This window comes from Aquirufa sp. TARAVU-A1A, from assembly GCF_054558675.1.
The window spans coordinates 230686-288356 of the sequence record NZ_JBPXKP010000003.1 but is presented as its reverse complement, the minus strand read 5'-3'; the positions used below and the strand labels follow the sequence as shown (position 1 = coordinate 288356).

The 57671-nt window shown below is 42.7% G+C and carries 44 protein-coding genes and 1 riboswitch (2 of these 45 only partly in view); of the genes, 22 read left to right on the top strand and 22 right to left on the bottom strand.

Translation table 11 applies throughout. The features are described 5' to 3' along the window. Positions 1-764, bottom strand: the beginning of a protein-coding gene (locus V7S75_RS05705; protein ID WP_459512336.1) for a TonB-dependent receptor. The gene continues 1522 nt to the left of window position 1, outside the view; 764 of the gene's 2286 nt are visible here — the first part of the coding sequence; the start codon lies at positions 762-764; its stop codon lies beyond the left edge, outside the window. A 248-nt stretch (positions 765-1012) separates the two neighbouring features. On the opposite strand from V7S75_RS05705, the gene V7S75_RS05700 reads away from it, so the two are divergent. The 5 genes from V7S75_RS05700 (at position 1013) to V7S75_RS05680 (ending at position 5550) form a co-directional block, all read left to right on the top strand. Further along, positions 1013-1516 (top strand): RNA polymerase sigma factor, encoded by a 504-nt coding sequence (locus tag V7S75_RS05700; RefSeq protein WP_459512121.1) that lies wholly within the window; start codon positions 1013-1015, stop codon positions 1514-1516. Between the two features lie 116 nt (positions 1517-1632). Continuing rightward, positions 1633-3105 (top strand): phytoene desaturase family protein, encoded by a 1473-nt coding sequence (locus V7S75_RS05695; RefSeq protein ID WP_459512118.1) that lies wholly within the window; start codon positions 1633-1635, stop codon positions 3103-3105. A 7-nt stretch (positions 3106-3112) separates the two neighbouring features. Continuing rightward, the gene (locus V7S75_RS05690; RefSeq protein WP_459512117.1) at positions 3113-3919 is read left to right on the top strand and encodes a phytoene/squalene synthase family protein; all 807 of its coding nucleotides are present in this window, start codon (positions 3113-3115) and stop codon (positions 3917-3919) included. Beyond that, the gene (locus tag V7S75_RS05685) at positions 3919-4638 is read left to right on the top strand and encodes a sulfite exporter TauE/SafE family protein (RefSeq protein WP_459512115.1); all 720 of its coding nucleotides are present in this window, start codon (positions 3919-3921) and stop codon (positions 4636-4638) included. Before V7S75_RS05690 ends, V7S75_RS05685 begins: the two co-directional genes overlap by 1 nt. Then, entirely contained in the window at positions 4639-5550 is a 912-nt protein-coding gene (locus V7S75_RS05680) for an ion channel (RefSeq protein WP_459512113.1), read from the top strand. 153 nt (positions 5551-5703) lie between these two features. Here the strand turns inward: V7S75_RS05680 and V7S75_RS05675 are convergent, their stop codons facing one another. Then, positions 5704-8043: a M1 family metallopeptidase gene (locus V7S75_RS05675; protein WP_459512111.1), complete on the bottom strand. Its 2340-nt coding sequence runs from the start codon at positions 8041-8043 to the stop codon at positions 5704-5706. 173 nt (positions 8044-8216) lie between these two features. Between V7S75_RS05675 and xylA the strand changes: the two genes are divergently transcribed. Genes xylA through V7S75_RS05660 form a run of 3 tightly spaced genes read left to right on the top strand, consistent with a single transcriptional unit; the run spans position 8217 to position 12880 of the window. Further along, complete coding sequence (gene xylA, locus V7S75_RS05670; protein WP_459512109.1) at positions 8217-9545, top strand: xylose isomerase; 1329 nt, start codon at positions 8217-8219, stop codon at positions 9543-9545. Positions 9546-9563: 18 nt separating this feature from the next. Then, positions 9564-12221 (top strand): glycosyl hydrolase, encoded by a 2658-nt coding sequence (locus V7S75_RS05665; RefSeq protein WP_459512107.1) that lies wholly within the window; start codon positions 9564-9566, stop codon positions 12219-12221. Beyond that, a complete protein-coding gene (locus V7S75_RS05660) occupies positions 12221-12880 on the top strand; it encodes a DNA alkylation repair protein (protein WP_459512106.1) in 660 nt (219 codons plus the stop codon). The genes V7S75_RS05665 and V7S75_RS05660 overlap by 1 nt, the downstream gene beginning before the upstream one ends. Before the next feature lie 75 nt (positions 12881-12955). On the opposite strand, the gene V7S75_RS05655 is transcribed toward V7S75_RS05660, so the two are convergent. Both V7S75_RS05655 and V7S75_RS05650 read right to left on the bottom strand, forming a co-directional pair. After that, the gene (locus V7S75_RS05655) at positions 12956-14767 is read right to left on the bottom strand and encodes a glycosyltransferase (protein ID WP_459512104.1); all 1812 of its coding nucleotides are present in this window, start codon (positions 14765-14767) and stop codon (positions 12956-12958) included. 3 nt (positions 14768-14770) lie between these two features. Then, positions 14771-15700, bottom strand: a complete 930-nt coding sequence (locus V7S75_RS05650) for an isoaspartyl peptidase/L-asparaginase family protein (protein WP_459512102.1) — start codon at positions 15698-15700, stop codon at positions 14771-14773. Positions 15701-15828: 128 nt separating this feature from the next. Here V7S75_RS05650 and V7S75_RS05645 point away from each other — a divergent pair, with 128 nt between their 5' ends. From V7S75_RS05645 to smpB, 4 genes are all read left to right on the top strand, one after another. Next, on the top strand, positions 15829-18255 hold the full coding sequence (locus V7S75_RS05645) for a penicillin acylase family protein (RefSeq protein WP_459512100.1): 2427 nt from the start codon (positions 15829-15831) through the stop codon (positions 18253-18255). Positions 18256-18260: 5 nt separating this feature from the next. Further along, on the top strand, positions 18261-18605 hold the full coding sequence (locus V7S75_RS05640; RefSeq protein WP_459512098.1) for a hypothetical protein: 345 nt from the start codon (positions 18261-18263) through the stop codon (positions 18603-18605). 72 nt (positions 18606-18677) lie between these two features. Further along, complete coding sequence (locus V7S75_RS05635; protein ID WP_459512096.1) at positions 18678-19268, top strand: OmpH/Skp family outer membrane protein; 591 nt, start codon at positions 18678-18680, stop codon at positions 19266-19268. Positions 19269-19326: 58 nt separating this feature from the next. After that, positions 19327-19788, top strand: a complete 462-nt coding sequence (gene smpB / locus V7S75_RS05630; RefSeq protein ID WP_459512094.1) for an SsrA-binding protein SmpB — start codon at positions 19327-19329, stop codon at positions 19786-19788. On the opposite strand, the gene V7S75_RS05625 is transcribed toward smpB, so the two are convergent. Genes V7S75_RS05625 through V7S75_RS05615 form a run of 3 tightly spaced genes read right to left on the bottom strand, consistent with a single transcriptional unit; the run spans position 19778 to position 21620 of the window. Next, positions 19778-20320, bottom strand: a complete 543-nt coding sequence (locus V7S75_RS05625; RefSeq protein ID WP_459512092.1) for a CopD family protein — start codon at positions 20318-20320, stop codon at positions 19778-19780. The genes smpB and V7S75_RS05625 overlap by 11 nt on opposite strands. Continuing rightward, positions 20310-21053 carry a polyprenol monophosphomannose synthase gene (locus V7S75_RS05620; RefSeq protein ID WP_459512090.1) on the bottom strand — a complete coding sequence of 248 codons (744 nt, stop codon included), beginning with the start codon at positions 21051-21053 and terminating at the stop codon, positions 20310-20312. Before V7S75_RS05620 ends, V7S75_RS05625 begins: the two co-directional genes overlap by 11 nt. A 3-nt stretch (positions 21054-21056) precedes the next feature. Then, positions 21057-21620, bottom strand: a complete 564-nt coding sequence (locus V7S75_RS05615; RefSeq protein ID WP_459512088.1) for a DNA-3-methyladenine glycosylase I — start codon at positions 21618-21620, stop codon at positions 21057-21059. Positions 21621-21742: 122 nt separating this feature from the next. Continuing rightward, positions 21743-21936, top strand: a riboswitch (cobalamin riboswitch). A gap of 76 nt (positions 21937-22012) precedes the next feature. On the opposite strand from V7S75_RS05615, the gene V7S75_RS05610 reads away from it, so the two are divergent. Beyond that, entirely contained in the window at positions 22013-23953 is a 1941-nt protein-coding gene (locus V7S75_RS05610; RefSeq protein WP_459512085.1) for a TonB-dependent receptor plug domain-containing protein, read from the top strand. Positions 23954-23983: 30 nt separating this feature from the next. Here the strand turns inward: V7S75_RS05610 and V7S75_RS05605 are convergent, their stop codons facing one another. Further along, positions 23984-24517 (bottom strand): DUF4833 domain-containing protein, encoded by a 534-nt coding sequence (locus tag V7S75_RS05605; RefSeq protein ID WP_459512083.1) that lies wholly within the window; start codon positions 24515-24517, stop codon positions 23984-23986. Between the two features lie 147 nt (positions 24518-24664). On the opposite strand from V7S75_RS05605, the gene V7S75_RS05600 reads away from it, so the two are divergent. The 3 genes from V7S75_RS05600 to infB are packed head-to-tail and all read left to right on the top strand — an operon-like array spanning position 24665 to position 29250. Beyond that, positions 24665-25204 (top strand): ribosome maturation factor RimP, encoded by a 540-nt coding sequence (locus V7S75_RS05600; RefSeq protein WP_459512081.1) that lies wholly within the window; start codon positions 24665-24667, stop codon positions 25202-25204. Between the two features lie 18 nt (positions 25205-25222). After that, positions 25223-26470: a transcription termination factor NusA gene (gene nusA, locus V7S75_RS05595; protein WP_459512079.1), complete on the top strand. Its 1248-nt coding sequence runs from the start codon at positions 25223-25225 to the stop codon at positions 26468-26470. Between the two features lie 59 nt (positions 26471-26529). Then, positions 26530-29250, top strand: coding sequence for a translation initiation factor IF-2 (gene infB / locus V7S75_RS05590; RefSeq protein ID WP_459512077.1), 2721 nt, complete (start codon positions 26530-26532; stop codon positions 29248-29250). Positions 29251-29302: 52 nt separating this feature from the next. Here the strand turns inward: infB and V7S75_RS05585 are convergent, their stop codons facing one another. From V7S75_RS05585 to V7S75_RS05575, 3 genes are read right to left on the bottom strand one after another with little or no spacing between them, the layout of a single operon-like run. Beyond that, positions 29303-30409 (bottom strand): GNVR domain-containing protein, encoded by a 1107-nt coding sequence (locus tag V7S75_RS05585; protein WP_459512075.1) that lies wholly within the window; start codon positions 30407-30409, stop codon positions 29303-29305. 13 nt (positions 30410-30422) lie between these two features. Continuing rightward, complete coding sequence (locus V7S75_RS05580) at positions 30423-32918, bottom strand: SLBB domain-containing protein (protein WP_459512073.1); 2496 nt, start codon at positions 32916-32918, stop codon at positions 30423-30425. Between the two features lie 50 nt (positions 32919-32968). Continuing rightward, on the bottom strand, positions 32969-34024 hold the full coding sequence (locus V7S75_RS05575; RefSeq protein ID WP_459512071.1) for a PorP/SprF family type IX secretion system membrane protein: 1056 nt from the start codon (positions 34022-34024) through the stop codon (positions 32969-32971). 86 nt (positions 34025-34110) lie between these two features. On the opposite strand from V7S75_RS05575, the gene V7S75_RS05570 reads away from it, so the two are divergent. Further along, a complete protein-coding gene (locus tag V7S75_RS05570) occupies positions 34111-36912 on the top strand; it encodes a T9SS type B sorting domain-containing protein (RefSeq protein ID WP_459512069.1) in 2802 nt (933 codons plus the stop codon). Here V7S75_RS05570 and V7S75_RS05565 read toward each other — a convergent pair. From V7S75_RS05565 to uvrA, 3 genes are all read right to left on the bottom strand, one after another. Then, the gene (locus tag V7S75_RS05565; protein ID WP_459512067.1) at positions 36909-38825 is read right to left on the bottom strand and encodes an amidophosphoribosyltransferase; all 1917 of its coding nucleotides are present in this window, start codon (positions 38823-38825) and stop codon (positions 36909-36911) included. The genes V7S75_RS05570 and V7S75_RS05565 overlap by 4 nt on opposite strands. An 83-nt stretch (positions 38826-38908) precedes the next feature. After that, entirely contained in the window at positions 38909-40384 is a 1476-nt protein-coding gene (locus V7S75_RS05560) for an NADH-quinone oxidoreductase subunit N (protein WP_459512065.1), read from the bottom strand. 4 nt (positions 40385-40388) lie between these two features. Then, entirely contained in the window at positions 40389-43214 is a 2826-nt protein-coding gene (uvrA, locus tag V7S75_RS05555) for an excinuclease ABC subunit UvrA (RefSeq protein WP_459512063.1), read from the bottom strand. 118 nt (positions 43215-43332) lie between these two features. Here uvrA and V7S75_RS05550 point away from each other — a divergent pair, with 118 nt between their 5' ends. Together V7S75_RS05550 and V7S75_RS05545 are read left to right on the top strand one after the other, a co-directional pair. After that, positions 43333-43905: a hypothetical protein gene (locus V7S75_RS05550; protein ID WP_459512061.1), complete on the top strand. Its 573-nt coding sequence runs from the start codon at positions 43333-43335 to the stop codon at positions 43903-43905. A 91-nt stretch (positions 43906-43996) separates the two neighbouring features. After that, positions 43997-44977, top strand: a complete 981-nt coding sequence (locus tag V7S75_RS05545; protein WP_459512059.1) for a ribonucleoside-diphosphate reductase small subunit — start codon at positions 43997-43999, stop codon at positions 44975-44977. Positions 44978-45022: 45 nt separating this feature from the next. On the opposite strand, the gene V7S75_RS05540 is transcribed toward V7S75_RS05545, so the two are convergent. Next, a complete protein-coding gene (locus tag V7S75_RS05540) occupies positions 45023-45604 on the bottom strand; it encodes a HupE/UreJ family protein (protein WP_459512057.1) in 582 nt (193 codons plus the stop codon). A 100-nt stretch (positions 45605-45704) separates the two neighbouring features. Here V7S75_RS05540 and V7S75_RS05535 point away from each other — a divergent pair, with 100 nt between their 5' ends. After that, positions 45705-46136: a nuclear transport factor 2 family protein gene (locus tag V7S75_RS05535; protein ID WP_459512055.1), complete on the top strand. Its 432-nt coding sequence runs from the start codon at positions 45705-45707 to the stop codon at positions 46134-46136. Here the strand turns inward: V7S75_RS05535 and bioA are convergent. From bioA to V7S75_RS05520, 3 genes are read right to left on the bottom strand one after another with little or no spacing between them, the layout of a single operon-like run. After that, positions 46125-47465 carry an adenosylmethionine--8-amino-7-oxononanoate transaminase gene (gene bioA / locus V7S75_RS05530; RefSeq protein ID WP_459512053.1) on the bottom strand — a complete coding sequence of 447 codons (1341 nt, stop codon included), beginning with the start codon at positions 47463-47465 and terminating at the stop codon, positions 46125-46127. The two genes, V7S75_RS05535 and bioA, sit on opposite strands and share 12 nt — an antisense overlap. After that, the gene (gene bioD, locus V7S75_RS05525) at positions 47398-48003 is read right to left on the bottom strand and encodes a dethiobiotin synthase (protein ID WP_459512052.1); all 606 of its coding nucleotides are present in this window, start codon (positions 48001-48003) and stop codon (positions 47398-47400) included. The genes bioA and bioD overlap by 68 nt, the downstream gene beginning before the upstream one ends. Further along, the gene (locus V7S75_RS05520) at positions 47996-49150 is read right to left on the bottom strand and encodes an aminotransferase class I/II-fold pyridoxal phosphate-dependent enzyme (RefSeq protein WP_459512050.1); all 1155 of its coding nucleotides are present in this window, start codon (positions 49148-49150) and stop codon (positions 47996-47998) included. The genes bioD and V7S75_RS05520 overlap by 8 nt, the downstream gene beginning before the upstream one ends. A gap of 287 nt (positions 49151-49437) precedes the next feature. Here V7S75_RS05520 and rho point away from each other — a divergent pair, with 287 nt between their 5' ends. Continuing rightward, positions 49438-50961: a transcription termination factor Rho gene (rho, locus tag V7S75_RS05515; RefSeq protein ID WP_459512048.1), complete on the top strand. Its 1524-nt coding sequence runs from the start codon at positions 49438-49440 to the stop codon at positions 50959-50961. Between the two features lie 2 nt (positions 50962-50963). Then, a complete protein-coding gene (gene ygiD / locus V7S75_RS05510; RefSeq protein ID WP_459512047.1) occupies positions 50964-51773 on the top strand; it encodes a 4,5-DOPA-extradiol-dioxygenase in 810 nt (269 codons plus the stop codon). Here ygiD and rocD read toward each other — a convergent pair. From rocD to gcvP, 4 genes are all read right to left on the bottom strand, one after another. After that, positions 51770-52987 (bottom strand): ornithine--oxo-acid transaminase, encoded by a 1218-nt coding sequence (rocD, locus tag V7S75_RS05505; protein WP_459512045.1) that lies wholly within the window; start codon positions 52985-52987, stop codon positions 51770-51772. The two genes, ygiD and rocD, sit on opposite strands and share 4 nt — an antisense overlap. Before the next feature lie 182 nt (positions 52988-53169). After that, the gene (locus V7S75_RS05500) at positions 53170-54345 is read right to left on the bottom strand and encodes an acetyl-CoA C-acyltransferase (protein ID WP_459512043.1); all 1176 of its coding nucleotides are present in this window, start codon (positions 54343-54345) and stop codon (positions 53170-53172) included. A 2-nt stretch (positions 54346-54347) separates the two neighbouring features. Beyond that, entirely contained in the window at positions 54348-56750 is a 2403-nt protein-coding gene (locus tag V7S75_RS05495) for a 3-hydroxyacyl-CoA dehydrogenase/enoyl-CoA hydratase family protein (protein ID WP_459512042.1), read from the bottom strand. 179 nt (positions 56751-56929) lie between these two features. After that, positions 56930-57671: the final stretch of an aminomethyl-transferring glycine dehydrogenase gene (gene gcvP, locus V7S75_RS05490; RefSeq protein WP_459512040.1), read on the bottom strand. 2135 nt of this gene lie beyond the right edge of the window; only the last 742 of its 2877 coding nucleotides appear in the window; its start codon lies beyond the right edge, outside the window; its stop codon occupies positions 56930-56932.

Genomic DNA, 57671 nt, shown 5'->3' with positions numbered 1-57671 from the left:
CGCCAGCCCCAACCTTTGGTATGGTTAAATCCACCCTGTAGTGAACCTGATAATACGCCTTGTCGGCCATTCGTAAAATAGATTGATTGAATTTCTCCTGAAGTACCTGCGGAATCTGGGAGTGCGTCCGGTTCCATCATGACTATACCTCCGATTGCGTCTCCTCCATAACGTAAGCCGCCTGGGCCTTTGATTACTTGAATATTTTTGGATACGAATGGGTCTATTTCTGGAGCATGTTCACTTCCCCATTGTTGGCCTTCTTGCCTCACACCTTGATTTAAAATGATGACGCGGGATGAGTGCATACCGTGGATGACGGGTTTTGAAATCGTACTTCCCGTTTGTAAACTTTGAACACCGCTGATGCCGCGCATCATTTCCCCTAAACTGAGACCATCGCGTTCAGCTCGTTCTTCTTTGCTTAGGCTGCCCCGTAATTGGGCACTTGTTTCTGTTTTTTTTCCACTGACAACGACCTCTTGTAGGTGTTCATCGTGGTTTTGTAATCGGAAATCTTCTTGGTGGCGGAGCTCGTCCTGAATGGAAATAGGTATTTCAACGGGATCGAAACTACTCATTTGGCAGATTAGGATATAATTGCCAGGACAGAGGGCTGTGATCCGGAAAAAGCCTTTGCTGTCGGATTGGGCGAATTTATTGGTGCCTTTGATGTAAATAGTAGCCCCTGGAATTGTCTCTTTATTCTCTTTTGATGTTACATTTCCCTCCAAAGTGCACGAACAATTACTTTGCGCCCACATAGGGAGCGACAAGGTCATAAGTGCAATAAAGAAGCATATTTTACGTAACATCAATTGTGTTCAAGAGGTTAAATATAGCTCCAAATAAAGATAAATCCATTGTCGGGTTGACTAATACAACGAAACGGCCGACGAACGGCAAAGGCATGTCGACAAAATTTTGTTTAATTTATTTTGAAAAATGTTAAACAATTATTTGTTTTGTTTAATCTTTTGGTAAATTTGTTAAACACAATCAGCAAATCATCATGACAGCTTTAGAGTTTTCATATCAGGTAGGTACTTTTTCTAAGTTTTTGAAACCCTTTGCATTACGTTTAACACGTGATGGAGATGATGCCAACGATTTGGTTCAAGACACCTTAGTTAAGGCATTCACGAATCGTGAAAAATATTCAGATGGGACCAATCTGAAAGCTTGGTTATTTACCATCATGAAGAATACGTTTATTACGCAATACCAGCGAATGGTTCGTCGGAATACGTTCATCGACACAACAGATAATTTACATTATATTAATTCTTCCGAGTCAATCCAATTAAATGGTGCTGAGCGTTCTTTTATGCACGAGGATATTTCATTGGCCTTAAGAAACACCGACGAAATGTATCGCATTCCGTTTCTTATGTACTTTGAAGGATTTAAATACCATGAAATTGCGGAGGAATTAAATCTGCCTATCGGTACAGTTAAGAATAGAATTCACATTGCTAGAAAGACCTTGAAAGGCCAACTAAGCATGTACGCCTAAGTGTTCATATTGTAATAATTAGTTTTTTGGTTAACAGAAGAGGAAGTAAAAAGTCAGATTTTATCTGACTTTTTCTTTTGCCAAAAGCTTATCAGTTTTTAGTATATTTGTTTAGCATGAAGAAGAAAAAAGTCATTGTTATTGGTGCAGGATTCTCAGGCTTGTCTACGGCGACAGAGCTAGCGAACAAGGGATATGAGGTGACGATCGTTGAAAAAAATAGTCAGGCGGGTGGTCGTGCACGGGTGTTTCAGGAAAAGGGTTTTACCTTCGACATGGGGCCTAGTTGGTATTGGATGCCTGATATTTTTGACAATTATTTTGCGCGTTTTGGTAAGAAAACAGCGGATTACTATAGCCTTAAGCGCCTAGATCCTTCCTACAGTGTGATACTTTCCGATGAAGAGGTTGTCGATATGCCTGCGAATTATGAGGAATTGCGTGAATTATTCGAATCGATTGAGCCGGGTGCGGCAAACGCTTTGGATCGCTTTTTAGATCAAGCGGCTTATAAATATAAAGTAGGGATTCAAGAATTTGTTTGGAAGCCATCCGTGAAAATAACGGAGTTTTTGAGTTTACGAATTCTTGTGGATGCGTTGCGGATGGATGTTTTTTCTTCGTTCTATTCGCATGTTCGCAAATTTTTCAAGTCGGAGACCCTGCTGAAATTGATGGAATTTCCCATTTTGTTTTTGGGGGCCATTTCGCAAAATACGCCGGCGATGTATAGCTTAATGAATTATGCGGAAATCAAATTAGGTACTTGGTATCCCATGGGAGGAATGCATAAAATTGTGCAAGGAATGGTGGATTTGGCGATTTCCAAAGGTGTTAGCATTCAATACAATTCAGAGGTTACCGGATTTGCAATTGAAGCAGGTTCTGTGAAAGGAGTGAAAATATCAGACAAAACCTTAGCGGCAGATGCGGTTGTCGCAAGTGCAGATTATCATCACGTAGAAACCTTACTAGGAGATGCGCATTGCAATTACGATGAATCCTATTGGGATAAACGGGTCATGGCACCTTCGTCGCTTTTGTTTTATTTGGGTATTAATAAGCGTTTGCCTCGATTGAAGCATCATAACTTGTTTTTTGATCGTGACTTTTCGATTCATTCACATGAAATTTACACGGATCCGATGTGGCCATCCGATCCCTTATTTTATGCATCTGCGCCATCCGTGACAGATCCTTCTGTTGCACCTGAGGGTTGTGAAAATTTATTTTTATTGATTCCTGTGGCGCCTAATTTGGAGGATACAGAAGAGGTTCGGGAACAGTATTTTGGCCAATTGATGGATCGTTTGGAGCAATATTGTGGCGTGTCGATTCGAGATTCAATCGTATATAAACGCTCCTATGCACACCAGGATTTCATCGGTGATTATCATGCATTTAAGGGGAATGCTTATGGACTTGCGAATACCTTAATGCAAACGGCTATTTTAAAGCCAAGTTTGAAAAATAAGCATTTGAAAAATATGTTTTATACGGGCCAATTGACTGTTCCGGGCCCAGGAGTTCCGCCATCCTTGATTTCGGGTATCGTTGTCGCGAAGGAAGTAGATAAATTATTGAACTAAACGCAGCATGGATTTATATTTACAGGTTTCATTAGATGCGAGTAAGCGATTGACGCAGGCCTATTCTACTTCGTTTTCGTCGGGAATTCGAACATTGGACAAGGAGTATCATGAGGCGATTTATGCGATTTATGGATTTGTACGTTTGGCAGATGAGATTGTGGATACCTTTTACGGGCAAGATCAGGCTTCGCTTTTAACGCGTTTTCGAGAAGATACCTATCAAGCAATTGAGGAGAAGATTAGTCTAAATCCCATACTGCACTCGTTTCAGTGGGCAGTGAATTCCTATCACATGGAGCGCGACTTGATTGATGCCTTTTTGTATTCGATGGAGATGGATTTATCGGATCGGGATTATGATGCTGCGTTGTATAAACAATACATTTATGGCTCGGCGGAAGTCGTAGGATTAATGTGTTTGCGGGTTTTTTGTGCGGGTGATTTAGCCGAATATGAGCGATTGAAGCCAGATGCATGTGCCTTAGGTTCTGCTTTCCAAAAAATTAACTTTCTACGCGATATAAAGTCGGATTTTGAAGATCGAGGTCGGGTATATTTCCCGGGTATTGATTACGAACAATTTACGGATTTACAGAAAAAGGAAATTGAAGCCGATATTCAAGCGGATTTTGATGCGGGCTTACGCGGGATAGAGAATTTGCCTGCAAAGGCAAAGAAGGGGGTTTTGTTGGCCTATGAATATTACATTCGATTGTTTGAAAAAATTAAGCAAGTTCCGGTAGCACGATTAAAATCCGAACGAATTCGTGTGCCCGATTGGGAGAAACTATTGATTTATTTGCGCGTATAATGGACTTTTGGATATTATTGGGATTATTGGGCGTGATGGCCTTTTTGTATGCCTCTGTGGGACACGGGGGGGCATCAGGATATTTGGCAGTTCTCGCCATTTTTGCTGTTGCGCCAGCCGTGATGAAGCAAACGGCATTGATCTTGAATTTAGGCGTTTCCTTGCTCGCATTTTATCAGTTTTATAAAAAGGGCTATTTCCGATTTGAATTATTTTGGCCGTTTGCGCTTACGTCCATTCCGATGTCCTATTTAGGGGCGCAGTTTGTGCTAAGCGATGCGAATTATAAACGAATTTTAGGCGCATGTCTGTTGATTGCGATTATTCGAATGATGGCCAATTTTAAGGATGTAACAAATCGTTCTTTGTCGATCCCCATCGCGCTGGCATTCGGTGCGGGCATTGGATTATTGTCCGGGATGATTGGTATTGGGGGTGGAATTATTTTAAGCCCTGTGCTATTATTGATGCGATGGTCGAGTTTAAAGGAAGCGGCTGCTGTTTCTTCCTTATTTATTTTTGTTAACTCTGTTGCAGGATTATTAGGGATAAAACACTGGATTCCACTGGATGAATCGCTTGTTTATTGGATCATAATTGCTTTATTTGGCGGTATGCTAGGTGCTCGTTGGGGAGCTCAAATCGCATCTAATCAAGCAGTTCGTTGGATATTAGCTTTGGTTTTATTGATTGCATCTGTGAAATTATTAGTCATATAAATGAGTCAAAATAATCAAGATACGGGTTTTGGTGAAAATGCCTCCCAAATGGGTGGTCGGATGGTGAATCGAGATGGTTCATTCAATATTCAGCGCCATGGAATATCTGTTCGCGATCGAGTGAGTAGTTATCACAGCATGCTGACAATGCCCCGCTGGCGCTTTTTGTTGGTAATTATGATTGCCTATTTTCTGATTAATTGCTTTTTTACCCTGCTATATTGGTTAGCAGGACCTACGGGTTTGGCAGGCGTTGATCAAGGGCACGGTTTTACTCGAATTAAAGAGTTATTTTTCTTCAGTACACAAACTTTTACAACGGTCGGATATGGTCGTGTGAATCCCGTAGGAGAATTGACAAATTGGATTGCAGCCATAGAATCTCTGATTGGGTTTTTATCTTTTGCTATTGCCGCCGGTTTACTTTATGGTCGCTTTTCACGACCTCGTTCCTTTGTGCGCTTTTCTGAGAAGATGTTGTTGGCAAATTATCAGCAAGGTAAGGCATTGATGTTTCGTTTAGTGGGATATAAGGATGATCACATATTGACGAATGTGGAGATCAAGGTGAGCGCTCGTTTGTTTACCCAAGATGGTTCGTATCAATTTTATAATTTGGATCTGGAGCGCTCACATGTAGATAGTTTAGTGTTGAATTGGACGGTTGTTCATCCGATTGATTCGAATAGTCCTTTTGCTGGCTTAACAGTTGAGCAAATCAAAGCCCTCCAGCCTGAAGTGAGTGCGCTGCTCATAGGTTTTGATGAAGTCTATTCCTCTACTGTAATGGCAAGAAATTCTTATGCTCTATCAGACCTCTTATTTGGCTTCCGATTTGCCCCGATGTACTTTAGAGGAAAATCGAATACAAAATTAGATTTAAGTTTGTTGGATTCTGTGGAAGCGGAATAATTATTAAAAAGCCCGATTAGATAGCTAATCGGGCTTTTTTTTATCAGGTTACTGATAAGGATTATCAGTTTTTCTTATTCGATTTTCGAGGAATTTTGGCATTTTTGCCTAACGCTGACGGGGTTTTTAACCCCGTCAGCGTTTACCCCCTCGCTAGTTCTTAGAACCGGTAACAGCTCCTGATTTTTTTGCGTTTTGAGCCTCCTGCATAGGATTTTGGCCTCCGCCGTAGCTGCGCGGCTGTGCTTTGAACAGCTGAACACGCGTTGGTTGAGCCGGCTCGCGTGGATACGAATTATCATCCGTATCGATGTCGGCAATTTCATAGAATGGATCAAGTGTCCACTTCACCACTTTCTTCGAAGTTGGGATGATTTTCTTCGCCTGCACATCATTCAATCGCCACACTTCCGCCGGGAAACGCAACACCTCATCCGTCCCATCTTCATAGCTTAATTTCACGATTACGGGCATCGGTAAACCTCCTTTATTCTTGAAATTAACCACATAGAAGTTTTTTCCTTCCGCGACTAATTTGCGTTCGTCTTCCGACAAGCCGCTTAAATATTCTTGGTATTTTTTCTTCTCTGCATCTGTTGTTGCAAAGCGATCATACGTATTGTAGAAATCTGTTAAATCTGGATTTTCCTCAACTACGGTTGATTTGATATCTGTCTTATTACGAATATTTGAAATCGTTTGACGCTTTGCATCAGCCGTTGCGCGCTCTGTCGCTTTTTTGGCAACTGGATCCATGTTGTCTACACCAAACCATTCGACCGTTTCAATCGATTGATTCACTGGTTCTGTACCATAGAACCATCCACGCCAGAACCAATCTAAATCCACACCCGATGCATCTTCCAAAGTCCGGAAGAAGTCTGCCGGATACGGTTGTTTGAATGCCCAACGGCGCGCATATTCTTTGAACGCATAATCAAACAATTCACGTCCCATCACCGTTTCGCGCAAGATATTCAAAGCCGTTGCCGGTTTTGCGTAGGCATTATTCCCGAAGTCCATGATGTTCTCCGAGTTGGCCATAATGGGTACTTGATTCTTCGAATCCAAACGCATGTAAGGCACTATGTTTTGTGGTTCTCCACGGCGTGCTGGGAAATTACGATCCCATTCTTGCTCTGCTAAATATTGGCAAAAAGTATTCAAACCTTCATCCATCCAAGACCATTGACGCTCATCCGAGTTGATGATCATTGGGAAGAAGTTATGTCCCACCTCGTGAATAATCACGCCGATCATGCCATTTTTGACATTCTCCGTATAGGTTCCATCTGCTTCTGGCCGACCGCCATTAAACGAAATCATCGGATATTCCATCCCGCCTCCTAAGGTCGCATGGCATGAAATCGCTACTGGATAAGGATAGGCAACTGTTCTTTTCGAATAAGAACGTAAGGTATGCGCTACCACCATCGTTGAATATTTCCCCCAAAGTGGATTTCCCTCTTTCGAGTAATAAGACATCGCCCACACTTTCTTTCCTTCAACCTCTACTTGTAAAGCATCCCAAATGAATTTACGCGAAGCCGTGAATGCAAAATCACGCACATTGTCGGCCTTATAAATCCAAGTCTTTTTGCCCGTTGGCTTGCCTTTTTCTGCCGCCTCAGCTTCTGCTTGTGTCACAATCTCCACAGGACGTGTGGCTGTTTTGGCCTTTTCCCAACGCTTTAATTGCGTTGCCGACATCACCTGATTCGGGTTTAATAATTCACCACCAGCACCTACGACGATATCGTTTGGTGCCGTAATCGCTACTTTATAGTTACCAAAGTTCAAGGTAAATTCCCCTTGACCCATGAATTGCTTGTGCTGCCAGCCATATACGTCATTGTACACCGCCATGCGAGGGAACCAATGCGCGATGAAATAATTTGCATTGCCATCTTTGGCAAAAAACTCATAGCCTGAACGACCATAATATTCCGTAATCAAATAATTCCAATCGATGTTGAAGCTTACTGATCCGCCTGCTTTTACCGGTGTAGGCAAATCGATACGCATCATCGTTTGATTGATCGTGTGTCGCAAAGGATTTCCTTTGATGTCCTTTACAGCTGTGATTTTATAGCCATATTCCTTCGGATCTGTCAATTCTTTGAAAGTAGCTGCGCTGATTCCATTCTTGATTTCACCCGTTGCTGCCGTTTTGCGGGCTGCGTTCTTCTCGAATAAGTTTTGATCTAATTGAATCCACAAATAGGGTAACTCGTCCGGAGAATTATTGAAATAGGTAATCGTTTCCGTTCCCGTGATTTTGCGGTTGATGTCATCTAATTCCACCTTGATATCGTAATCGGCACGTTGCTGCCAATAATCTTTTCCGGGTGAACCACTCGCAGTACGATACGAATTGGGTGTAGGTAAAGTCGATTCCAATTGTTCGAAACGACCGTTGGCATTGAATGCCGTTTGAGCGAATGTTGGTAATGCGATGATTATCAACAAACTAAGTTTGATAAGTTTATACATAAATGAAGTAGTGTTTTCCAAAAATAGAAAAAACAAATTAGAATCATATCATTATATATATTAGTAGCTGTGCTATACTATGCTAAAAAAATATTCAAATGGTTTGGAATCATGGGTAGAATTCGTAGTTTTGGGCCTTATCAAGCAAATTAAAATACTATATACCGAATCACATGAGCGTATTAATTGGACAAAAAGAATATTTTAAAGGCATCGATCAAATCAAATTTGAAGGCCCAGAATCGGATAACCCATTAGCATTTCGGTACTACGATGAGAACCGAATCATTGCAGGAAAATCGATGAAAGAACATTTACGTTTTGCGATTGCCTATTGGCATTCGTTTTGCGGCGATGGTTCAGATCCTTTTGGTCCAGGTACGCATCATTATCCTTGGGATGTCGCAGCTGATGCGCGCCAACGTGCCGCTGATAAAGCAGATGCGGCATTCGAATTCATCACGAAAATTGGGGCACCTTTTTATTGTTTCCACGATGTGGATGCGATTGAAGGACATAATGATCCGAAAGAATTTACGGATCGTGTGAAATTCATCTCAGATATTTTTGAGAAGAAACAAGCAGAAAGTGGCGTGAAATTATTGTGGGGAACGGCTAATTTGTTCTCCAATGAGCGTTACATGAACGGTGCGTCTACAAATCCGAACTTCGAAGTTGTCGCACATGCAGGCGCACAATTGAAAGGAGCCATTGATGCAACAATTAAATTAGGCGGTGATGGATATGTATTCTGGGGAGGTCGTGAAGGTTATATGTCTTTGTTAAATACGGACATGAAACGTGAGCGGGAACATTTTGCGCGCATGTTACATACTTGCGTGGAATATGCACGTCGCAATGGTTTCAAAGGAAAATTCTTCATTGAGCCTAAACCTTGTGAGCCTACCAAACATCAATATGATTACGATGCAGCAACCGTTATCGGTTTCTTGCGCGAATTTGATTTATTATCTGAATTTGGATTAAACCTAGAAGTGAATCACGCGACTTTGGCGGGTCACACATTTGCGCATGAATGCCAAGTGGCTTCGGATGCGGGGATGTTGGCTTCGATTGACGCAAATAAAGGAGATTATCAAAACGGATGGGATACGGATCAGTTTCCAACGGATATTTACGAGTGGGCAGAAGCGATGTCAATTATCTTGAAGCAGGGTGGATTAGCCGGAGGTGGTATCAATTTTGATGCAAAACGTCGTCGTAACTCAACAGATGCTGCGGATTTATTCTATGCGCACATTGGCGGAATGGATACAATTGCTCGTTCTTTGATCATCGCGGATAAATTAGCGAAACATGGTGAAATGGATCGTTTGAAAGCGGCTCGTTATGCAAGCTTCAACTCGGGTAAAGGCGCTGATTTTGAGGCTGGGAAGCTTAAATTAGAAGATTTATATCAAATCGCTGTAGAGATTGGCGAGCCTGCGATGATCTCAGGTAAGCAAGAATATTTAGAGAATTTGTTAGGTCGTTTTGTCTAAAAAAACGACATTCGGGTTATGAGAAAATTCGCATACCTAATTATATGTTTATTGATTTTAACAAAAGCAGCGGGAGCATCTGATCCTGCTGCTTTTTCTACTTCTAAGCCCTGGGCTTACTGGTGGTGGCCAGGTAGCGCAGTCAGCGAGAAAGGAATTACACATAATTTAGAGTCTTTCGCCAAAGCGGGTTTTGGTGGTCTTCACATCATTCCTATTTATGGTGCCAAAGGCTATGAGTCGGCATTTTTATCTTTCCTAGGCCCATCCTGGAAGCAGAAATTTGCCTTTGTACTTAAAGAAGCGCAACGCCTGCACCTAGGAATCGACATGACTTTAGGCACCGGTTGGCCGCTTGGTGGACCTACGATAAATGCCGCTGATGCCGCGAAACGCTACCAAATTGAATCCATTCAAATTGGTGCAAATCAAAGCTATAAATTACCTGATGCCGATGTACAAGCGGCTTCCGTATTCGTGGATGGGAATTTTGAGCAAGAATTAATCAGTGCACATGTGAGCCAATTCACCGCTGGACCTAAGGGTGCAACGATTTATGTGTTGGTGCAGAAGGGGACGGGCCAACAAGTTAAGCGGGCAGCACCGGGAGGGGAGGGATTAGTTATGGACCATTTTTCCAAAAGCGCCTTTGAACATTATCGTGGGGAATTTGTGCCTTTGCTTAAACAAGCTCATGCTCCTTTGCGTGCTTTGTATAATGATTCGTATGAAGTATATGGGGCAAATTATACCCCAAAATTGTTTGAGGCTTTTGAGCAATTGAATCACTACGATTTACGGAAACATCTGGATGTCTTGGCCAAACCTAAAGCAGAATCCGAGGATGAAAATGCTATTTGGGCGGATTACCATCGGACTTTATCTTCTTTGTTGTTGACCGAATTTACCCAACCTTTCGCAGGTTGGATCAAACAAATGGGCTTTGTGAGTCGGGATCAAGCACATGGCTCGCCTGGAAATTTATTGGATTTATATGCGTCTGTGGATATTCCTGAAACGGAATTCTTTGGTAGTAAATCGTTTGATATACCGGGTTATCAAGTGGATCCGGATTATGACACGATTCGTTTTGGGATCCCCGATGTTCGAAATTTAAAATTAGCCTCTTCTGCGGCGAATTTGACCGGCAAGAAATTGGTATCATCCGAGACAACTACGTGGCTAGGGAATCATTTCAAAGTTTCTCTTGCTCAGGTAAAACCTGTGGTGGATCAGGTATTCATCGGCGGTGTGAATCACTTATTTTACCATGGAGCAACCTATTCGCCACCAGAAGTCGCTTGGCCGGGTTGGTTGTTTTATGCGAGTACTAATTTTAATCCGCAGAGTCATTTTTGGGAGGCTTTGCCTTCGTTGAATCACTACATTGAAACGTGTCAAAAAATGTTGCAAGCTCATCAGACGGATTCGGATGTGCTGATGTATTTTCCGATGGAGGATATTTGGCATGAACGAAATGGTTCGGGGAAAATGCATGCCTTGGATTTGCATGCCAACAGCCGTGATTGGATGAAGAATACCTCTTTCGGTCGCTGGTCGGAGCACATGCAGGACAAAGGCTATCAGGTAGATTATATTTCAGATCAATTAATGGCGGGATTGCAGTTGACGCCCAAGCATACTTGGAAAACGAAATCCGGTTTAGAATACAAGGTTTTGTTAATTCCTGCCGCTCATTATGTTTCTCTTGAAACAATGGAATTATGGGCCAAATGGGTGAAACATGGCTTGCCTGTTTATTTTCTGGAACACCTGCCTTTGCAGGTTAATTCGTTTGGTTTGACTGAGGATGAGAAAGCTCGTTGGGCCATAGCTAAGGAAACATTATTGATGCATTGGGTTTCGGATCCAATCAATATTCTTGAGCGTTACCGTGTTAGTAGAGAAAGTATTGCCGATCAAGGCATTTCCTTTATTCGAAAGAAAACGGGAACGGGCGCACAGTATTTTGTCGCGAATCTTTCGAATAAGTTTTCCGATGGCATGGTGCAATTTGCCAAAATTTCTGGCGGTGTTGAATTAGTGGATCCGATGACAGGCGAAATTAAGAAAGCCAACTTGCGCAAGGATAAGCAATTCTATCTGCAATTAGCACCTGGTCAGAGTTTATTGGTTCGATCAATTCCTGTGACAAAGAAAGCCATTCCTACGGAAGCAGTGGCTAAGGTTTTTACGCCTTTGGTTCCTACCGCAAAAATCCAATTGAATTTTCCCCAACAGGTTTTGCCGGCGCAATCCATGGAATCCTTACAATTTTGGACTCAAGATTCCTCCACGCATGATTATTGGGGCAAAGGCACTTATGCCTTTGATTTTGATTTGTCGGCCGAGCAAATACCACAAGCAAAGGTCTTACATTTCGATAAAATCCGTGATTGGGTTCGAGTAAAAATCAACGGTAAAGAGCTAGGGCTTGTTTGGTCATTACCTTATCAAATCAGAATTCCTGAAGGTCTATTACAAGTAAAAAATCACATCGAACTAGAAGTGATGAATGTCTCGGCAAACCGCGTTCGGAAGTTGGATCGGGAGAAATTCAATTGGAAGAATTTCTATGAGATCAATTTTGTGGATATTCAATACAGACCTTTTGATGCATCAACTTGGGCAGTTACGCCGAGTGGGATTGAGGGAGAATTATATTTCAGTAATTAATGGGTTTTGTATCTGCTATCAAAGAGGCATTTTATGCCTTAGAAAATCCTGAAAATGCGCATTGGATGCGCTGGTATATGCGGGATCAATATCCATTTATCGGGATTAAAAAGCCTGAGCGCGCGCTTGTATTCAAGGATATTTATAAACAATGTGGGCAAGCGGAAGATTGGTTTGAAGTTTGTTCGGAGTTGTTTGCTTTGCCGGAGCGTGAATTTCAATATGCCGCCATGGAATATTTGTTGAAGGCGAAGAAATCTTGGGATGCGCGTGTTCCGGAGTTAATCGATCGCTGGGTGGATGCGAAAACGTGGTGGGATGTTGTGGATGTTTTAGCCCCCAAAGTCTTAAGTGAATACTTCATTAAGTTTCCCGATCAACGAGATATTTGGCTGGCTCGTTGGATGCAATCGCCTATTTTCTGGCATCAGCGTCTATGTATTCTATTTCAATTGAATTATAAAAGCCAAACGGATTTGAAGCTGTTGAGTCAGGTGATTTTATCTTTGAATAGCTCCAAAGAATTTTTTATTCAAAAAGCGATTGGCTGGGCCTTGCGACAATATGCCCGTACGGATGCGGATTGGGTAAGGGAATTTGTAGCAGAAAATGCTTTGATGCCTTTGTCGAAAAGGGAGGCTTTGAAACACATCTCCTAACTACCTTTGGCAAACCTTGGAGGATTGCCAAAGGTAAGGAGTTCTGGGCTCATTCGAGGAGCTAAAACTGATAATCTATTTCCGCTTTTTTAACACGGCTAATTCATGTGCTGTGTCGTAATATCCCCGCAAATTTGACCAGTCAAATGTATCCGCTATACTCTCCACACGGTTTCGTTGCGTGATGCGATCACGTTGGGTTTGCTGGGTGAACTTGAAAAGCATATTGGCTAATTGCTCTGCAGATTCTTTGTAGTTCTGTGTTTTACGATTCACGACACTCACGCCCCATTGCTCATAGTCGCGCATAATTTGCATCATGTAATCACCAAAACCCGATAGATCTGAAGTAACCGTAGGTACCCCGCGCGCCATACATTCTAATGGCGTATACCCCCAAGGTTCATAGTACGAAGGGAAGACACCTAAATGACAACCACGAACGAATTGGCCATAATCCAAGCCGAATAAAGGATTCGTCGAAACAATAAAATCGGGGTGATAAACCACCTTCACTTTATCATCAGGGTTATTGAGTAATTGCGTCCGATGCAAATTGCGAATGATGTCATCCTCTTGTTTTAATAAGTGCGTGACGACTTTCGGTCGGGCATTTGTTTTCCAAGTTTGTACTGTCCGACGAAGCCGAAGGCGCCAATATTCATCCACGAATTGATTTAAATCCGGCAATTGTAAATCGTTCGATGAAGCGGCTGCCTCGAATAATTTATCGCCAACTTCCTTTTGAATCGCTTGACAATTCTCGCGAATCTCATCCAAGACCGCACGGGAATGCAAGACTTCTGGATCAATGGAATGGTAAGGCTGCTTCGTAATGAAGAACATAATGACCGTTTTTTTCGATCCTGCTTCCTTCATTTTTCTGTTCAATATTTCCAGGGCATCGAGTGTGATGTCATAGCCTTTGTTGGAGTATTCAAATCGGCCCGAAGTAAATAAGTACAGCGTTTGGTCCAAATCAAATGCTTGATTCTGGAAGAAATGCCCCATGACAAAATCTGAAATTCGCTTTTTGTAGAGCGAGTGTAGATTTTGATGTTCGTGCATCGCTGCAAAGCGTTGGATATTTAAGCCATTCGGAAGAATTAATTCAGGAATCCGACCTAAAAATGCGACACATTCTTTCGCTGTAATGTCAGACACGGTTGTTAAAACGTCGGCTTTTTGTGCTGCTGCCCGTTCGAAAGAAGCTTGCGCCTCAATGCCATAATGCACTGCTTCTTTATGCCAATCAAATTTGTCTAAAACGTCATAGAAGTTTGGCACATTCCCTGCTAAATAGCGGCCCAGCATGGTCGCATGCGTGGTGAAAACTGTCGATATTTTTACTTTGTCCTTCTTTAAATCTGGCAGGCAGGTCGAGGCCATCCACTCGTGGAAATGAACGACGATGTCTTTTTTGGATTTATTTTCTGCGGCAAATTGGGTCAGAAAAATGCGAATGAGTTCACCTAGCGCGATGGTTTGGTTGACCAATTCTTCTACACCCAAAGTCGAAATTTTATGGTTCTCCCAGATTTTTCCCTTGATGACATCCACTTGATCATACATGGAGGCAATATCGAAAAGTATAATTTTGGGTTTACCAGTAATCAACCAGTTTCCATAATGCACCTGCAATCCCAGGGCCCGCATGGATAAAATGGCACGCCCGATGGGGGATTCATCGGTCACTGGCAATGCTTCAAATTCAGCCGCAGCCGTTTGTGGGAAGTATGGACCCAGTAATAAGTAATCATCCCCCCATTTCTCCACCATGGAAGGGACTTTAGTCCGAATCACAGTATAAATTCCCCCTACTTGGTTGCAAGTTTCCCAAGCAACTTCAACTAAAAACTTCTTCTTTTCGGCTACTTTCTTCTCCATAAGCTAGATGTATGAGGCACTTTCAATGACTTGGGTCATGCCGTTTTTGGTAATCGTATAATTAAATCCTTTTTGGATGGCATAGGCGCCTACATCCCCTTTTTTGTTGATCGCCAAATAGCCCACTTGGAATTCTTGGTATTTATAGCGCTTCACAATTCGCATAATTGCTGCCTCACATGCCTGCTGCGGCGTCATGCCTTGGCGCATAAATTCAACAATCAAAAAAGAACCGAGGGTCTTCATGACAAATTCGCCTAAACCTGTTGCGCAGGCACCACCCACTTCATCGTCGCAAAACACAGCGCCGCCGATGATGGGCGAATCACCCACCCGACCGTGCATTTTAAATGCCATCCCGCTTGTTGAGCATGCCCCAGCGATTTCACCTGCTTTTCCTAAGGCAAGCAGGCCTATAGTATCGTGGCGTTCAATATTCACTTTGGGTTCATATTTGGCCACTTTTTTCCATTCCTCCCAGGCTTTACGGGATTTTTCGGTTAATAAATCTTGTTTCTTAAATCCTTGTGAAAGGGCAAATTGTAAAGCTCCTTCGCCTGAAAGCATGACGTGTGGTGTTTTTTCCATAACAGCCCGCGCCACCGAAATGGGGTGCATGATGCCTTCCAAAAAGGTCACCGAACCCGCATTGCCCAAATGATCCATGATGCAAGCATCCAAAGTTACATGGCCGTCGCGATCAGGATAGCCACCATAACCCACGGTCGTTTCATTTGGATCAGCTTCAGGAACCCATGCTCCAGCTTCTACACCGTCAAGTGCTTTGCCTGTTTGTAATATTTTGTCATATCCTGCTTTCGTCCCCGCTTCATTTTTCCAGGTGGCAATAATGACAGGCTCAGGATTTTGAACCTTAGTTGTACCTACAACACCGAGTAAACCTGCCGTTTGTAAAAATGATCTTCTTTTCATGGGTGCCGTTTAGCGAAATTTATTTAAAGATAATTTATTTGTTGATTGTACAACTATTGTGTAAAATTGTCTTTCTAAAATAGAAAAAAATCTTTGAAAAATCATTATTCTCCTATCTATATCAACAAATGAAATTCATTAAATCTATTTTTCCACTGATTTTAGCTATTCTGGTTACAATTGGATGGGACAACTCTTGGGGGACGATTCCGCCATTTGGTAAACTTTTAAGCCCTTTTCATGGATTTTGGATCAATGCTGAAATGGCAGGATCTGAGGAAATGAGTGAGGAAGAATTGAATATTCCTGGTTTATTAAAGCCCGTAAAAGTTGTCTACGATGAGATGGCGATTCCGCATATTTTTGCTGAAAATGACCACGATTTATTTTTAGCGCAAGGCTATGTGACTGCCAAAGATCGTTTGTGGCAAATGGAGTTTCAAACACATTTTGCCGGTGGTCGAATTTCTGAGATTGTAGGAGAAAAAGGCTTGGCTTCTGATCAGTTCCAACGTCGCATGGGCTCTGTTTATGGTGCCGAACAATCCTTTGAAGGAATGAAACAAGATCCACAAGCGAAGGTAGCTTTGGAGGCTTATTCGGATGGGATTAATGCTTACATCGCTTCGCTTTCTGAGCGCGAGTTGCCTTTGGAATATAAACTTTTGAATTATAAACCAGAGCCTTGGACACCGATCAAAAGTGCCTTGTTTTTGAAAAATATGTCTTTTGTATTAGCCTCAGGCACGGATGATTTGAAAATGACAAATATCCTCCGCCAATACGGTCGGGAAGTGGCAGAAGATTTATTTCCAAATTACCCCTTTGAAGAGAGTCCAATTATTCCTTCTGGAACTCCAGTGGATTTTAAACCTGTTCCCATTCCAGCAGCTCCTAAAGATTTTATCGGCTTAGGAAGTGCGATGCAAACACCTGAAAAGGATCCCAATATTGGTTCAAATAACTGGGCCGTTTCGGGAAATAAGACGGTTTCGGGGATGCCTATTTTGGCAAATGATCCTCATTTGACGCTTTCATTGCCTTCTATTTGGTACCAAGTGCAATTGGTTGCGCCGGGAGTTAATGTGTATGGTTCTACGATGCCGGGTACACCCAACGTGATTACGGGTTTCAATAAAAATATTGCTTGGGGGGTGACCAATGTCGGTTCTGATGTATTGGACTGGTACCAAGTGAAATTTAAGGACGCTTCTAAATTGGAATATTGGCATGATGGCAAATGGAAAAAAACCAAATTGCGGATTGAGACATTTAAAATCAAAGGCAAAAAGGATTTTGTCGACACGGTGTTTTTTACCCACCATGGTCCTGTGGTTTATTTAAGTCATGAGAAGGCGTTTAAATCCAACATCCCCGTGGGACACGCTTTACGCTGGATCGCGCATGAGAAATCACAAGAGTTAACCACTTTCTATCGTTTGAATCGTGCTAAAAATTACACGGATTACGCGGAGGCATTGCGCTATTTTTCAGCTCCTGCTCAAAACTTTGTTTTTGCGAGTAACGAAGGTGACATTGCGCTTTGGGTGAATGGAAAGTTTCCGTTGAAGTCGAAATTGCAAGGAAAGTATTTGATGGATGGGACGGATGCGGCGGCCGACTGGAAAGGATTTATTCCACAGGCGCACAATCCACATGTCAAAAATCCAGCCCGAGGATTCGTTAGTTCCGCGAATCAATTCTCAACAGATCCGAGCTATCCGTATTATTTAGGTTGGCAATATGCGCCATCCGAGCGTGGCCGACGCATCAATGAACGCTTGTCGGCAATGCAAAAAGTGACCATTGACTCCTTGCGCGGATTGCAAAATGATAACTTCAACATCCGAGCAAGAAAATTATTGCCTTTGTTGATGCGTTCCGTAAAATCGAATAATCAGGCATTAGGGGTATTGAAAGGATGGAATTTGCAAAATTCACCGGAGTCCATTGGTGCAACAATTTTTGAGACATGGGTGCTTAATTTGCAGTCGGCATTATGGGATGATGAATTTGCGGCTGACGAAAAGGTTCCGATGAATCGTCCAGCGATAGATCGTACGATTCATTTAATTGAACATGAAGCCAATGCACGTTGGTGGGATAATGTCAAAACAAAAGGTCAGAAGGAGACGATGGACCAGATTATTTCCACTTCTTTCCAGGCAACGGTAGATACCTTGGTGAAACACCATGGTCCGATAGGGCCAGCATGGGCTTGGTACAAACACAAACAAACGGGTGTTCGCCATTTAATTCCGGGTATGGATGCCTTGAGTCGTTTAAATATTCCCATTGGTGGGGGAGGTTCCATCGTGAACGCCGCAACCACAAAGACGGGTCCATCTTGGCGATTCATTGTCGAATTATCGAAAACAGGTAATCCGAAAGCTTATGGTGTTTACCCAGGTGGACAATCAGGAAATCCAGGCAGCGTGCATTACGATGATTTAATTGATACTTGGGCCAAAGGAGAGCTCCGTCCCTTGTTATTTTTAGAAAATCCGAATCAATCGTCAAGTCGCATTCGCAAGACAATCACTTTATCAAAATAATCATCATGCAAAGCAATACATTACGTATCATCATTTTAATCATTGTCGGCGCGCTCGTAGGCTTCTATTTGCCTTGGTATGCCATGGGAATTCAGGCGGGCGTTTTGGCCTATTTGTTGAAATTTCCTGTGAAAAATTCATTTTCCATCGGGTTCATTTCAGGGTTTTTACTCTGGGGTGGTTCGGCATGGTGGTTGAATTTTTCGAATCCAAGTGCCTTGCCAGCTCGAATGGCTTCTTTGTTGCCGTTGCAGGGGCGTGTTGCCTTGCTATATTTGGTTACAGGCCTGATTGGGGGAATCCTTTTGGGATTTTGGACAATGGCTGGCGCTCGATTGAGACAGAATTAGTAAAAATTTAGGACAATCAAGACAGAGATTGTATATTTACCATTAAATCCATTTATAATTAAAATTAAACTCGTGAAAAATTCAAGTATCTCTTACGTTTGGTTAGCAGTTTTAACACTTGCTGTCGCTTTTTCATTCTTCAAGCCTACGACAGGTGCGGGTTCTGCAGGAGCAGGCGTAACCGCTGAAGGCAAGCGCATCGTGTTTGTTAATTCAGATTCATTGTTGACGAATTACCAATTTTACAAAGACGCTCAAAAAGAGTTTGAAAATAAAGGATATCGTTTACAAGTAGATTTAGGTCAAAAAGAGCGTGCTTTGCAAGCAGAACTTCAAGCTATCCAACAACGTGCGGCAGCGATGACGCAAGCGCAATTACAAGCCGCTGATATGACTTTGAAGAAAAAAGGTGCTGAATTGCAACAATATTCACAACAAAAGCAGGTTGAATTAGGTCAAGAGCAAGCAAAGAAAAACGAAGAGTTATACAACAACATTCGTGAGTATATCGCAAAAGTGAACAAGGAAAATAAATACGAATTCGTTTTAGGTTATTCTAAAATTGGTGGTGGTATCTTGTTCGCAGATCCTTCAGTGGACGTAACTCAGAAGTTGGTTGACGGATTGAATAAAGAATACGCAGCGAAGAAAGCTGAGAAATAGATTTTAAATTTTTAAGGAGCCACGCAGCCTCGTAGCTGTGTGGCTTTTTTATTTCGGTATGGCAAAGGATAAAATCCAAAAGCAAGTTGAAATTAAAAACCGTCGAGCATCCTTCGAATATGCATTCTTGGATACCTTCACGGCTGGGCTTGTTTTGACCGGAACAGAAATAAAATCCATTCGCCAGGGCAAAGCGAATTTGACGGATGCCTATTGCATATTCTTTCAGGATGAGTTATTTGTGCGCAACATGCATATTTCTATGTATGACGAAGGCACCCATTTCAATCATGATCCCTTGCGCGACCGCAAGCTATTGCTATCCAAACGTGAACTAGCAAAATTGCAAAAAGAGTTGAAAAATGTAGGTTTGACTATCATTCCTACCAGACTTTTTATTTCCGATAAAGGTTATGCCAAACTGAACATCGCCTTAGCGAAAGGAAAGAAGTCGTTTGATAAGCGAGATGATATCAAAGAAAAGGATATCAAGCGTGAAATGGATCGCTCTATGCGTTAGATCGAATTTTCTTAACGATCGTCACAGCCGCCATAATCACAATGGCGAAGGCAATAAATCCACCAATTCCCATTACCATGTCAAAGGTATTTTTAGCAATGACTAAGAATACAACCGCAACTAATAGGATGGTTGCAATTTCGTTGAATAAGCGCAATTGGCCACTTGTTAAAATGAATTCTGCTGCTCGGAATTTGCGAATGAGGTGTCTGCAAACAAAATGGTAGATAGTAATGCAAACAACAAAGGCTAATTTTAGGTGGAGCCAACCGTGTGCATGAAAATTATCCCACCAAGTTAGGTAAATCATGGAAAGGCCAGTCAACCAAGTAAGCCACATCGCAGGAATCATGATGGCATTGAAAAGTAGCTTTTCCATTTTCTCGAATTGCTTCGATAAAATATCTTTTGTTTGCGCGTCTTTATCTTGCGCTTCCACATGGTAAACCAATAAGCGTGGTAAATAGAATAATCCTGCGAACCAGCTCACAACAAAAATAATGTGCAATGATTTTAGGAAATTATAATCCATTATTAGCTTGATAGCGTTTAAATAGGCTGTTGACTTTTAACTGAATCACTCCAAAAATAGCTTCTTTGAAGATGTTCGCCGACATCTTGCTTTCGCCTTTCGTGCGATCGGTAAAGATGATTGGGACTTCAATCATCTTGAATCCGTATTTCCAGGTCGTGAATTTCATCTCAACTTGGAAAGCATATCCGATGAACTTGATTTGATCTAAGGGAATAGTCTCTAAAACCTTCCTTCGGTAACAAACGAATCCCGCTGTTGCGTCTTGAATAGGCATGCCCGTTATAAAACGTACATAAAATCCTGCGAAGTAAGACATTAAAACTCGACCAATGGGCCAATTGACTACATTGACACCATTGATATACCGTGAACCAATCGACATAAATGCGCCTTGGTTTGCACAAGCATCGTATAATCGAACTAAATCATCTGGATTATGGGAGAAGTCGGCATCCATTTCGAAAATATATTCGTAGGATTTATCTAAGGCATATTTAAAACCCGCGATATAAGCGGTTCCAAGGCCTAATTTTCCTTTGCGTTCGAGTAAATGAATGCGATCTGGATGTGCTTGTTGGAGTGTTTTCACACATGCCGCCGTGCCATCTGGGGAACCGTCATCCACAATCAAAAGATCGAAAACAGGCTCTAAGCTCAACACCTTCTCGATGATGGCTTGAATGTTTTCAATTTCATTGTAAGTCGGAATGATGACGATCCGCGTATTCATAGGTTATTTCTTGTAACAGTAACAGCTAGTTATATGGTCGTTTACGAGGCCTGCGGCTTGCATGAAAGAGTAACAAATGGTAGGGCCCACAAACTTGAAACCTAATTTCTTGAGATCTTTACTGATGCGAACAGACAAGGCTGTTTGAGCAGGTAAATCCTTATGCTCTGTAAACTGATTCGTGATGGGTTGCTGTTGGACATAATCCCAAATAAATCGGTCAAAGCTACCAAATTTTTCCTGAATTTGAATAAAAGCGCGTGCATTCGTCCGAACAGCTTCGATTTTTAATCGATTTCGGATGATTCCTGGGTTTTGAAGACAATTTGATAAATCGGCATCCGACCATTGGCTTAAAATGGCTAGGTTGAACTGAGCAAATGCCTCGCGGAAATTTTCTCGCTTTCGTAAGATGGTAATCCAGGATAGCCCCGACTGGAATCCTTCCAATACGAGGAGTTCGAATAATTGTTGGTCGTCATGCAAGGGTTTGCCCCATTCTTGGTCGTGGTAAGCGATGTAGAGTGGGTCATTTCCGGGCCAAATACAGCGAGTGGGAGAGTTCATAGGGTGATTAGGTTTGGGGTAAAAATTCCGAGGTTAAAACCTGGGGGTTATAAGTACGGGTACAAAAATTGCTAAATTTTTATTCATTGCGGCATGGTTAGGTATTATTATCAGTTTATCGTTATTTTGTAACAGTTTAGGGTGTTGCCTGTGTATCTGCATAGGCTACTTAATAGGGAATTTAGTGAAATACTAAAACTGTCCCCGCAACTGTGAGATTCCATAATGCTTTTCATTTCAGGTCACTGGCTTCGGCTGGGAAGGCAGAAAAGAAACGGAATTGAGTCAGGAGACCTGCCTTAGATGATTCTTAACCTTGTATCACGGAGGATGCGATGGGGTTGAGCGTTCGATTACCTTTTTATTTGATCGCCTGAAAGGGCAAAAAAAACATGTTCAATATTCGATTGACGCTTTTGACAGCGTTCTCCTTCGCATGCCTACCTACTGTGTATGCGGAGAAAATGGCTATTCGCCCGGATTCCTTATTAACGGAAGTTCAAGTGAAAGCCTCCAAGTATCCGGCTAAATTAAGCCAAACAGGAAAAGTAGTTTCTATCATCAGTCAAGAACAAATCCAAAAAAGTCTGGGTAAAAATCTTGGCGAATTATTGCAAGAGCGCGTTGGAATCTCTATTGTGGGAGCTCGTAGCGCACCCGGAAGTAATCAGGAAGTTTACGTCCGCGGTTCAAATACAGGCAATGTCCTGTTGTTGATCGATGGCTTTCCGGCTAACGATCCTTCTCACATCTCCTCGGTGTTGGATTGGAATTTAATTGATTTGGGGAGTTTGGAAAGAATCGAAATCATGAAGGGCGGACAATCTACGCTTTATGGTTCAGATGCGATGGCCGGTGTGATTAATTTAATTACTCGAAAGTCGGGTTCATCACTTAGCCTACAGGCAGGTGGCTTAGGAACGCATGCGGAGGCGTTTCAAACTCAGAAAACAATCAAAAGTTTGAAATTCGGTCTTGCCTTGAAAAACTTTCAAACGCAAGGCTTTTCTGCCGCGGCAAATCAGTCGGAGAAAGATGGGATGGGCCAACAAAACATTCGGGTGAATCTGGGGAGTGCGATAGGTAAACATGCCGACTGGGATTTGTATTACCAAAGCGAATTTTATCAGGCGAGTTTAGATGGTGGTCCATTTACAGATGAGCGAGATTATACGGCGAAAGCATCCAACCATGCCTTTCGTGCTCAATTTCACCAGCAATTTGTTCAAGGGGATTTATTTGTTCGTTTGTTTCAAGATATAACACATCGTTTTTTTAGAAATGATTCGACTGACATTCCTGATAATGCTTGGTCAAATTACAGCGAATCGGCATATGTGGGTTTAAATCAAGGAGCTGAAAGCTATGTGAAATGGAAATTACCTGCCGGAATTCAAACGGTGGCCGGAGTCGAGTTTCGGAATCAGTCGACGGCCCAAAGTGATTATTCGATCAGTGCATACGGACGCTATGATTCACCAGTTTTAGCAGCTTCTTTGGCGAATATTCAATTATTGGGGACTTATGTGACGTTTGAAAAGCACCAGGAAGATGTTTGGGGTTTGGAGCTAGGTGGCCGTTTAAGCAATCATTCCTTATATGGGAATAATTTGACCTACCATGTAAATCCGTATTTATACCTTTGGCCAAAGGGGAAATTGTTTGCGAACTATTACAGCAGTTTTAAAGCGCCATCCTTGTATCAGTTGTACTCACCTTATGGGAATAAAGACTTGAAAGCGGAACAAGGCAAAACCTTTGAAGCGGGTTTTGAACAGAATTTGGGACCGCTTTATGTGCGTTTGGTAGGCTTCCAACAAGATGTTCAGGATGGAATTGTATTTCAGTCGATTGCTGTAGATCCTTATGGACGTTATGCCAATGTGTCGAAGCAGAACACAAGTGGAATTGAGTTAGAGGCGCGCTATACATGGAAGGGATTCGCTACGGAATTAGGTTATACCTACTTGGATGGCAAGATGCACAATCAGATTGATGGAAAGGATACAACCTATTCTGCGCTGATACGGAGACCCAAACATCAGCTTTCTTTGCGTGTAAATCAGCAATTGACCGAAAGGTGGTCGGCGAGTGTGTATACGCAATATGTGGGGGAACGTACCGACTATTATTATGATGATGCGACTTATCAAACGCAGAGCGTGATTTTGCCTGGCTATGTCTGGACGGAATTGCAATCGACTTATGCATTGAATAAGCGCTGGCGAGTACAGGCAATATTGAAAAATGTATTGAATCAAATGCCGACAGAAATGTATGGGTATTCGGGGCAGCCGCGTAATTTGCAGCTTAGTTTATTAGGTACTTTTTAATTGAAAATAGCTCCGAAAGGGGCTATTTTTTTAGGGTTTAAAGCGTTCGTATACGTCTTTCCCAGAGATTGGATCTTTACCAAAGAGTTCAATGTAGTTTACGGAGGGCATCATGTGGCTTTCGTCGACGCTGACAAAAACGCGTTTGAGAATTTGCAATTTTCCGTTGATGGGGAATAAGGCAATTGGCGTTCCGCGCGGGTCGAGTTTCACGACAAATTTACGTTTACGATACGCAAGGAAATAGCCCTCAAAAGCATTGACTTCAGATTTGATCGCATCGGTATAAAGGCCATAGGCCAAGGTCCGTTGGATGGTACTTAGTTCTTCTTTTTGTCCTTTTTCGCCATAGCGAATCCAATAGGTATGAACGGGATCTTTAGCATTTAGCGATTTATTGGCCAGTAAATTAGCATCGTAAATGACCGTATTCGCATTGGAGCTTCGTTGGATGTAAAACAAGCGAATGGGTGAATCGGGTGGTGTTGGAAATCGATCGACCGGATTTGCCTGGGAGGCAAGCCATGTGCAAATGAAAACGATAAGCAGGCAGATGCGATTCATGTAATAGCTTGTGGGTAGGTCAAGTCAAGTTCCTTGGTAAATGCTTTTCGAAATTAGTGAAATATTTTGGACAAAATGAGCATTTGTATAATCTGATATTAGCTACTTTATGCTGATATGTTGCATTTTGGAAAAATTTGCCTACCTTTGCCAAGGAAATTTAAGAAAGAAGAGGGGTTTTTAATCCCTCTTTTTGTTTTCAAGGTATTGATGGAAGATTTAAAAACGAAGATTAACGGTTGGATTCAAGAGTATATCGGTGATGGTCCTATATTTTTAGTGGATTTGTCGATAAGTAAGGGGCTCAAACGTTCGTTAGTGACAATTCTTGTGGATACCATGGAAGGGATTACCATTGATGCTTGCGCATTGATGAGCCGGAAGTTGGCCCATCACATCGAGGAGAATCTTTGGATTGAAGAAGCCTATAATTTAGAAGTTTCATCGCCAGGATTGGATTTCCCTTTGACGCAGGGTTGGCAGTTTGAAAAGAATGCGGGTCGTACGGTAAAAGTGTGGTTGAAGGATGGGGAAACCGTTATGGGAACCTTGCAGGGGCACACGGCAGATTCGATTCAGGTGTTGACGGAGAAGACGGTAAAGCATCGTAAAGTAGTAGCGAAGGAGCCAACGACGTTTGGTTTGTCAGCGATAGATAAAATAAGAGTACAAGTTTCATTTCAATAAAAAAACGTAAGGATAGCAATGAACAGTGTTGAATTAATTTCGTCATTTTCAGATTTTGCTCGGGAGAAGAACATTGATAAACCGACTATGATTTCGGTTTTGGAAGAGGTTTTTCGTACGATGATTCGCAAGAAATTCGGTTCCGATGAAAATTTCAATGTCATTATCAACCCCGAAAGTGGAGACTTAGAGATGTGGCGTACGCGCGAAATCGTGGACGATAACTCAGAAGATATTTGGGATTTTGATAAAATACCTTTGGCGGAAGCTAAGTTGATCGAGCCGGATTTTGAGATTGGTGAGGAGGTAGCTGAATTGATCAAACTAGAGGATTTTGGTCGTCGAGTGGTTCAAACTGCTCGTCAAACCTTGATTCAACGTATCAAAGATATCGAGAAAGAAGGCTTACATGATAAGTATAAGGATTTGGTAGGGGAGTTAGTAACTTCTGAAGTATATCAAATTTTAGGTCGTGAGTTGATCTTGTTAGATAACGAAGACAATGAATTGGTTTTACCAAAAGGCGAAATGATTCCTAAAGATCGTTTCAAGAAAGGTGAGACGATTCGTGCAGTCATTCATAAAGTTGAAATGTCAAATGGTACGCCTCGTATCATTTTATCACGTGTTTCTCCGGTATTCTTGGAGCGTTTATTCGAGCAAGAAATTCCAGAAATCTACGATGGTACGATTTCGATTCGTAAGATTGTTCGTGAACCAGGTGAGCGTGCGAAAGTGGCTGTTGAGTCATTTGACGATCGCATTGATCCTGTAGGAGCTTGCGTGGGGATGAAAGGTTCACGTATTCACGGCATTGTTCGCGAATTGCAGAATGAAAACATTGATGTAATTAATTACACAGATAATTTAGAATTATTGGTGGCGCGTACGTTGAGCCCAGCGAAGTTAAATTCGATGGCTATTGACAAAGAGCGTCGTCGTATTTCGGTTTATTTGAATTCAGATCAGGTTTCTATGGCGATTGGTCGTGGAGGTCAAAACATCAAATTGGCAGGTAAATTAGTTGGATACGAGATTGATGTATTCCGTGATGTACCGAAAGAGGAGATGGATGATGAGGATGTAGAATTGACAGAATTCTCCAATGAAATTGAGGCTTGGATTTTGGATGAGCTTCACAAAATTGGATTGGATACAGCGAAGCAAGTGTTGGCTTTATCTAAAGAAGAATTAGAGCGTAGAACGGAATTAGAAGAGGGAACCATTGAGGAGATCTTAGCTATTTTACGTTCTGAGTTTGAGTAACACATGCGCTGTATCGAGTAAGAATTTTAAATTGAAAGCATAAGTATTTAGTAATTTATATGGCAGAAGAGAAGACAATGCGATTAAGTCTTGTAGCAAAGCAAATAAACATAGGAACGTCTACGATCCTACAGTTTCTTTCTGCTAAAGGACATAAAGTCGATAACAACCCGAATGCAAAGCTTAATTTCGAGCAATTGAGTTTGTTGGCAGCAGAATATGGTGCAAACCATTTGTTGGCAACAGATGAGGCTCCTAAAAAGCCTGTTGAGGAGCTTGTCGTGCCAGCTCCCGTGGTTGAGGAGAAGAAGCCTGAGCCGGTTGCTGTAGTAGAAGTTACTCCAGAGCCTGTGAAAGAAGTGGCTCCTGCAGTACCTGAGGTGAAGGAAGAAACGCCGGAACCTGTAGCTGAAAAGCAAGTTGGCCTAAAGGTTTTAGGTAAAATCGATTTGGACAAAAAGGGCAATCCAGTCCCTCCAAAACCAGCACCGAAACCCGAGCCCGTTGTGGAGAAAGCTCCAGAACCCGTTGTGGAGGAGAAGCCCGTTGTGGAAACTCCTGTTGCGCCTGTGGAGGCAATCGTTACGCCAGAAGCAGCGCCAGAGGCTCCTGTCGTAGAAGATATTCAATTGATCGAGGCCAAAGGGGAAACTTTAAAAGGTTTAACCGTTCTAGGTAAGATTGAATTACCTGTAGACAATGGCCGCGATAGCCATAACAAACATAAGCGTAAGCGTATCGTTAAGGAGGAGAAAAAGCCAGTTGTGAACGAACAACGGCCTAATCCGAATGCGGCTAATAATAAAAAGGATTTTGGTAAAAAGCCTGCTCCGGGAGCTAAGCCAGGAGGACCTCGTGAGGAACTTTCTGACAAGGATATTCAAGAGCAAATCAAGGCTACGATGGCGCGCTTGCAAGGTGCGACAAATAAGCAAAGTTTTGGTGCAGATAAGCGTCGTGTAAAACGTCGTGAACGTGCGGATGCGGAAGAGGCACGCCAAATGGCTGAAGATGAAGAAGCAAAAGTATTGAAGGTAACGGAATTCGTTTCTGCGAGTGACTTAGCTTCTTTAATGGATGTTTCAGTGAATGAAGTTATCTCAACTTGTATGAGTTTGGGTATGTTCGTTTCGATCAATCAGCGTTTGGATGCGGAAGCGATTACGATTATTGCGGATGAATTCGGATACGAAGTCAACTTCATTTCAGCGGAAGAGGAAATCGACGCTGTGGAAGAAGAGGTGGAAGATGATCCAGCGGATTTAGTTCCTCGTGCTCCGATCGTAACCATCATGGGTCACGTTGACCACGGTAAAACATCCCTTTTGGATTATATCCGTAAGTCAAAAGTAACTGCAGGTGAAGCCGGTGGAATCACACAGCACATTGGTGCATATTCTGTAGAAACCGAATCAGGTAAGAAAATTACGTTCTTAGATACTCCGGGTCACGAAGCCTTTACGGCGATGCGTGCACGTGGTGCGAAGGTAACGGATATCGTTATTATTGTGATCGCAGCGGATGACTCGGTCATGCCACAAACGAAGGAGGCAATTAACCACGCGATGGTTGCGGGTGCTCCAATCGTCTTTGCATTCTCGAAAGTGGATAAAGATGGTGCCAACACGGATAAAGTTCGTGAAGAATTAGCGACCATGAATATGTTGGTGGAAGATTGGGGTGGTAAATACCAATGCCAAGAAATTTCATCTAAATCAGGTTTAGGTATCAATGACTTGCTTGAAAAAGTATTGTTAGAAGCTGAAATGCTTGAGTTAAAAGCCAATCCTAAGAAGAAAGCTATCGGTTCTGTTATCGAGGCGGAATTAGATAAGGGTCGTGGATATGTTACCACGATGATGGTTCAAGACGGTACCTTGCACGTAGGTGACATGATGTTAGCAGGCGACAATTACGGTCGTGTGAAAGCCATGTTTGACCACCACGGAAATAAGATTAAAAAAGCAGGCCCATCTACGCCAGTACAAGTACTAGGTTTAAATGGTGCTCCACAAGCAGGTGATAAATTGATCTGTTTGGAGAACGAGCGTGAGGCGCGTGAGATTGCCAACAAGCGTGAGCAGATTTTACGTGAGCAATCATTGCGTACCCGTAAGCACATTACCTTGGAGGAAATTGGTCGTCGGAAGGCGATTGGTACATTCCGTGAATTGAACGTGATTGTGAAAGGTGACGTGGATGGTTCAGTGGAGGCCCTTTCGGATTCCCTATTGAAATTATCGACGGAAGAGGTTCAAGTACGTATCATTCATAAAGGTGTTGGACAGGTTTCTGAGTCGGATGTGGCTTTAGCTTCTACATCAGATGCGGTGATTATTGCTTTCCAAGTGCGTCCTTCGCAGAATGCGCGTCGTATGGCGGATGCAGAGCAAATTGAGATTCGTAACTATTCGATTATCTACCAAGCGATTGATGAAATCAAGGCGGCTATGGAAGGTATGTTGGCTCCTTCGTTTGAAGAAGTTGTTACGGCGAACATCGAAGTGCGTGATGTATTTAAGATTTCGAAAATCGGTACAGTTGCAGGATGTTATGTCTTGGACGGAACGGTGAAGCGTGCACATAAGATTCGTGTTATTCGTGACTTCGTTGTGATTCACGACGGTGAGATTTCAGCCTTGAAGCGTTTCAAAGACGATGTGGCTGAGGTGAAGTTTGGCTACGAATGTGGTATGTCGATCAAAGGATTCAATGATCTAGAGGTAGGCGACAACTTAGAGTGCTACGAAATGAAAGAAGTAAAACGTACCTTGAAATAAGAGGAGCGTAATTAAACGTAAAAGCTGTCCGTCAATCGACGGACAGCTTTTTTTATGCAAGTAGTTCACGCACGTTGGCTGTCTTAAAAAACACCCCAATTAATGCGGTAAATAGTCCTAATAATAGTGATCCCGCTGTGATGAGTGTCCGTTTCGGGCTTGAACGTTTTAATGGGATTTGGGCGGGTTCTAATACCTTGAATACAGGTGTCTCTTTCTGTAATTTAATTTTAGCCTCCGTCGTTTGATTCGTTAAATTAGAATACACATTAAAAGCTAAATCAACTTCATATTGCAGCTTTTTACCTTGATCTTTGGCCACATTCAAAAATACATTTCGATTCTGGTCTTTGTAGTTCGATAGTGTGAAAAGGGCTTGGTCATAGCGTTTACGCGCTTCGACTTGTCGGTCTATCAAAAAGCTTAGTTCCTTGCGTGCTTTTTCAGTACGGTATTGAATGATGTATTTACGTAATTGGGTTAATACGAGATTCGCCAAATTTGCCGACACGACCGGGTCTTCCGTGTTTGCCGTGATTTTGATTAGGTTATTCTTCTTGTCGACTTCCACAGACACGGCTTCTCTTAATTCTTTTAACGCGGTAGTTTCTTGTTTCGAGATATTGATTAAATCCGAACTTAAAACTCCTTGAGGAACACTGATGTTTTCAAGGTCATTGGCTGCTTTACTTTTGTCTTTCTTGAAGATTGGTATTGGGGCATTTGAATTATCCTGTTTGAGATAGTCGGCCAATTTAATAAACTTTTTTTGTCTCAAATTGTAAACTTGCGATTGACTTAGTTCGAGTAAAAAAGGAACACTTTGGACAATTTCTGGGTACATGGCTGGTTGGATGGCATCGGCTCCTGCCATCGCACCATTTAAGTTGATGCCTGCTAATCCTGCCAAAGAGGATAATCCTCCTAATCCTCCACTGCTGGAAGAGCCACCTAATTTTGAATCAACTTCAGGTAATAATTTTACTTGCGCTTCATATTCACTATCCAGTGTTAGCGAAAAAAGAGCACCTAATGCAGTAAAGATTAGCGTGACAAGTAAAATGGTTAGTTTATACTTGACAATGGCATTCCATATTTCAGAAAAATTGATTGCAATTTCATCCGAATGAATAGGCTGGGGGACGTTTTGTTCGTTCATGTCGCTTGGCTGTTTACTTCGGGATGTTGTTAATCAATGTGATAATGGCAATCGAAACAGAAACTAAGCTAGACGTTAATCCGATTGCTTCGGCGGGCGTTAGCCCTTTCTTGCGATTCTCTGGAAATGCAGGAATGACAATTTCTGAACCGGGTTCGATTCGAGGGTTTTTCTTGAAAATAAGGAACTTTCGAATTTGATTCGAAACGCCGTTCGCATAGGTTACATACATTTTTTTGCGGTTCGCATTGACTGTATATCCTCCCGCTTCAGCAATGTATTCCTTTAACGAAAAATCTTCCTTATAACTTACGGCTAGTGGGTTTTGAACCGCACCCGTCAGTTTGACTGTTTGTAATAATCTTGGGATTGTTAACTCATCACCCGCCATTAATTGGAGGTTTTCTTGGGATTCAGGATTCTCGAGGATCTCTTTTAAATTCACCCCGACTGTCATCGTTCCCCGAATTAATTTACCTCCTTCTAAATACCCTTCTGTCCGTAATCCCCCCGCTCGTTTGATCAAATCCGAGATGCGTTGTTGGTTATTTTCAATCGCATAAGAACCTGGGAAATTAACCATTCCGACGATTTTTACAGATCGTTGTTCTTCATAGTTGGGTGCCCGACGAATCGAAATAATGTCAAAGGGTTGCAATGCGATTTGATTTCCATCATTGGCAATTTTCAAACTGCCATCAATGGCAAAGCTGATGATTTCAATTTTTGAAGCTTTAGGGTCGGTTGTACCATGTGTGATGATGCGGCGCGCTAATTCTAAATTCGCATAACTTGCGGATTCTTTTAGGCCTTTGGCCTGTAAGATTAAATCGGCAACTTTCATGCCCTCTTTGTATTCAAATTCACCAGGTGCATTCACTTCTCCCACGATGTTGACATAGCGTTTTTCGCGTAGATTATTGATTGAGTAGACTTGCAAAACATCTTCGCGTTGTAGACTGATGTCGCTTGCCTCTCCGCGTAATATTTTTCCTAAATCTAGGGATATCACTTCGGGATCATAATTTTCTTTCCGACGGGTCAATGTAGCCCGGTTCAAAAAGGCGTCTTCCCGTAGTCCCTCTGATTTTTTAATAAGATCTTTCACGGTATTCAACCCTGCTTCGATCGCGTAATTGCCCGGTCTGAAAACAGCACCTTGCACCTCTACGCGGTTTTCGTAGCGTTCAATGATGGTACCTACGGTATAAACATCTCCATTGTTTGGTAGGAATGTGTCCACCTCATCTTGACTGATATTCAGTAATTTAATCTCTCTTGAGGTGTTTCTGCGCACATTGATTGTGTAGGTATAGGCTTTTTCAGTGAAGCCTCCTGCATAACGCAATAGGTCTTTGAAGCTTTCCCCTTTGACCATTTCGTAGATGTAGGGGCGTTTTACTTCGCCGTTAAGTTCTACACGATTTTCATAATCGCCCACACGGATAATGTCTTGGTCGTTTAGGTGAATGTTGTCTTTTTGATCTGCACGTAATAAGAAGTCATATAAGTCAAGTGTACGAATGACCTTATTTCCTCGGATAACGCGGATGTTTCGGAAGGATCCGTTGCGATTGGGACCTCCTGCTAAATACAAGGCGTTAAATACGGTTGCCAAAGAAGATACCGTATAAGATCCTGGGAAGTTTACCTCGCCAGTTAAAATAACCTTAATGCTTCGTACGCCTGCGAGTGTTACTTGAGCAGATGAGCCACTTCCTGGTTTATTCAAGCCTTGATAAAGCTGACGCAATCTGCTGATGATACGTTCCCCTGCGGCATCGATTGATAATCCATTTACATAAATGGGACTTAGGTTTAGGATTTTAACTGTGCCTTCAGGACTAACCGTTACTTTGAAATTGTCTAAAACATCCCCGAAAATATGGATATCTAATTCATCATCAGGTCCTAATTGATAATTTTTTGGTGTTGCAATCCGCATATCCGGCTCAAATGTGAGTTTATCATTCTGGAATAGGCTGGCTCCAAAAATCTTCTTGTCGAGCGAATTTGCAACGCGTTTCTGTAAATTATTGTATTGATTTACAAGACTATCATTGTAAATATCCAAGGGTTTAGCAAGTAATTTGCGTTCCTCCAAATTTAAGGGGCTTTCATGCAGGATAGGCTGATTTACTCGTGCAGGATTATTGATTACAAAGGTTTTAACACTTCTGCTTTCATCGCTACTGGAAACCTCTTGATTTTTTGATTTGTTACTAGCTTCTGACGCCGGAGTTTGGATAGTGGCCATACGCTCACGCATTTTGGCAATATCTGCAGAGGTATATCCTTGCGTTAAGGCTGCTTTTTCAATATCGCTTTCCGACATGCCGCTTGCCTGAGCCTTATCCATGAAAAGTTTCACTTCTGAATCTGAAAGGTCGTCAACATTACGTTTGATCCCTAAGTTGAACTGAGCCATACCCGCATGTGAAAAAAGCAGGCATAGGATGCAGGCGATTCGAGTGAGTAGGGGACTAAGGTTTATTTTAAACTGCATCATGTGCTTTCAATATTTCAGTAAAGGTAAAATTTTATGACTATCCTTTCAAATTAAAACTTTGGACACGAAAGGTTTCGCTTCCACTTGACAAAGGGTTTTTTCAAGGAAAAGTCGAAATCAAATAAATAAGCTATGGACAACTCATGGGCTCCTCCTGCCGCAGGCCCTAATGCCGACAAGGTCACATCATAGGAGTACCCGATAGAGAAATTATCCTGTTTATATCCCAGTAGTGCAACAATCGATTCTCGATTGGGTGTGCCTATTTTTGATTTCGCAATTGGGATTCCACGGTACCAAAGGCCGAAGACCATGGGTGACCAGGTGACATAAGCGCCCATATCCAATTGCTGAAAATCGCCTTGTTGCTTATAATGGATAACCGGGCTGATGCTCTTTTCGTTGTTTCGGTCCTCATAGGAATCTGCCTCATAGAAATTCTCTTGCAGGATGATTTTCGTTCCTACTTGCACACTGAATTTCGTTGCCAAAAGTTCCTCTGTGGAGGATATTAAGGATTTATTTGGCTGATTTAGGTGGTGTGCGGAGAACCCGAACCAATAATTTCGGGTGTTTAATAAGCCCCCAACGCTGAGGTCCATATAGGATCGTTGGTTATTCATATTGGATAACAAGGGATCACTACTAGTACCTAAACTTCCCGAATTCAGGAAATTATTGATTTGATCCCCCGTAATTAAATTACTCATGTCCAACCCTCGATTGACATAGGTACCTTGCATTCCCAACGAGAGCGTCTGATCAGGACTTAAATCGATGTGGTAGGCATATTGAAGGCCTAAACTAGTAGTTTTTAGATTGGCAAATTGCTTGTCGGTCGTAGCGATAATCCCCACGCCACTATTGATGCTCCCAATGCTTAAATCGGCCGAAAAAGAGGTAAATTGGTAGTTGGCCTCCAAATTAGGCCATTGATTCCGGTAATTGAAATTAACTTTTGACGTACTGTTGATCCCCGCAAACGCCGGTGATATCAGAAGTGGGGCAGAGTAGAATTGGGACAATTGCGGATCCTGTGCTTGTCCCAAGAATGGAAGGCAAACACAGATTAGGCGAAACACGAAAATGGCTAAGCTTTTTTTCATACCGCTCATTATAGCCCCGCAATTTAGGTCTTCGCTTTACAAAAACCAATAAAATGCGTTAATTTGTACGACCTGACCCAAAACCTATGCTTCGGAGCATTTTCATTTTTTGTATGTTGATCGGGGTGAATTTTATCACCAAGGGGCAAAATATTATTGTTCGCAATAATTGCATTACTCAATGCATTGATTGTGCCAAAAAAACGGCAGATATGGGGACGGTTTTTGACTTGGATGTTAATATGCCCGTTGGGACGACTTATTTATGGGATTTTGGTGAGCCGGGTACTCCAGATAATACATCTACTAATCGTACTGGTACTCATTTGTACTGCACTCCTGGGGATAAGGTGGTTACATTAAAGCTTAGTTCGAATCCAACTCCAATCAAAAAGACGATCAAAGTAGGCCAGTTACCCTATATATACTTGGGAAAGGATCAAAATGAAGAATCAATAACAATATGTAATGGCCAAAAGTTAGAACTGAAAGCGTTTGAGAAAGTAGGCAAACCCAATTTCCCAATTAACGTAAATTGGTATCCAAATGGCGAAATCACAGATAATATCTCACTTACAAAGTCAGGCTGCTATTCTGTTAAAGTCACTGACCCAAATTCGGGATGCAGTGTAGAAGCCAAAATGCAAGTAAAGATTTGTGGTGAACGTGACCCAGATCAGAATGTAATTAAAAGCTCTAAGGTGATGGCTATGGGAACGGGTGCTGCAATACAATTTCAAGGATCCGCTGATAATCCAGTACCAATTCCTGGAAAGACAAATGTCCCTAATGGTGTTGCTAAGATGGAAGACCCTACTATTGCTAATGGCCTTATATTTTACACAGACGGCGTACATATCTTTGATAAATTTAATCAGCCAATTCTATACTCTGATCCGAGTAAAAGTCTCAATGCCGACATAACAAATTCCCAAGGTGTGACTATTATACCTAAAACTGCTTGCAAAGGTTGCCAGTCTGAATACTATGTATTTACCTTAGGTAAGAACACTGCCGGAGATAATTTGGTTTATTATTCCATCGTTGATATGAAACTTAATGGAGGAAAGGGGGGGATTTCTGTCATTAATCAACTGCTGAATCCAACTCCAGTCACTTCCAAACTTATTGCACTTCAAGGTGGTCAGGGTTATTATTGGCTAGTTGCTCAAGATGTACAATCTGGAGATTTACTGACATATAAAGTTTCTGAGGTCGGGATTACAGCTTCTACAAGTTCAAAAGGGGGTAAAGCATTTACAAAAAGTGCAGGGGCTTCTGGTACAACAAAATCTAATTATGATTGGACCAAAATGGCAGTTACGCTTCCTGATTTAAATATGAGTAGTATTGATTTATATACGTTAGATCCGATAACAGGTAAATCGACATTCGATTATAATATTCAACTAGGAAAGCCAATGCCTCAAGTTTATGGTGTAGAGTTTTCAACCAATAGCAATTTATTGTATGTATCTATGCAAGGAGATGGGGTTTCCATTCCTTCGGAAATTTGGCAGTTTGATCTCACTTCAAAGGATCCTACAAAAATTTTAGCAACAAAATCGGTTATTTTTTCCTCACTTGATAAGATTGGCGCCTTGCAAATGGATCCAGTATATAATACAGTCATATTTGTGTCATTTGAAGGGAGTAATACATTAGGGAAAATTTCAATGACGAATGGATTAAATACAGATCCAGATCCATTGAATAGACCTAAGTTTATTCGGAATGCTGTAACTTTTCCCGCGGGAGTGACAACCCAGTTAGGTTTACCACCTAATTTGCCTGTACCCAATTCTCCTACAGGTCCACCATCAATTAGTGGGCCGACTTGTGATGGTACCGTGTTCAAATTCACAATTGATCAAAAGTTGTGTGATCCGCTTAATAATGATAAGATTGAGTGGAAAATTTACAACTCAGTTGTTAATCCTATTCCTGATAAAAATGGTATTATGGTTCCTTTAGATCCACTTACTACGATTATTTATACTTATGTAGGTAATGAGCTCAAATATGATTTTCCTACATCCGGTAAATATGTCATCACTGCCTCTATAAGTAACAGTTGCATTAAAGATTTCCTATTGGATGCTCAAGAATTTGATATTCAAGTTATAAAACCTACGAGTATCGTGACTGAAATTAATAAGTTTTTTAAATGCAATCCGGCTAGTGTTCCTTTGGCTTTGACAGCAACTCCAACAAGCTCCAGTTTGGTATATCAATGGAGTAATGGTGATAAAACACCTACAGCAAATATCAAAGCACCTGGAGGTAAAGTGAATTTGTTACTAGGGGATACAAAAACAGGATGTTCCGTTAACTTGAATTCGCAAGTGAATTTTCTGGAAGTTAAAAACTTTATCCCTTCAAATACATATTCAATTTGTATGGATAGTCCCAAACCCTTCGATTTGCAGTTGTTCGGGCCAACAACTGATTTAAAATTCGAATGGACTTTTGGGGGATCTGTGTTGAGCACGCAGAATAAAGTTCGTGTCACGCAAGCCGGAAACTACACAGTACGCATTACGGATCTGGATAACTGTAGCATCAATCATACCTTCGTGGTATCTGATAAATGTGAACCTACCTTATTGACGCCCAATGTTTTTACACCTAATGGCGACGGAAAGAATGATACCTTTATGCCTCAGCCCAAAAACCCCTTACGCGCGAAAATAGTAGGCTTGCAAATTTTCAATCGCTGGGGAGAATTGTTATTCACGAGCAAAGGCCCCGAATTTGTGTGGGACGGCAAAGTGAATGGAACACGCGTACCACAAGAGTCCTACGTTTGGCAACTCCAATATGAATCTTTGGATTATCCGGAACGAGGTACATTGACAGAAAGAGGAGGTGTATTAGTGATTTACTAATAAGCCCTTACCTCAATTCCCTTCATGAAATTTACGAATGATTTGTTCACTACCTGATTTCCACCCGGTGTAGGGAAATTCCCTGTGAAATACCAATCCCCCAAGTGGTTCGGACAAGCGATATTTAGATTCTCCACGGTTTGGTAGACAATCGATAATTCCGCCTGTAGGTTTTTCGGTTTAACAATTTCAGCAATTTTATCCGAGATTTCTTGGTCGGTAAATGGCGCATAAATCGCTTTCACAAAGTTCTCTTGAGTTGCCGTTCCATTTTCGAGGGCCAACAAACATTTCAAGTTTACTTCATCTAAAATATGCTCTAAATTTCGCTCTTTTAATAAGGCCAAAGCTGCGCGGAATGCGACAAATTCCTTCATTTTGGACATGTCGATGCCATAGCAATCCGGGTAACGAATTTGTGGCGCAGAAGAAACGATAACGATTTTCTTCGGCGATAATTTATCCAAAAGGCTTAAAATACTCTTTTCCAACGTCGTGCCACGCACAATCGAATCATCAATTAAAACGACAGAGTCCACGTTCTTCTCGATTACCTCGTAAGTCGTGTCGTATACATGCGAAACCATGTCGTCACGCATGGCATCACTTGCAATGAAGGTGCGCACTTTGACATCTTTGGAAATCAATTTTTCAACACGCGGACGGAATGTTAATAATTCTTCCAACTGGTCTTCAAACAGAATCCCTTCCATGATCGCTTGCTTGCGTTCTTTGGCTAAATGATCTTCTAAACCATCAATCATGCCTAGAAAAGCACTTTCAGCGGTGTTTGGAATGTATGAGAAAACGGTGTGTTTTAAGTCTTGTTGAACCTCGTTAAGAATTTGAGGAATCAATAAACGGCCTAATTTTTTACGCTCACGGTAGATATCCGGATCCGAGCCGCGCGAGAAATAAATACGTTCAAACGAACATGATTTTTGTTCGATGCGGTCGATAAAAGGAACTTCCTGTACGGATCCGTCCATGGCAATAATCAAGGCATGGCCGGGTGTAATTTCTTGAATTTGATCGTATGCACAATTGAATGAAGTTTTGATCGCTTGCTTTTCAGAAGCCACGACAACTACTTCTTCGTCCATGTAATAATAGGCGGGGCGAATTCCCGCTGGGTCACGTGCTACAAAAGAAGCACCATAACCAGTCATTCCTACCATGGCATAGCCACCATCAAAATCTTTGCATGAACGCTCTAATACGCGTTTTAAATCGATATTAGCTGCTAAGACATCGGATAATTCTGGATTCTCGTATTGATCTTTAAACTTCCCAAATTGGCGTTGATTTTCTTCATCCAAGAAGTGACCAATCTTTTCCATCACGGTCACCGTATCCACCTTTTCTTTGGGATGTTGACCTAAGGAAACCAATTTGTCGAACAAATCGTCCACATTGGTCATGTTGAAATTACCTGCCATAACCAAGTTTCTGCTGCGCCAGTTGTTTTGGCGAAGCATCGGATGACAGTTTTCAATTTCGTTTTGACCATGCGTTCCATAGCGCAAATGGCCTAGTAAAACCTCCCCAGTGAAGGCTACGTTATCTTGCCACCAATCTGCATCATGCACGGCATCAAGGCCTGTTTCGCGTTTGGTTTCTTTGGCAAGTTTTTGTGCTTTTCTGAATTTCTTGTTGATTTTACCGAAGATGTCTGCCACGGCTTGTGGTTCTACGGAACGGTAGCGGCTGATGTAGCGACTTCCCGGTTTAACATTAATCTTGATGTTTGCGACGCCAGCCCCATCTTGTCCCCGGTTTACTTGCTTTTCCATCATGAGGTAAAGCTTGTTTAAGCCATACATCGGTGTTTTGTACTTGTCCAAGTAGTGCTGAAAAGGTTTTCGCAAACGGATCAGTGCAATTCCGCATTCGTGCTTGATGGATTCAGACATTGGGGGTGTGGGTTTTGGCTAAAAATCAGCCCAAAATTAGCTAAATATTATGAGCTACAAATGTTATTTTTTGTTTTTTTAATCTAGGCTTTCCAAATCGTATAAATTAGCGTAGGGAAGAGCATACAAGCAATAATTGCGCATGTCAAAACCAAATAAATCCAGTTGTTTTTAAGGTTGTCGGCTGGATGAATGGCCGCTCCTTTTTTAAAGTACATCTGGAAAGGAATGCGTAGGTAATAATAGATCGATACCGCTGTCATCATGACCGCGATAAGCAATAATGCCAAGATGGAATTGGAAGTTGACATTTGGTACTTTTCCCATAATTGACTGAAATAGTTGACCTTAGCTATAAATGTTCCCGCAGGAGGCAATCCGACTAATGCGATAAACCCAATGAGTAAGCTTGCAGCGCGTACCGGATAAGCTTGTCCAAAGCCCCCCCAAAGCTGCATATCATTTGCTTGATAGCTGCTAGATTCCACTTCGTCCAAGATGAAAAAGACCAATATCGTGCTTAAACTATATACCAAGCTATAGAATAAAATATTGTCGACACCTTGTTCCGCGGGCATCAACCAAGCCATGGCCAAGAATCCACCATGCGCAATGCTGGAATAGGACACCAAACGTTTGGCATTGTATTGGCTCAGTGCACCTAAATTTCCAACGAGTAATGTGCCGATTGCCAATAGAGCAATGACGTCTAGCATGGAAACAGGTACAAAATGGACGAGCCGGATGCCCAACCAAGCTACTGCGATTTTAGGAGCTGTAGAAATCCAACTCATCCAACTGGCAGGTAAACTTTCTAGCACATCGGGACTCCAAGGGTGAAAAGGTACCCAAGACATCTTGAATAAAATTCCAGTTCCCACCATTGCCAAAGCCGTGCCCGCTAAAAATGGATCTGCTGTAGCCAAGCCCCTGCTAAAGGCAGGATCTAAAATTAACATTGTTCCAGTAAGTCCATAAATCAACGAAAGGCCATATAATAACATAGCTGAAGTTCCCATACCGAACAACACGTAAGGCAATGCCGCACGGACTCCTTCTTTGTCTTTGCGTAATCCTACCAAAAGATAGGTCCCCAAGGACATCAGTTCGATACTCAAGAAAATACTCAGAAAATGTATGCTTAAACTTGTCAGCAGCGATCCCAATAAAATGGAAAAAAAGCCAATTTTTTCTTCAAATGAGAAGGGTTTTTGTTGGTATTGATTAATACTAATGATGACGAAACCGATCGCCAAAATCAAGCAATTAATGGCGTTTGCGCCCGGATTTACCCAAAGCATATGAAAGGAAACAAAGCCTTCGGTTCCGTATTTCATCCGTTGGTATGCCAGCACGGTTCCTATAATGAGCCCCACTTGGGCTAATAAATAGCGCCAAGCGCGTCCGCTTTTTTCTTTCCCTCCTACTAAAAATAGATCTCCTATGATGCTAATAAGAATCCAGGCGGCAATCAATAATTCGGGTAGGATATGCTGGTACCCTCGCAAAATACTTTGCAATTGGTTGGGTAATGCCTGCATGAGTCCGTCTGCAATCATGGATTTACATTTTTTGTTTTAAATAATGGGCCGTCGGGTTGTTATCCTTCAATGCACACATCGCCTCGGGTGTTCCTTCGAAACTTAAATTTCCGCCATTTTCGCCGCCTTCTGGACCTAGGTCAATGATATGGTCGGCACATTTTACCACCTCCATATTATGTTCGATGATGATGACCGTGTCACCTTGCTCCACCAAATCATTCATCGCTTTCAATAATTTTTTGATGTCATGAAAGTGCAATCCTGTGGTAGGTTCATCAAAGATAAAAAGCGTTTTACCTTTGTTTCCATTTCCTTTGCCTAAAAAGCTAGCTAATTTAACTCGTTGGGCCTCTCCGCCCGAAAGCGAATTTGACGATTGACCTAGTTTGATATAACCTAATCCCACTTGGAAGAGCGGGTCAATTTTCTCAGCAATCTTGGGCGCTTTTTCTTGGAAATAGGGGATGCTTTCCTCCACCGTCATGTCCAAAATGTCTGCGATGTGTTTGTCTTGGAATTTGATGTCCAAGATTTCTTGCTTAAATCGTTGGCCGTTACATGACTCGCAGGTCAATTTAATATCGGCCATGAATTGCATCTCAATGGTGATTTCCCCTTCGCCTTGACAAGTTTCGCATCGGCCACCTTCCACATTAAATGAAAAATGAGCAGGTTTGTAACCACGGGTTTTGGCCAAAGGTAATTCTGAAAACAAGGCACGAATCGCGTCATAAGCCTTGATGTAGGTAATCGGATTAGAACGCGAAGATTTTCCGATGGGCTGTTGGTCCACCATTTCAATGCTCGCAATTTTATTGGTACTACCGCCTAATTCGCGGAATCGTCCCGTTTCCTCCGTGCCTAATTGTAAATTTCTTAACAAAGCCGGGTATAAAATTTTACGAATTAGGGTCGATTTTCCGGAACCGGAAACACCTGTCACCGCGGTCATGATGCCCAAAGGAATCTTGACATCGATATTTTTTAAGTTATTTTCACTCGCTCCTTTGATTTCAATATGAGCCAAAGGCTTTCTTCGGAAACTCGGAACTTGTATCGTGTCTTTGCCTTGTAAAAACCGCAAGGTGTGGCTGTCGGTCGTTGTATCTAATAACGCTTCGGCCAAGTTTCCCTGAAAACTCAGTTGGCCACCATGTCTTCCCGCATCTGGACCAATATCAATTATCTGATCCGCTGCACGCATGATGTCCTCTTCATGTTCGACGACGATGACCGTGTTGCCCATCGATTTGAGCATTTCCAATACGGAGATGAGTCTTTCCGTGTCGCGCGGGTGTAAACCGATACTCGGTTCATCGAGGATGTACATCGAGCCAACCAAGGCGCTTCCTAAAGATGTGGCCAATTTGATGCGTTGGAATTCACCACCAGATAGGGTAGAAGTCAAACGGTTCAAGGTCAAATAGCCCAATCCTACGCGATTCATGTAATCCAATCGATTTTTGATTTCGATGAGGATACGTTTCGCAACGGCTGTATCGGTTTCGCTCAGGGATAATTTGTCAAAGAAATCTTTGACCTTTGAAATGGGCCAAAGCACCATGTCGATGATGGACGCGCCATCAATTTTGACATAACCGGCATCGCCGCGTAAACGAGAACCCTGACATTCCGGGCAATTGGTTTTGCCACGGTAACGTGAAAGTAGGACGCGGTATTGAATTTTATAGGTTTCTTTTTCGAGGTGATCGAAAAACTGGGTTAAACCAGCAAAGTATTTATTTCCTTTCCAAAGCAATTGCTTCTCCTTTTCCGTTAAATCCTTGTAGGGGCGGTGAATCGGAAAGTCGAAATGAATCCCATTTCGCAACAAAGGATGCAACCAATCGCTCATGCGCTCGCTGCGCCAAGGGGCAATCGCACCTTCATAAACGGATAAATCGTGATCTGGGATGACTAAATCGGGATCTAAGCCTAATACTTTTCCGTAACCTTCGCAGTTCCGGCAAGCACCGTAAGGATTGTTGAACGAGAATAAATTCAGGCTAGGCTCTTCAAAGGCCATGCCGTCTAATTCGAATTTATTGGAAAAGCTTTTGCGTTTTTGGTCTTGTATTTCGACCCAACAAACACCATCGCCCTCGAAATAGGCGGTTTGAACCGAATCGCCTAGTCGGAAAATGGTTTCTTCTTCATCGTTCGCAATTAAGCGGTCAATGAGAATGGCGATTTCATTCCGTTTTTTTGTTAGCTTCTTTAAGCTTACCTCGTCTTCTACGAGCTCCTCTAAATCCAAAATTTCGGATTCAAATTTCAGTCGGGTATATCCTTTTTGAATGAGTAATTGGCATTCCTCCAAAAGTGATCTTTCCGGGTGATTCAACAAAGGGGCTAAAATCAAGACCTTTTGTTGGTCGTGTGAAACAATCCAATCTACAATATTTGATACGGAATCCTTTTTTACTTCTTGGCCAGACACGGGTGAAATCGTTTTGCCAATGCGGGCAAAGAGTAATTTGAGGTAGTCGTATATTTCGGTTGTAGTCCCTACGGTTGAGCGGGGATTTTTGGTATTGACCTTTTGTTCAATCGCGATCGCAGGAGCGACCCCTCGAATGTAATCCACGGCCGGCTTTTCCATGCGGCCTAAGAATTGGCGCGCATAGGAATTTAGGCTTTCCACGTACATCCGTTGGCCTTCTGCAAAAAGCGTGTCAAAGGCAAGTGATGATTTTCCTGAACCCGATAAGCCCGTTACGACGACCAATTTATTTCGAGGAATGGCAACGTCCACATTTTTTAGATTGTGTACGCGGGCACCTTTGATAATGATGTGATTTTTGGGATCTAGATTTTCGAAATCTTGGGGTGCGGGAGAACTCATATCTCAAAATTATCCTTTAATTTTGACAAACCCAACCCCTAGCTTTGGCAATCCTTGAAGGTTTGCCAAAGCTAAGTTAGCGGGAATGTTTTTTTTTGCTTTCCAACAACTTGATAATATGAAATCGACTTACTTATTTTTTGTTATTTTATTCTGCTCGTTGAGTTTTAATTGCCTTGCGCAAGACCCGGTTGTCATTGCTGAAGAAGGCGCTCGCGGGGACTTGGATGTAGAACCTGATGTGCGTGATTTGAGCTTTCGGGAGCGTTTGCATTTTGGAGGTGGAATTTCGGGTTTGAGTTTTGGTAATCCTACTAGCATTGGTCTTTCACCGATGGCTGGCTATATGGCTACGAATACAACGATTGTCGGCCTAGGGATGACTTATCAGTATTATGCTTATCGCGGTTACGCGGCAACTAATTTAATCGGGGAGCGGATATTTGTTCGTCAATATGTTCCCGCCTTGTCGGCACTTTTAGGACAAAGTTTTCTTACGGCGCAAGTGGAAAATTTCAGTGATATGACTAACCCTACCTATGCATATTCTAATCCAGTTTTAGTGGGAATCGGTATTGGATCTAAGATTGGAATCAATTTAAATGTGATGTATGATTTGAATTATTCTGCTACAAAAGCGTCTCCATATGGCTCTGCCTTGGTTGTCCAAGTAGGTGGATTTTTCTTTTAATTTTTTTAAAACAATTTGGCCTAAAATATTGTCTTAGTATTCGACGATTATCAACAAGAAATTCTTAATTTCGAACTCATTTATTATTCACATGTCAAAAGCACTTTTACCTGAACCTCTATTAGTTGAGGACCCAAATCGTTTCGTTTTATTCCCGATCAAGCACGATGATATCTGGAGATTTTACAAGCAATCGCAAGCGTCTTTCTGGACAGCTGAAGAGATTGATTTGCAACAAGATTTGTCGGATTGGAAGAAATTGAATGATGGAGAACGTCATTTCATTTCTCATGTCTTGGCCTTTTTTGCGGCATCCGATGGTATCGTGAATGAAAACTTGGCGAATAATTTCTTGAAGGAGGTTCAATACGCAGAAGCCAAATGCTTTTACGGTTTTCAGGTCATGATGGAAAATATTCACTCGGAGACTTATTCCTTGTTGATCGACACTTACATCCAAGATCCTAAAGAAAAAGATCGTTTGTTGCGTGCCATTGAGACGATTGATTGTGTGAAGAAAAAAGCAGATTGGGCATTGAAATGGATTGAAAGTCCAAACTTTGTAGAGCGCTTAATTTCTTTTGCAGCGGTAGAAGGTATTTTCTTCTCGGGTTCATTCTGTTCGATTTTCTGGTTGAAGAAGCGCGGCTTGATGCCTGGCTTATCATTCTCGAATGAATTGATCTCCCGTGATGAAGGCTTGCACTGTGATTTTGCATGTTTATTGTACACGGATCACATCAAAAATAAAATTTCTCAAGAGCGTATTTACGAGATCATCTTGAACGCGGTTGAAATTGAAAAAGAATTCGTAACGGTTGCCTTGCCTGTTTCATTAATTGGTATGAATGCAGAATTGATGTGTCAATACATCGAATTCGTTGCCGATCGTTTATTGGTTGCTTTAGGTTGCAAGAAGCATTACAATGCTACGAATCCATTCGATTTCATGGAGATGATTTCCTTGCAAGGGAAAACCAACTTCTTCGAAAAGCGTGTGGCTGAATATCAAAAATCAGGCGTTATGGCTGATAAAGATTCGATGTCATTTTCGATGGACGAAGATTTTTAGTCTTTGTAAAATCATGGAAAGCCCAGCAGAAATGTTGGGCTTTTTTTATGGGATGCGTTCAACGAACATGGGTAACACCAATCCGATAATGATTCCCGAAATAACATAGACCATGTGAATTCGTTTAAAGCGGGTAAAACTCATCAGGGCTGTCGTGATGAATAGGATGATCGCAACCACAATTAATTGACCACATTCTAAGCCTAGATTAAAAGCCAAAAGGGGAGTGAAAATGGATGATTCTTTCCCTAATAGACTTTGAAGATAATTGGAGAAGCCTAATCCGTGGATAAGGCCAAAAAATGAAACCGTGATGTAAGGTAATTTGGAAGAATTTTGCCGAACAGAATCCTTGAAATTCAAATTGCGAAGGGCTGAAATTAAAATCGTGCACGGGATTAAGAACTCAATCCACGTAGGATTGATGGATACCCAACCTAAAGTGGCCAATGCCAATGTTACCGAATGACCGATGGTAAAGGCGGTTACCAACCAAAGCACGTGCTTGATATCAGACCAAGTGAAAATGCAGGTAATCGCCAGGATAAATAATAAATGGTCGACGGCTTGCCAATTCAATATGTGTTGAAAGCCCAAGAGCAAATAAGTCCAGAAATAGGTCATCATGCCAATTTTGTAGGCTAAATGTAGGAATTTTTCAGGATAATTTTGGAGCCTAATTGAGTAGAAATCAAGCAAGTGCGTATTTAATGAAAAAATACTAGCTATGAAAAACGCAATATTATGCTTGTTGGCCTTGCTGACATTTCAAATTTTTGCTCAAAAACCCACGGTGGAATCACTTAAAGATGCTGAATTGGGGCGTTTTAAGGTGATGATTGCCAAAGACCGTGCTGGGCTTGAAGCCGTATTGCACAAAGATTTAGTTTATCACCATTCCGGAGGAAATACAGATAATAAAGAATCCTATATCGCTTCTATATTCTCTGGAAAATCGAGCTACGTTTCTATTCAAGCTGCTGAAATGCAAACGCGCGTTTATGGTAAAACGGGTATTAATACGGGAGTGATCAATTTGGTGAACCTAAATGCCGATGGGAAAGAAACTCCGGTAAAAATACGATTTACGGATGTTTTTGTTTTTGAGTCGGGGCGCTGGCAAATGGTCTCGTGGCAATCCACGAAATTAGCCAACTAATTCCGCTACAAAATTTTCGATTTCCGAATAAATTAAGCTAAGCTCTTCATTGCTAATGCAGTAAGGAGCTAGGATGTATAAGGTATTGCCGAGGGGTCTCATGAGGACCCCTTTTTTGATGAAATACTGATAAGCACGATCCCGGATGGAATGCATATATCCATTGGATTCACCTACCGCAAGCTCAAAAGAGATGATTGTTCCTTGGATGCGTATGTGTTGAATGACGGAATGGCCTTCCTGGGTTAATTTCCAAGCGCGGTGACTCGCCTCAATGCGCGCAATATTTTCCCAGGTTTCCGATTGCTCCATTAAATCCATGCTGGCCAACGCTGCCGCACAAGCCATGGGATTCGCCGTAAAAGAATGGCTATGGAAAAGTGTTTTCTTCCGGTCGTCGGACAAAAAGGTATCAAATAATTCGTTCGAACAAGTGGTAATTCCCATCGCCATCATACCTCCTGTGAGGCCTTTGGAGAAACATGCTATATCTGGTTTATGGGTCAAATAGTCCATGGCGAACCATTTTCCCGTCCGACCGAAACCCGTCATGATTTCATCGGCAATGCAAAGCACTTGGTTTTCATGTGCAATCGAAATCAATGCATCCAATGTTTCTGGAGCATACATTTTCATGCCACCTGCTCCTTGAATTAAGGGTTCAAAAATGAAGGCCGCATATTCATTCGCGTGATTCATTTTCTCGCGCATCGCGGCAATGCAAGCATCCGCATCACAAGGGCTCGGTAGAAATTCTACCTCAAACAACATATCCTGAAAAGGTGCATTGAAGGCACTGGGAGAACCCAAACTCATGGCTCCAAAAGTATCTCCATGGTAGGCGTCTTCGAAGGCAATGATTTTGCGCTTTTGCGTTTGGCCTTGATTATGGAAAAATTGCAAGGCCATTTTAATCCCAACTTCCACAGCTGTACTGCCATTGTCTGAGAAAAAAACCTTTTGGAAATTGTCAGGTAGATGCCCCAATAATCGTTCGGATAATTGAATCGCAGGTTCGTGCGTGAAGCCAGCAAAAATCACTTGCTCTAATTTTAGCGCTTGCTCGTATATTTTTTCTGCCAAATACGGATGTCCATGGCCATGAATATTCACCCACCAGGACGAAATCGCATCGATGTATTTTTTTCCTTCCGCATCATAAAGATAGACTCCTTTCCCATGCGTGATCGGAATCGAAATGGGTTCGATTTGATGTTGGGTGAAGGGATGCCAAATAACCGCGGCATCTCGTTGGGATAAATTAGCGTTGGAATGATTCGGCATAATGCGCAATAATGCTAGGGTTAATTTCTTTTTCTTCGTTGACACGTAACAAAACAGGCAAGCCCGTATGTTTCACAATAAACGCTTCTCCAGACGCATTTGTTTGGCCATTGAAGATAATTCCGGCCATCGGAATGTTTCGGGATTTTAAAATTTCAAAGGTCAACAGGGTATGATTGATGCTTCCCAAGTAGTTTTTACTCACAATAATAACAGGAAGACCTAAATGCTGAATTAAGTCCAGGTTCGTTTGTTGGTCGTTTAACGGAACCATAATTCCGCCGGCTAACTCAACCACTAAATTTTGTGCTGTCTCTGGTACATGAAAGGCATTTAGTTCAATGCGAATTCCATCCAATTCCGCGGCGGTATGCGGAGAAAGGGGATTTTGCAATTCATAAGTAGACGCAAAAACATGCGTTCCCGGAACCCATTGTTGGATCCAATACGCATCTCCATCAAGCAAATTCCCAGCTTGCACGGGTTTCCAATAATCGGCTTGCAAGGCTTTCGTTACGATTGCTGAGCAAACAGTTTTGCCAATCTCTGTACCGATTCCGGCGATGATGTATTGCTTAGGCATTGGATTCAAGTGTTTGAATGAGTTTTTGCATCTCGGTCCAAGAAGTCGTCGCCGTTAGGGTTATGCGAATGCGTTCCTTTCCTTTCGGGACCGTAGGGAATACGATAGGTTTTACGGCAAAACCTGCAGCTTGAGCTTTGGCAGCTTTTGCACGAACCGCTTCATTGCCTGTGACAAAAAAGGTTTGAATGGCGGTATGACTGTCGCCCCAATGTTCCGAAGTTTGTAAACTTTTGAAGTGAATGATGTTGTCGTATAGTGCTTTTCGTTGTTCATCTGCTTTGGCAACATAGTCCATCGCCGTGTTTAAACTCAACACATGATGCGGCGTAGGAGCGGTTGAATAGATGAACGGTCGGGCGAAATTAATCAAGTAGGAGCGAAGCGCCTCGGAACCTAGCACGACCGCGCCAGCATTTCCCCAGGCTTTGCCAAAGGTTAGCACCCGGGCAAAAGTGGAATCCTGAATGCCTAATTCCACACACAAACCTGCGCCTTGTGGTCCATAAACTCCGCCCGCATGGGCTTCGTCTACGATGAGTTCAAAGTTATAAGTTGATTTGAGTTCGATCAATTCTTTCAGTGGAGCGATATCGCCATCCATGGAGTAGATCGACTCGACGACCACCCATTTGATGGTTTCTTTGGGATATTGCTTCAATAAATGAATTAAATCCTTTAGGTCATTATGTTTAAAGATGCGTCGTTCCGCCGGTGCCAAACGGAGGCCATCAATTAAACTCGCATGCAATAATTTATCGCAGAAGATAACATGTTCTTTTTGAGCCAAGGAAGCGATAAACCCCAAATTTGCTTCAAACCCGGAGCTAAAAAGCAGTGATGCCTCTGCTTGATGCATTCGTGCACATGATTTTTCGAATGCCTCGATATAGCTATGATTACCTGAAATTAAGCGCGAACCCGTAGACCCATTTACAGGAGTTTCCGGATTTTGCATAGATTCCCAGGTACTAAAGTTATCCGAAATTTGCTTAGCTAATGCACGGTCTTTCGCGAGTCCCAAGTAATCATTCGAACAGAAGTCGGTCAGTTGATCCACATCCACCAGCGCACGCAACAGCCCCGCGTCTTTTCGTTCGCTTAAGGCATTGATCAGAAGATTGTTAGCTGAATTTGTGTTTGGCATCTTGTGTGTAAAACTACGAAACAAGGGGCAATTCTGTGAGTAATGTCCTGAAAAAATGCGTTAATTGATAATTTGGATGAAAAAGCGGAAATAATGCTTGACAATCCGCGAACTCTGATGTAGTATTGCACAACGTTTCAATGTCGTAAACGTTTCTGTTAACAAATCACCCAAATTTCTTTATTTTGCTGCTCATCCATCGGGTTGTGCATCAGGTTTTTAAGAGAATTATTTGCTGAATTTTGGGGTTTGTTTCATCTAAAAAATATCAACATATTTTCCCTTTTATGGATAATAAATCCGAATCAACCAACCGTCCTAAGCGTCAACGAATTTCAAAACCAACCGAAGATCAAGCTCCTTTATTACCGATGGGAGAGGCTCCTGCCGTAGAATCAACTCCAGAAGTAACGGAGACGGCTGCTCCTGCAAGACCTGCGAAAAATATTCGCCCTCGGAAAGGAAAGCCTAACCAATCAGATGAGGCCCCTATCGAAGTAGAAGGAATTATCGAACCCGAAGAAGTAGATACGTCATTCGTGACAAGTGATGCGCCTTTGGCTGCGGATAAAGTTTCGCCAACGGATGCACCGGTAGATTTAAATAGCTTGCCGAAAGAGGATGCACCGGCTCAACAGCCACAGCATCAACATCGTCAACACCGCAATAATTACAATCAAGTCATCAAAGAATTGGATGGCTTAATTGACAATGAAGGGGTGTTAGAAATCATGCAAGAAGGCGGATACGGCTTCATGCGTTCATCGGATTATAACTATTTGGCATCGCCAGATGATATTTATGTGTCGCCGTCTCAAATCAAAATGTTTGGTTTAAAGACAGGAGATACTATTTTAGGAAAAATTCGTCCGCCGAAAGAAGGAGAGAAATATTTCGCTTTATTGAAAGTGGAATCTGTGAATGGAAAGACGACCGATGAGATTCGTGATCGAATCAATTTTGAATACTTAACGCCTTTGTTCCCAGAGGAAAAATTAAACTTGTCTTCGACGCCAGATAATTATTCGACGCGTATTTTGGACTTGTTTGCGCCGATCGGTAAAGGACAGCGTGGTATGATCGTAGCTCAGCCAAAAACGGGTAAAACGGTTTTATTAAAGGACATTGCCAATGCGATTTCGCGCAATCACCCGGAGGTTTATTTGATCATTTTATTGATCGATGAGCGTCCAGAGGAGGTGACCGATATGCAGCGTTCGGTACGTGCTGAAGTGATTTCATCTACGTTTGATGAGCAAGCCGAGCGTCACGTGAAAGTGGCTAACCTGGTTTTGGAGAAAGCAAAACGTATGGTTGAATGTGGTCATGATGTCGTTATTCTATTAGACTCAATCACGCGTTTAGCGCGTGCATATAATACGGTTGTTCCATCATCAGGTAAGATTTTATCTGGGGGTGTGGATGCCAATGCCCTTCACAAACCAAAACGTTTCTTCGGAGCGGCACGTAACGTGGAGAATGGCGGTTCATTAACCATCATCGCAACGGCCTTGATTGAAACCGGATCGAAAATGGATGAGGTAATCTTTGAGGAATTCAAAGGTACGGGTAATATGGAATTACAATTGGATCGTAAATTGGCCAACCGCCGTATTTATCCTTCGATTGATGTAACGGCTTCTGGTACGCGTCGTGAGGATCTATTGATGGATCCAGCAGTATTGCAACGCGTTTGGATTTTGCGCAAGCATATGTCGGACATGAACTCAGTAGAGGCCATGGAATTCTTGCAACAGCAAATGAAAGGTACGCGTAATAACGAAGAGTTTTTGGTTTCTATGAATCGCTAATCATGTCGATTTTACCCATTGAATTACGTTCATCGGATCGTCAGCCCGTTTGGTTTATCGGGCATGGCAGTCCGATGAATGCGTTAATGGACAATCCATTTACGCAATCTTTGAATCAGTTAGGGGCGTCTATCGCACCTCCACAGGCTGTATTGGTTGTTTCAGCGCACTGGTTGACCCGCGGAGGAACTTTTGTGCAAGCCTCCCCTCAGCCGGAAACGATTCACGATTTCGGTGGATTTCCGCGCGAATTACATCAGTACCAATATCCTGCTCCTGGTAGTCCATTCTTTGCTTCTGCTTTAGCCGACGAGGTGAAATCGGTTCAGCCTACGACTGAATGGGGTTTAGACCATGGCGCATGGACGGTTTTGTGTCATTTGTTTCCCCAACATAATATTCCTTGTTTCGAGTTGTCGATTGACTATTCGCGGCCATTAGCTTACCATATATCGCTCGCACGAGAACTACAGTTTTTGCGTGAAAAAGGCGTTTTGATCCTAGGCAGTGGCAATATAGTGCACAATTTACAAGCCAGCGTGCCTAATTTAAGTTCAGGTCAAGAGAACTTTGGCTACGAATGGGCACAGGAATTTGATGTATGGTCGGCGAAATTAATTGCCGATAAAAACGTCGAAGGATTACTCGATTACGAACGCGCACCGGGAGGACGTTATTCCGTTCCTACACCAGATCATTACATTCCCTTGTTGTACAGTTTGGCGCTGGCACGTAAAGACGAACAAGTCTATACGACCTACGAGCAACTCGTTTATGGAGGAATTTCGATGCGTTGTTTCGAGATTCGTTAATAACCCAAGAAGACTTTTTCAATGATATCGCTGGCTTGATCCATTTCGGTTTTCGAAATGGTCAAAGGCGGTGCCAAACGGATTTTATTACCGTGTGTTGGTTTTGCCAATAGTCCTGCCCGCATAAAATCCATGCATATTTCCCATGCGACCGGACTATCTTCATCTGTATTGATTTCGATTGCACACAATAAACCTTTGCCTCGCACTTCACGGATTAAAGCTGTTTTGGCTTTTAGTGTTTGTAGGAATTGCATCAATTGGTGTCCGCGTTTTTCCGCGTTCTCAATTAAATCCTCATCTTCCAAAATGTCGATGGCCACATTCGCTACCGCACATGCCAATGGATTTCCCCCAAAGGTGGATCCATGTTCGCCGGGCTTAATTGTCAACATGATTTCATCGCTGCATAATACGGCAGACACGGGCATGAATCCACCCGACAAAGCTTTGCCCAACAATAGAATATCGGGATGGACGAATTCGTGGTGGCAAGCTAACCAGGCGCCGGTCCGACCGAGGCCCGTTTGAATTTCATCGGCGATGAATAAAACCTTATGTTTTTTGCATAGGTCTGCGGCTTTTTTCAAGTAACCCGCATCTGGTAAAACAACCCCAGCTTCCCCTTGAATAGGTTCCACCATGTAGGCCGCGACGTTTGGATCTTGTAATTTTTCCTCTAAAGCCTGTAAATTATTGTATGGAATTTTGATAAATCCAGGTGCATAGGGACCAAAGTTGTGATAGCTACTAGGATCCGTTGAGGACGAAATCGCCGCAATGGTCCTGCCCCAAAAATTCCCTTCAGCGACGATGATTTGTGCTTGATTGGCTGGAATGCCTTTCACTTCATACCCCCATTTACGGGCTAATTTGATCGCGGATTCCCCGGCTTCGACGCCTGTATTCATCAACAACACTTTCTCGTAACCGAATTTCTCTGCGAGTTTTTTTTCGGTTAAGCCTAATTGGTCATTGTGAAAGGCACGCGAACTCAAGGTGAGTTTTTGGGCTTGATCCGTGATAGCTTGTATTAGGCGAGGATGACAGTGCCCTTGATTGACGGCGCTGTAGGCCGACAAAAAGTCGAAGTATTGTTTACCTTCTACATCCCAAACATGTACGCCGAGGCCTTTGGTAAGGACGACGGGAATGGGATGATAATTATGGGCACCGTATTCAGATTCTAGGCGGATGTAATCGGTTGATGTCATTGTTAGGTGAATTGCACGCGGTATTGTAGAGACGCGATACCTCGCGTCTGTTTTGTTTATGTTGTGACGCGATAATCTCGTCTGTTTTTTTGTTTTGTAGAGACGCGATACTTCGCGTCTATTATTTTAAGACGCGAGGTATCGCGTCTCTACATGATTCGCCTCGCGTCTCTACACGATCATTAAAGTCGTTCATAAATCCCCGCGACCCCTTGGCCACCACCCACACAGGCAGTTACCATGCCGTATTTCTGGTTGCGGCGTTTCATTTCATCGAATAATTGAATGGACAATTTAGCGCCCGAACATCCTAGCGGATGCCCCAAAGCAATCGCACCTCCATTTACATTCACGATGCTCGGGTCAATGCCCAAGGTCTTAATGACTGCCAATGATTGAGCTGCAAAAGCCTCATTCAATTCAATTTGTTGGATGTCTTGCAAAGAAAGTCCAGCTTTTTTCAACGCCAATGGAATTGCTTCTACCGGACCGATACCCATCAAACTTGGTTCCACACCTGCGGTGGCATAGGTTACCATGCGCGCGATGGGTTCCAATTTATGTTGTTTAACAAAGGCCTCCGAAACCACTAAGACAAACGCTGCTCCATCAGAAGTTTGGGATGCATTTCCGGCAGTCACCGTTCCACCCATGGCAAACACGGGTTTCAATTTTCCGAGTGCTTCAATGGTTGTATCAGCCCGAGGACCTTCATCTTTGGAAACGGTCCAGGTTCTCGTTTTTTTCTTGCCTGATGCTGCATCGAAATAATTTTCAGATACGTTAATGGGTACGATCGATGCATCAAAATGACCAGCTGCTTGTGCGGCTAGCGCTTTTTGATGTGACGCGAATGCAAAAGCATCTTGCTCGTCACGTGTGATTTCGTATTTTTTGGAAACCTCCTCGGCGGTTAGGCCCATGCCGATGTAATAATCGGGATGCTCGGAGGCAATGTTGTAATTCAAAACGGTTTTATGTCCCATCATAGGCAACATGCTCATGGATTCTGTTCCTCCGGCAATGATGCAATCCGCGATGCCAGCCGCAATTTTGGATGATGCCAAAGCAATAGCCTCTAAGCCCGACCCGCAATAGCGGTTGATAATGAATCCAGGTACGCTCTTTGGCAGTGATAATAAGGAAATATACCGCGCCATCTGCATCCCTTGCTCGGCTTCCGGAATCGCGTTACCCACGATTAAATCTTCCACGAGCACCGGGTCCACGGAAGGAACTTGCGCCATTAAATGTTTGATCACCTCTGCCGCCAAATCATCTGGTCGCATGGTTCTAAATCCACCTTTGTTTGCTTTTGCCACCGCGGTGCGGTAACCTGCTATGATATATGCGTTCATGATTAATTTCTTAAAGGTTTACCTCCATTTAATAAGCTACTGATTCGTTCCAACGTTTTGCGTTCGCCCGAAAGCGATAAGAATGCTTCGCGCTCTAAGTCGAGTAAATATTCTTCAGTGACCATTTGCGGTGCATCTAAATCGCCACCACAAATTGCATAAGCTAGTTTATTTGCGATTAAGGCATCGTGTTCGGAGATGTATTTACCCATCAACATGCCTTGAATCCCGGCTTTAAACAAGGCTAAACCTTGTTTTCCTTCTACCCAAACATCGCTTCTTTGTTGCTGTTGCACGTATCCCGCATCCGCTAATGCGATTGCCTCTTTTTTCGCTTCCGAAATGAGTTGGCTTCTGTTCAACACAATGCGATCTTCCTTGCGCAAATAATTCATTTCCAAAGCCTCATGCGCCGATGTACTCACGCGCGCCGTAGCTATGTTCATGAAGGCTTCTTGCAAACGGTTGAGTTCTACGTCGCCTTTTCTTCGGGCATCGCCCATACGCAAGGCCATTTCTTTTGTACCCCCACCGGCTGGAATTAAACCTACACCCACTTCCACCAATCCCATGTACAATTCCGCATGAGCCACAATTTTGTCGGCATGTAAGTTGATCTCCGTTCCTCCACCTAGTGCCAAGGTATGCGGAGCGACCACCACCGGAATGGATGAGTAACGGACGCGCATCATGGTTTTTTGGAAGATGGCAATCATCTGATTGACTTCATCAAATTCCTGTTGGGCCGCATACATAAACAGCATGCCCAAATTTGCTCCCGCCGAGAACGCTTCAACGCCTTCATTTCCGATGACCAAACCACGGTAATCTTTTTCAGCTAGATCAATTGCTTTTTGAATTCCTTCCAAAACGCCTTGTCCCATCGTATTCATCTTCGAATGGAATTCCAAGTTGATGATTCCGTCGCCGATATCGATAATGCTCGCATCGTCGTTTTTGTAAACGGTTTTGGTCGGTTTTAGAATTTGTAAATTGATCTGCTTATTCGATCCCGGAATGGTTTGATAGGTCTTGCTATGAATGTCATAATATTGACGCTCCCCGTTTTGAACTCGGTAGAAGCTTGTATTTCCCGCTTGCAGCATTTCCGTTACCCACGCTGCGGGTTGAATGCCTTCTGCAGCCATGAGCTCGATTCCAGCTTGCACGCCGATCGCGTCCCAGGTTTCGAAAATACCCATTTCCCAACCGAATCCTGCGCAGATGGCTTGATCAATTTTGACAAAATCATCCGCGATTTCAGGTACGCGCATGGAGGCATAACGGAAGCCATCTAAGATGGTTTTGCGGTAAAACTCTCCTGCTAAATCTTTGCCGGCCAATAAGACTGCAAAGCGATCCGCTAATTTGTCGATGGCCTTTGTACGCTCCAAGGTCTCAAAAGAAACCTTCTGCGCCGGGCGGTATTCAAATGTTTGTAAGTCTAAACTCAAGATAACTGTTTTGCCAGCTTCTTTGGTTTTCTTGTAAAATCCTTGACCGGTTTTATCGCCGAGCCATTTGTTGTCCATTAATTTTTGAAGCATGTTGGGCAAATCAAAAATCGACTTGCTTTCATCGTTAGTCAATGCTTGCTTCAAATTATTCGCTACGTGAACGGTGGTATCTAAACCCACAACATCCGATAAACGGAAGGTTCCAGATTTTGGTCGGCCTACGACTTTCGAGGTCAACTTATCCACTTGCTCAACAGTTAATCCCAATTCTTCCACGACTTTCATCGTTTGCATCATCGAATAAACACCAATGCGGTTCGCGATGAATGCCGGCGTGTCTTTACACAATACGGTCGTTTTGCCCAATTGGGTTTCGCCATATTGCAAAAGGAATTCGATGATGTTAGGGTCAGTTTTGGCGGTTGGGATAATCTCCAGTAAACGCAAATACCTAGGCGGATTGAAAAAGTGCGTGCCGCAAAAATGTTGTTGGAAATCATCTGAACGCCCTTCGGCCATCAAGTGGATGGGAATGCCTGAAGTGTTCGAAGTAATCAAGGTGCCGGGTTTACGGAATTGCTCGACGCGGTCGTACAACGATTTTTTGATCGCTAAATTCTCCACGACGACCTCCATGATCCAGTCGGCCTGTGCAATCTCCGGTAAATTATCGTCGAAGTTGCCCAGTTTGATGTTTTTGGCAAAGCTGCTGCTGTAAAGCGATGCGGGCTTTGCCTGTATAGTTTGTTGAAATGCCGTATTTACGATCCGATTTTTCACGGATGGGTGCTCCAGGCTAAGGCCTTTGGCTTGTTCCTCTGCATTCAGTTCTTTGGGAGCAATGTCCAAAAGCAATACCTGAACGCCAATGTTTGCGAAATGACAGGCGATGCGAGAGCCCATAATTCCAGAGCCAAGGATGGCTACGCGTTTAATGGAACGATTCATGTTAAAAAGATTGAGATGGTTTTTTGGTGACGCTGACAGGGTCGTTGACCCTGTCAGCGTCTACCGCAGTAAATATACCGAAAAAACAAAATGTTATGCAAGCATACTATATAAATTATCAGTAAAAATCCCCCTGGGGTTCACCAGGGGGATTAAAATAATCAAGAACTTGATAAAAATTAGGCGTAACTCGACGTCGGTTCGCATGCGCAAACCAAATTTCGGTCTCCATATGCCGAATCGATACGCGAAACCGTAGGCCAGAATTTATTGGCTTTTACATATGGAAGTGGGAAAACTGCCTCTTCACGTGTGTATGCCTTATCCCAGTCGGCAATCATCACCCGAGTTTGTGTATGTGGTGCGTTCTTCAATAAGTTGTTCGTCTTCTCCACGCGGCCTTCTTCGATCGCGCGAATCTCAGCACGAATACTCAACAAGGCGTCGCAGAAACGATCCAATTCTTCTTTGCTTTCCGATTCGGTCGGCTCGATCATCAAGGTTCCAGCTACCGGGAACGATAGGGTAGGTGCGTGGAAACCGTAGTCCATCAAGCGTTTCGCGATATCCTCTGCTTCTACGGCAGCGGAGATTTTGAACGGCCGACAATCTACAATCATTTCGTGTGCACAACGTCCTTGTGAACCGGTGTACAAGATTGGGAATTCTTTTTCCAAACGTGCTTTGATGTAGTTGGCATTCAAGATCGCAGTTTTGGTAGCCATCGTTAAGCCTTCTCCGCCCATCATCGCGATGTATGCGTAAGAGATAGCTAAGATCGATGCTGAACCTACCGGGGCAGCTGAAACGGCTCCGTGTGCCGTTGCATCAACCGAATCCGTAATCACGTGACCCGGTAAGAAAGGTACTAGTTGTGGTGCTACGCCGATCGGTCCCATGCCCGGGCCACCGCCTCCGTGT

Coding starts and splice junctions, on each gene's coding strand:
- V7S75_RS05700 (WP_459512121.1), top strand. CDS start 1,013: ATGACAGCTTTAGAGTTTTCATATCAGGTAGGTACTTTTTCTAAGTTT.
- V7S75_RS05695 (WP_459512118.1), top strand. CDS start 1,633: ATGAAGAAGAAAAAAGTCATTGTTATTGGTGCAGGATTCTCAGGCTTG.
- V7S75_RS05690 (WP_459512117.1), top strand. CDS start 3,113: ATGGATTTATATTTACAGGTTTCATTAGATGCGAGTAAGCGATTGACG.
- V7S75_RS05685 (WP_459512115.1), top strand. CDS start 3,919: ATGGACTTTTGGATATTATTGGGATTATTGGGCGTGATGGCCTTTTTG.
- V7S75_RS05680 (WP_459512113.1), top strand. CDS start 4,639: ATGAGTCAAAATAATCAAGATACGGGTTTTGGTGAAAATGCCTCCCAA.
- V7S75_RS05675 (WP_459512111.1), bottom strand. CDS start 8,043: ATGTATAAACTTATCAAACTTAGTTTGTTGATAATCATCGCATTACCA.
- xylA (WP_459512109.1), top strand. CDS start 8,217: ATGAGCGTATTAATTGGACAAAAAGAATATTTTAAAGGCATCGATCAA.
- V7S75_RS05665 (WP_459512107.1), top strand. CDS start 9,564: ATGAGAAAATTCGCATACCTAATTATATGTTTATTGATTTTAACAAAA.
- V7S75_RS05660 (WP_459512106.1), top strand. CDS start 12,221: ATGGGTTTTGTATCTGCTATCAAAGAGGCATTTTATGCCTTAGAAAAT.
- V7S75_RS05655 (WP_459512104.1), bottom strand. CDS start 14,767: ATGGAGAAGAAAGTAGCCGAAAAGAAGAAGTTTTTAGTTGAAGTTGCT.
- V7S75_RS05650 (WP_459512102.1), bottom strand. CDS start 15,700: ATGAAAAGAAGATCATTTTTACAAACGGCAGGTTTACTCGGTGTTGTA.
- V7S75_RS05645 (WP_459512100.1), top strand. CDS start 15,829: ATGAAATTCATTAAATCTATTTTTCCACTGATTTTAGCTATTCTGGTT.
- V7S75_RS05640 (WP_459512098.1), top strand. CDS start 18,261: ATGCAAAGCAATACATTACGTATCATCATTTTAATCATTGTCGGCGCG.
- smpB (WP_459512094.1), top strand. CDS start 19,327: ATGGCAAAGGATAAAATCCAAAAGCAAGTTGAAATTAAAAACCGTCGA.
- V7S75_RS05625 (WP_459512092.1), bottom strand. CDS start 20,320: ATGGATTATAATTTCCTAAAATCATTGCACATTATTTTTGTTGTGAGC.
- V7S75_RS05620 (WP_459512090.1), bottom strand. CDS start 21,053: ATGAATACGCGGATCGTCATCATTCCGACTTACAATGAAATTGAAAAC.
- V7S75_RS05615 (WP_459512088.1), bottom strand. CDS start 21,620: ATGAACTCTCCCACTCGCTGTATTTGGCCCGGAAATGACCCACTCTAC.
- V7S75_RS05610 (WP_459512085.1), top strand. CDS start 22,013: ATGTTCAATATTCGATTGACGCTTTTGACAGCGTTCTCCTTCGCATGC.
- V7S75_RS05605 (WP_459512083.1), bottom strand. CDS start 24,517: ATGAATCGCATCTGCCTGCTTATCGTTTTCATTTGCACATGGCTTGCC.
- nusA (WP_459512079.1), top strand. CDS start 25,223: ATGAACAGTGTTGAATTAATTTCGTCATTTTCAGATTTTGCTCGGGAG.
- infB (WP_459512077.1), top strand. CDS start 26,530: ATGGCAGAAGAGAAGACAATGCGATTAAGTCTTGTAGCAAAGCAAATA.
- V7S75_RS05585 (WP_459512075.1), bottom strand. CDS start 30,409: ATGAACGAACAAAACGTCCCCCAGCCTATTCATTCGGATGAAATTGCA.
- V7S75_RS05580 (WP_459512073.1), bottom strand. CDS start 32,918: ATGATGCAGTTTAAAATAAACCTTAGTCCCCTACTCACTCGAATCGCC.
- V7S75_RS05575 (WP_459512071.1), bottom strand. CDS start 34,024: ATGAAAAAAAGCTTAGCCATTTTCGTGTTTCGCCTAATCTGTGTTTGC.
- V7S75_RS05570 (WP_459512069.1), top strand. CDS start 34,111: ATGCTTCGGAGCATTTTCATTTTTTGTATGTTGATCGGGGTGAATTTT.
- V7S75_RS05565 (WP_459512067.1), bottom strand. CDS start 38,825: ATGTCTGAATCCATCAAGCACGAATGCGGAATTGCACTGATCCGTTTG.
- V7S75_RS05560 (WP_459512065.1), bottom strand. CDS start 40,384: ATGATTGCAGACGGACTCATGCAGGCATTACCCAACCAATTGCAAAGT.
- uvrA (WP_459512063.1), bottom strand. CDS start 43,214: ATGAGTTCTCCCGCACCCCAAGATTTCGAAAATCTAGATCCCAAAAAT.
- V7S75_RS05550 (WP_459512061.1), top strand. CDS start 43,333: ATGAAATCGACTTACTTATTTTTTGTTATTTTATTCTGCTCGTTGAGT.
- V7S75_RS05545 (WP_459512059.1), top strand. CDS start 43,997: ATGTCAAAAGCACTTTTACCTGAACCTCTATTAGTTGAGGACCCAAAT.
- V7S75_RS05540 (WP_459512057.1), bottom strand. CDS start 45,604: ATGATGACCTATTTCTGGACTTATTTGCTCTTGGGCTTTCAACACATA.
- V7S75_RS05535 (WP_459512055.1), top strand. CDS start 45,705: ATGAAAAACGCAATATTATGCTTGTTGGCCTTGCTGACATTTCAAATT.
- bioD (WP_459512052.1), bottom strand. CDS start 48,003: ATGCCTAAGCAATACATCATCGCCGGAATCGGTACAGAGATTGGCAAA.
- V7S75_RS05520 (WP_459512050.1), bottom strand. CDS start 49,150: ATGCCAAACACAAATTCAGCTAACAATCTTCTGATCAATGCCTTAAGC.
- rho (WP_459512048.1), top strand. CDS start 49,438: ATGGATAATAAATCCGAATCAACCAACCGTCCTAAGCGTCAACGAATT.
- ygiD (WP_459512047.1), top strand. CDS start 50,964: ATGTCGATTTTACCCATTGAATTACGTTCATCGGATCGTCAGCCCGTT.
- rocD (WP_459512045.1), bottom strand. CDS start 52,987: ATGACATCAACCGATTACATCCGCCTAGAATCTGAATACGGTGCCCAT.
- V7S75_RS05500 (WP_459512043.1), bottom strand. CDS start 54,345: ATGAACGCATATATCATAGCAGGTTACCGCACCGCGGTGGCAAAAGCA.
- V7S75_RS05495 (WP_459512042.1), bottom strand. CDS start 56,750: ATGAATCGTTCCATTAAACGCGTAGCCATCCTTGGCTCTGGAATTATG.